Raw genomic sequence first — 54192 nt, 5'->3', positions numbered from 1 at the left:
CAGATCGCCAGCGTGGGCCTCACCGAGGCCAAGGCCCGGGAGCAGGGTTTCGAGGTGAAGGTCGGCCGTTTCCCCTTCGCGGGCAACGGGAAGGCCATCGCGCTCGGCGAGCCGGACGGGCTGATCAAGACAGTGTTCGACGCCAAGACCGGCCAGTTGCTCGGCGCGCACATGGTCGGCGCCGAGGTAACGGAGCTGATCCAGGGCTACGTCGTCGCCATGAACCTGGAGACGACCGAAGAAGAGCTGATGCACACGGTCTTCCCGCACCCCACGCTCTCGGAGATGATGCACGAGAGCGTGCTCGATGCGTATGGGAAGGTGATCCACAGCTGAGACCGAAGCCAGGTCTCAGGCCGCACGGGCTTTCGGAAAGAGCGCCGGCCTCGCCGCTCAGGCGAAGGCAGCCGGACGCACGGAACGGATCAGCCGGAAGAACGCGCCCTTGGCGCCACCCGTGACGCGGCCAGCATCGTCAGCTGTTTCGTCGGCGGCCGACGTCCCGTTTCCGCGCAGATCGTCGTGACGGTACTGCGCGAGAGCATTCGCGACGATGTCCGGAACCGGGTGGTCGCATTCTTCGAGGAGCAGGGTGGCCTTCTCCAGCGCTTCACCTTTCTCCGGGCAGAACGCACCACTCGCGAGGCCTTCGGTGAGCAACTGATCGGCCAATGTCGATGCCAGCGAACTGACCGTGTCGAGACGGCTCTGCCGAATATCAATCTCCACCAATCCAACGCTCCCTGCATACACTCTACGCCCTGCAGCCGACCGGATCGGCGAGAACGTCGTCCAGCGGCGGCAAGAGCCGAGACTCACTGGTCAATCGCGACGATTGTTGGGCAGCGCCTCAGAATCTCCGCAGGCCGCGTGGAACGCATTCACCGGCCCGCGGAGATTCATGCAGATATTTACGTCCTATCGATGAGCACTATTGGCCCGGGGGCTGACCCTGCTGGCCGCCCTGCTGCTTGTCCTTCTTGTTGGCCTGGTGATGTCCGACGGCGCAGCCGACCGCCGCGCCCGCCTTGCCATGCCCGGCCATGTGACCGGCAATCCCGCCCGCAGCCGCACCCTTGAGACAGCCCTTGGCCTCAGCCGGCGTGCCGGCGATGCCGAAACCAGCGAGGGCAAGCAAGAGGGCCGGGCCGGTGAGAGAGCGCTTCATCACGACAAAACTCCGTAGGATGGATGTGCTCCCCAACCGCCGGGCGGCAGGGGTGTTCCGCGCTGCCCGGCAGCAAGCTCTCTAGGCAGCCTGACGGTTCACATGGCTGCCGGCGAGATCCGAGAGCTTCTGATCGGTTGCCTTTTCCTCTTCGAGGTTCTGCGACAGCACCTGGGCACAGTCGTCGCGGCCGAGACGCTTCGCCCAGGCGATCAGCGTGCCGTAGCGCGTGATCTCATAGTGCTCGACGGCCTGGGCCGAGGCGAGGAGGGCGGCATCGAGCACCTCCTTGTCCGCGACGTCGCCGGCCAGCTCGTTGGCCTCCTCGATGATCCCGTTGATCGCCGGGCAGGTGACCGCCTTCGGCGAGTGCCCATGCATCTCGAAGACCTGCTCAAGCCGCTTGATCTGGCCTTCGGTCTCGCGAAGATGCGTCTCGAAACCCTGCTTGAGCTGCGGATCAGTCGCCTTGTCGATCATCTTCGGCAAAGCTTTGGTGATCTGGTTCTCGGCGTAATAGATGTCCTGAAGCGTATGGACGAAGAGATCGTCCAGCGTTTTGATGTCTTTCGTGAACAAACCCATGGCTGCCTCCCGCATGTGATGTCGAGCAGGAGACGCGACACCTTGGCAGGAGAAGCTTCGCCGAAGACATCACGCCTGTTGTGGCCAAAAAACCCAGTCTTCCACGGCTTGTTCCGAAATACGCTCCAGGTCTGATCTGGCCTCTCGCCAAGCGGCTCAGTGGCGCGTCTCACCGCCGTCCGGCGGCAGCGGTTCGGTCACCAGCGCCTCGGATAGCGGGAATTCCAGCACCACGGTCTCGCTCTCATCCGTCACGAAGAGAACGGCCTGGAACAGGGCTGGGTCGCTGTCTGTGCCCTGGAGGAGCTGAAGGGCTAGCACGCGTGCCGCCGCCCAGGCCGCATCGGGATCCGCCAGCTCGCGGCCATCGGGGTCGACGATCACGTCGTCGTCGATATGGGTGTGAAAGAAGTAGCGAGGCATGCGGGTCAGCGCTTCTTGCCGAGTTCGGCCGCGATGTCCTTGGTCATGCGGCCGACCTTACGATGTGCGGCGGTGATCTGATCCTGGGTCACGCCCCAGCGCTTCATCCAGTACTCGACAGCCTTCCGTTCGGAGAGGTCCAGACGGTCCTTATCGATGAAGCCGCGCTTGTCCTTGAGGCCCGCCATGATCGCTCCTGTGAAGTCTCCGATGTCGGTGCCGGAGAAGGCCAGGTCAAGCGCGGGTACGCGGCTTGTGACATGGCGGAGCGAACATTGAGGCTTGTCAAAGACGAATTCGACGAGAGGGCGGAACACACGGCGGCTTTACAGCTTAACCATTCATACAGGCGGCGACGGAGCAGGTGATGGGTGGGGAGCTGGTCGTGTTCGTTCTCGCAGCCGCGACCTTCGCGGGATTTGCTTTCGGCAGCGACATGCTGAAGTCCGACGTACGCCACTGAGACCGGTTGTCAGACCGGCCTGTGTCGGCAAAGACGGGCGTGCAGGAGGCCAGCATGTCCCGTCACACCGAGTTCGCGGTGCGCCAGTCGATCGTCGACGCTGCCCGTTCCATGAACGGGCTCGGCATCAATCACGGAACGTCCGGCAACGTCTCGGTGCGTTGGGGCGATGGCCTGCTGATCACGCCGTCCGGTTTGCCCTACGAGCAGATGAGCGCCGACGACGTCGTCTTCGTTGAGATGGACGGCTCCTTCGACCACCCACTGGTCCCATCGAGCGAGTGGCGCATCCACCGCGACATCCTGGAGCGGCGACCGGACGTGAACGCTGTCGTCCACGCGCATCCGATCCACTGCACCGCCTTCGCCATGTGCCGTCAGGATATCCCTGCGGTCCACTATATGATCGCGGCCGCCGGCGGTCCGACGATCCGCTGCAGCGGCTACGCCACCTTCGGCACGCCGGAACTCTCGGAGCTGGCGCTCGAAGCGCTGGAGGGGAGGGCCTGCTGCCTGCTCGCCAATCATGGCATGATCGCCACGGGGCCCGGTCTCTCGAAGGCGCTATGGCTCGCCGTCGAGCTGGAGACGCTTTGCCGACAATACGCAGTGGCTCTGCAGATCGGTACGCCGCACGTGCTGTCGGACGACGAGATCGCCCGCAACGTCGAGAAGTTCAGGAGCTATGGACCGCGGCCGAAGGTGTGAGCCTCGCCACACCACCGCGTGCGGCTCAATCCCGACAACGTCGCCCTCGCCACCACCAGGGTATCATCGAGAAGCTCGGCGAGACCGCGCATAAGAAAGGCCCGACTGTGCGAGGGTCGGGCCTTTGGCAGGGTCCACGCTTTCGAGTTCAAGGGTTCCCCGTCAGGATCGGGCCGCCGCTACGAACCCAAAGGGTCCGTTGAAGGCAGCGCTCAACCCCCCCCCGAAAGCCTCATCCCTGTCGGTTATCATTCGGTGGATCGTCCGCGTCACCTTCATCGGTGCGCGGCGTGGAGAGAACAACGGCGTAACGCATGCGCGAGCCTCCTTTCTCCGATCCATTTCATCGCCCTCCAAGCCGAGGTCCAGAGCAGCGACAGGGGAATGCTAGGCCCGAATTCGGGGCGTTGGCAAGCGAAGCCGGCTGAAAAACTGATCTCAACCCGTAGCGCATTCGTTCGGCTGACGAGGATGGCACCATCCGGCGAAGGATGCCTTCCTCAGTCCACTACACCCGTAGGTCGACTATGAGATGAGGTCGAGCTTCGATGCCTCGATGCCGCGGGCACGCAGCTGATCGGGGAGCGAGGCGAAATCAGGATAACCCGCATCCCGCGCCATTGCGTCCAGCGCCGTCTTCTCGTCATGCGCGCTGCCAGTCCAGAGAACGGCGCCGCTGGTCTTCTGCTTGATCTGGAAAATGCTCATCATGCACCATCCGGATGTTCAACGATCTGGACTGGCTAACGCCCGACGCTTGTCCAAGTTGCGCAGCAACATCGTCATGATGCGAGATACGTTAGCGTTGTCGTGATAGGGTCATTCTTACGGCCAGCTCCGACACCGTCGCGCCTTGAAATCGCCGGTCTGGAGCAGGACGAGGCACATGGGCACTCACGTGCCCATGATCGAAGCGTGTACATGACCCACATCAGACTCCTTCCCCTGCTGACAGCCGTCCTTCTGGCTGGCGCCAACATCGCCGCGCACGCCGCCGAGCCGGCCTCCGTGCCGGACCCGGCCTCGCTGCTGCCCGCCGTGAGTGTCGTGCCGGCCGAAACCCGCGAAATCGTCGAGCAGGCGGTCGTCACAGGCACCCTTGTGCCGCGCGACGAAATTCTGGTGGCGCCGGAGGTCGAGGGACTGCGCATCACCGAACTTCTGGTGGAAGAGGGCGACCGGGTCTCCAAGGGCCAGGTGCTCGCCCGGCTGTCCACCGAGATGATCGAGACGCAGGAGGCCTCGAACAAGGCGGCGATCGCACGCGCCGAGGCAGCCATCGTCCAGGCGCGCAGCCAGATCACGCAGGCCGACGCCGCGAACGTCGAGGCCAAGCAGGCGCTGGAACGCGCACAGGCCCTGGTCAAGACCGGCAACGCCACCGCTGTAACCCTCGAGCAGCGGGTTTCCGCCGCGCAGGCCGCCGAGGGCAGGCTCGCCGCCGCCAAGGGCGGCCTCGATTCGGCGAATGCCGACCTGGCCACCGCCAAGGCTCAGGCCAACGAGATTGCCCTGCGCCGCGCGCGCACCGAGATCCGCGCGCCCGAGGGCGGCATCGTCAACCGCCGCACGGCCCGCCTCGGTGCCACCGCGACCGCCGTCGGCGAGCCGCTGTTTCGTCTCATCGCCCGCGGCGAGATCGAACTGGAAGGCGACGTGCCGGAGACGGCCCTGCCGCGCCTCAAGGAGGGCAACCCCGCCCGTCTCGACATCGACGAGACCCACAGCCTCGATGGCCGCATCCGCCGGATCTACCCGGAAGTCGACCGGATGACCCGGCTCGGGAAGGTCCGCATCTCCCTCAAGGCCGATCAGGCCCTCCATATCGGCGCTTTCGCCCGTGGCAAGGTCGAAGTTGCGCGCCGCACGGGCGTCGCCGTGCCGCTCGCCGCCGTGCTCTACGCGGCAGACGGTACCGCGAGCGTGCTCGTCGCCAAGGACGGGCAGGTCCGCTCCCGCAAGGTCGCGACCGGTCTCTCCGCCGAGGGCTTCACCGAGCTGAGCTCGGGCGTCTCGAACGGCGAGTTCGTGGTCGCGCGCTCCGGTTCGTTCCTGCGCGATGGCGACCGTGTCCGTGCCGTCCCGCCGAAGGCCGACCAGGCCTCGGCCGAGACCCGCTGAGGAACCCGCGATGCGCCTCAACGTCTCGGCCTGGGCGATCCGCAAGCCGATCCCATCGCTCGTCCTGTTCATGGTGCTGATGGTGCTCGGCCTGGTGAGCTTCCGCTCGCTGCCGATCACCCGCTTCCCGAACATCGACATCCCGATCGTCTCCGTGACGATCACGCAGTCGGGCGCCGCGCCGTCCGAGCTTCAGACCCAGGTCACGAAATGGGTCGAGGACGCGGTCTCGGGGGTCAAGGGCGTCAAGCACGTCATCTCGAACATCTCCGAGGGCATCTCGGCGACGACGATCGAGTTCCGCCTGGAGGTGAGCCAGGACCGCGCCGTCAACGACGTGAAGGAGGCGATCAATAAGATCCGCATCAACCTCCCGCGCACCATCGACGAGCCGCTGATCCAGCGCGTCGAGATCGCCGGCCTGCCGATCATGATCTACGGCGCTTCGGCACCGGCCATGACCCCCGAGGACCTGTCCTGGTATGTCGACGACGTCGTGGCGCGGCAGGTCCAGGGTGTGAAGGGCGTTGGCGGCGTCGAGCGTCTCGGTGGCGTCGCCCGCGAAATTCGCATCACCCTGAAGCCGGACCGGCTGCTCGCGCTGGGCATCACGGCGGCCGACGTGAACAAGCAGGTCCGCATGACCTCCGCGGATATGGCGGGCGGACGCGGTGAGCTCGCCGGCGGCGAGCAGTCGATCCGGCTGCTCGGCGCCTCGGCGAGCCTGGAGAACCTCGGCGCAACCTCGATCGTGGTGCCCGGCGGCCGCAAGGTCCGGCTCGACGAACTGGCGACGCTGGTCGACAGCTTCGAGGAGCCGCGCACTTTCGCCCGATTCAACGGCGAGCCGGTGGTCGCCTTCGCGATCTCGCGCTCGAACGGAGCCAGCGACGCCGAGGTCTCGGTGGCAGTGGCAAAGAAGATCGCCGAGCTGTACGAGGCCAATCCCGGCGTGCATTTCGACCTGATCGATACCAGCGTCACCGGCACGATCGGCAACTACCACTCGGCGATGATGGGCCTGATCGAGGGCGCCTTGCTCGCCGTCGTGGTGGTGTTCCTGTTCCTGCGCGACTGGCGCGCGACGCTGATCGCGGCGATCGCGTTGCCCTTGTCGGTTCTGCCGACCTTCTGGGTGATGAGCGCGCTCGGCTTCTCGCTGAACGCTGTCAGCCTGCTCGCCATCACGCTGGTCACCGGCATCCTGGTGGACGATGCCATCGTCGAGATCGAGAACATCGTGCGCCACATGCGCATGGGCAAATCGCCGTTCCGCGCGGCGCTGGAGGCGGCCGACGAGATCGGCCTCGCGGTCATCGCGATCACCGCGACGATCATCGCGATCTTCGCGCCGGTCTCGTTCATGCCGGGCATTGCCGGCCAGTACTTCAAGCAGTTTGGCATGACGATCGCGGCCGCGGTGTTCATGTCGCTGCTGGTGGCGCGCCTGATCACGCCGCTCCTCGCCGCCTACTTCTTGCGCGACCACGGGCATGAGGAGCGAGAGGGCATCATCCTGCGCGCCTATTCCCGCGTCGTCGCCTGGTCCGTGCGCCACAAGTTCATCACGCTGGTGCTCGGCCTCGCCTGCTTCGCCGGCTCCATCATGTCCGCGGGTCTGCTGCCGGCCGGCTTCATCCCGGCCGAGGATGCAGCACGCACGATGTTTGTGGTCGAACTGCCGCCCGGCGCCCGGCTCGACGATACCAAGACGGTCACGGATGGCATCGTCGAGACGATCCGGGCGATGCCCGAGGTTCGCTCCGTCTTCGTCGATGGCGGCCGCCAGCTTCCCGGCAAGAAAGAGGTCCGGCTCGCCAGCCTGACCATCAACCTGACGCCGAAGAATGAGCGGCACCTCACCCAGAAGCAGATCGACCTCAAGGTCTCGGACATCCTGCGCCAGGTGCCGGACATCCGGTTCTGGTCGCTCAAGGAAGGCGGCCAGCGTGAATTCGCTCTGATCGTCTCAGGCAACGACTACCCGGTCGTGGCCGACGTCGCCGCGCGCCTCCAGCGCGAGGCAGCGGGCGTGCCCCATCTCGTCAACGTCATGTCGACCGCGCCTCTCGACCGCACCGAGATCCGCATCACGCCGAAACCCGGCGTCGCCGCCGATCTCGGCGTATCGACTGAGCTCATTGCCGAGACGGTTCGCGTCGGCACGATCGGCGACATCGCAGCCAACCTCGCCAAGTTCAACGCCAAGGACCGCCAGGTGCCGATCCGCGTGCAGCTTCCGGAGACGGTGCGCGGAAAACTCTCGGAACTCGAGACGCTGAAGGTGCCGGTCAAGCAGGGTGCGGCCGTGCCGCTCTCCACCGTCGCCGACATCACCCTCGGGCGCGGCCCAACCGCGGTCGACCGTTACGACCGCGCCATCCGCGTGGCCATCGAGGCCGATCTGCAGGGGTCGGACGCGCTCAGCGCGCTGATCAACCAGGTGATGGAGCTGCCCACCGCCAAGAACCTGCCGCCAGGGGTCGTCATCAAGCAGACGGGCGATGCCGAAATCATGGGTGAGGTCTTTGAGGGCTTCGCCATGGCCATGGGCGCCGGCCTGATGATGGTGTTCGGCGTGCTGGTGCTGCTGTTCGGCAACTTCCTGCAACCGGTGACCATCCTGTTTTCGCTGCCGCTCTCCATCGGCGGCGCCATCCTCGGTCTCCTGATCTGCCACATGCCGATCTCGATGCCCGTGGTGATCGGCATCTTGATGCTGATGGGCGTCGTCACCAAGAACGCGATTATGCTCATCGATTTCGCCGTTGAGGAGATGGCGCGGGGCGTCGACCGCATCACCGCAATTACGGATGCCGGCCGCAAGCGCGCGCGGCCGATCGTGATGACCACCATCGCCATGGCAGCCGGCATGGTCCCCTCGGCGATGGCGCTGGGCATCGGCGGCGAGTTCCGTGCGCCCATGGCGGTGGCGGTGATCGGCGGCCTGATCGTCTCGACCGGCCTGTCGCTGATCTTCGTGCCGGCGATCTTTATCCTGGTCGACGACCTGTCGCGGCTCTTCGTGCGGCTGTTCGGGCGCTTCGTCGGCGAGCGGGATGATCCGGAAGACGAGGCGGCGTTCTATGCGCCCGGCCATGCGGCGAACGAAGCTGGGGTCTACGGTCCGAGGGTGGCTGCGGAATAGGTGAGGGGGCTTGACGTGGCGTTTTACTGGGCGCTCGTTGAGTCTTCCTAAACCATCGCAGGGCAATCCTGCGGGCCTCCCCTTGCGGATCCGACGTTCCGTCCAGGCTCCGGGGCCACTGGGCGAATGACGGCCCCATGCACGAAGCAAGTGTCCTTCTGGTTTCGGACCGTCGGGAGCGGGCGGAGAGGCTTGCCAGCGCGATCGGCCTCATCCGCCCCTGTCAGGTCATCGAGCCAGGCCGAGCGCTGCCGTCCCAGCCGCCACTCGCCTTTCTGATCGATCTCGCGGAAGGGCTGCCCGATACGACATGGGGCGAGACGCTCGCCAAGCGAACGCGCCTTGATGCCGTGCCATGCCTCTACGTCGCCCGTCACGGCGAGGATGCCGATGATCCCGAACCCCGTCGGTTTGGCGTGCCGACGGTCGTCTCGGCAGGATCTCGCTCGGCTGGGATCGTCCCGACGCTGCTGAAGCTCATCGACGAGGCACAAACCTCAAACGCGACCACCGTCCGGCTCGCCAAGCGCGTCGGAACCGCCATCAGCCTCGTCAGCGGGATGTTCGGTGCAGCCGCGTCCGGTCGTGCTCCGAGCGCGTCCGCTGCGGAGGAGGGCACCGAGATCGTGCTCGCCGCCGTGTCCGAGGCCGGGATCGGCGCCTGGCTCGACCGCCTGCGCCGTCATCACATCGGCGTCTACGAGCATTCGCTGAGCGTGGCCGGCTTCGCCGCCGCCTTCGCGGGTGAAATCGGCCTCGGCCGCCGCGACACCCATCGCCTGGCGCAGGCTGCCCTGCTGCACGACATCGGCAAGGCGCACACGCCGGCGGCGATCCTGGACAAGCCCGGCCCTCTGACGCCGGACGAGATGCGCGTGATGCGCGAGCACCCGGCGATTGGTGCCGATCTCCTCGCACAGGACGAGGCCTACGACGCCGCCATCCTCGACGTGGTGCGCCACCATCACGAGCGCCTCGACGGCAGCGGCTATCCGGACGGCCTGAAGGGTGCCGACATCCGCGACCTCGTGCGCATCGTGGCGATCTGCGATGTCCACGCGGCGCTGACCGAGCGCCGCGCCTACCGCGCCGCCCTCTCCGCCCAAGAGGCCCGGCGCATCATGGAAGGCATGGCCGGCCAGCTCGACGCCGACCTGCTGCGCGCCTACCTTCCAGTGATCCTCCAAGCCGACGGCGACCGACCCGCAGCACCTGCACTGGTCGCGCATACCTTTTCGTAACGAACGCAGACTTAGGGTTGAGCCAACGCGCGGCGCGTGGATGCCGCCCCGTTCGGGAACCTAGATCCACGGCCGTCCCGGGCGAGCATGCGCGACAATCCTCTTACCTTCAGCCTGCCGCGCTGGCGCTTCACGCGCTGGCTCGCCTATGCCGGCCCCGACATTCCACGCGACATCCGCATCGCGCTGATCGGCAGCCTCTACGGCACGCTGCCGATCTTCGCCGGCGGCGTGGCCAACACCATCACCGTCGCAGCCCTCATCGCCTACCGCATCCCGCATCCGGCCATGCTCGGCTGGCTCGCGATCGAGGTCGCGATCTGCCTGGCCCGGCTGGTCGTCCTGATCGTGGCGCGTAAGGCTGCGGAGCAGAAGCGCCGTACACCCACCGACATCAATCTCGTCCTGGCGCTCGCTTGGTCCGCGAGCCTCGGCCTTGGAACCTTCCTCAGCGTCACCAGCGGCGATTGGGTCGCGGCGACGCTGGCCTGCCTGTCTGCTGCAGCGATGGTCGGCGGCACCTGCTTTCGCAATTTCGCGGCGCCGCGTCTGACCGCCCTGATGATCGCGCTGACGCTGGGGCCGTGCTGCCTCGGCGCCGCTTTCGCGAGCGAGCCCATCATGATGGTGACGTTCCTGCAGATCCCGTTCTACGTGCTGACCATGACCATCGCCGCGTTCAAGTTGAATCGGATGATGGTCGCGACCATGCGGGCCGAGCGCGAGAATGGATTCCGCGCCCATCACGACGCGCTCACCGGCCTCTCCAACCGGTCGGGCCTCGACGCCGCCATGAAGGCTATGCAGGCGATCCGGCCCGGATCGATCGGCCTGCTCTATCTCGACCTCGACGGGTTCAAAGCGGTCAACGATACCCACGGCCACGCCGTCGGCGACGATCTGCTGAGGATGGTCGGCGAGCGTCTGCGCGCCGAGGCCGGGCGTGGCATACTGGCCGCGCGGATCGGCGGCGACGAGTTCGTGGTGCTCTGCGAAGATCGCGGCCGGTCGGAGTTGATCGCGCTCGCCGAGCGGCTGATCGCCCGGATCTCCGAACCCTACGCCGTCGGGGATTCAAGCCCCGCCCAGATCGGCGTCAGCATCGGCATCGCGCAGTCACCGGACCACGGCGACAGCCTGACGAGCCTGTTGCAGGCCGCAGACCGGGCGCTCTACCGCGCCAAATCGATGGGCAAAGGTCATTGCTCCCTCGCGCGGCGTAGGGTCCTTGAGGACGAGAACAGCGAACCCGCCGCGAACCGGCGCTCGGCCTGACTGCGCCGTCGCATATCAGCCGAGGCTCGACGCCACGCGACAACACCCTGGCGTGATGAATGCAGCTCGGGCTGCGGCAGCAGCGGTTAGGGAGGGGAAAGCGGCCAGGCCGGATGTGGAGGCGGCAGGAGTCAGCCCCCCGGCATCGCGCTCAGGATCTCCGCGAACCGTGCCACCAGCCGCTTGCCGACCTCGTCCTTGCCGAGCCGTGGCCAGGTATCGAGGGCACCGTCGCGGGCCAGGAGGTGGACGGTGTTCTCAACCCCGCCCATGACGCCGCCCTCATGCGAGACGTCATTGGCGACGAGGAGATCGCAGCCCTTCTTCGCCAGTTTCTTCCGCGCGTTGTCGAGGACATCGTCGGTCTCGGCAGCGAAGCCGACGACGAGCGGCGGACGGGCCTTGATGCGGCCGGCGATGGTGGCGAGGATGTCGGGGTTCTCGACCAGCGTCAGCGGCGGCACGGCCGCGCCGTCCTTTTTGATCTTGCCGCCGCGGGTTTCGGCCGGACGCCAGTCACCGACGGCGGCTGCGAAGACCGCGATGTCGGCCGGCAGGGCGGCCTCGACCGCGGCAAGCATCTCGCGGGCAGTCTCGACACGCACGACCGTGACACCGGCCGGATCGGGGATCGAGACCGGTCCCGAGACCAGCGTTACCCGTGCGCCGGCCGATGCGGCCGCAGCCGCGATGGCGTGCCCCTGGCGGCCGGAGGAGCGGTTGGCGAGATAGCGCACCGGGTCGATCGGTTCATGCGTCGGCCCCGAGGTGACGAGCACCGTCTTGCCCGCGAGCACGCCCTTGCCGGCACTTTGCGCCGTCCGTCCGGCCAGGAAGCCGAGCGCGCCGCGCTCGCTGCGCTCATTCAGCATGGCTTCCAGGGCGTCGGCGATCTCGTGCGGCTCGGCCATTCGGCCAGGTCCGTACTCGGCCTCGGCCATCGCGCCGTCATTGGGGCCTACAATGGAGACACCGTCGCCCGTGAGCGCCACAACATTCCGCTGCGTCGCAGGGTGCTGCCACATCCACACGTTCATCGCGGGCGCAATCAGGATCGGCAGGGTGGTGGCGAGCAGCACGGTGGAGGCAAGGTCGGGCGCGTGCCCCCCGGCCATCCGCGCCATCAGGTCGGCGGTGGCTGGCGCCACCACGATGGCGTCGGCGTCGCGCGCGAGCCGGATATGGCCGATATCGGCCTCGTCGGCCCGGTCGAACAGGTCGGTATGGGCCCGCTGGCCGGCCAGCGCCGCGGCGGCGAGCGGCGTCACGAATTCCTGCGCCGCCTTCGTCAGGATCGGCCGCACCGCGGCGCCGCGCTCGCGCAGGCGCCGGATCAGGTCGAGCGCCTTGTAGGCCGCGATGCCGCCGCCGATGATCAGGAGAACGCGCCGGCCGGAGAGGGACTGGGACATGCGGCTAGTCAACGGACTGCGTGATACCCGTCAAGGGTGAGCCTCCAGGAGACGACGATGCGCCTTTACCTGTCCTCCCTCGATCTCGGGGACACTCCCGCGGAACTGGTGGCGCTCGCGCCGCGGGGAAGGGTTGCCCTCATCATGAACGCGCTCGACGGCGACGAGGCCTCGCGCGGGATGTGGCGGGCAACGGAGACCGACGCGCTGCAGGCCCTCGGTTTCACAGTCGACGAACTCGACCTGCGCCGCTTCTTCGGCGACGCGGCCGGCCTGCGCACGGCGCTGGCCGGGTTCGACATGGTCTGGATCAACGGCGGCAACACCTTCGTGCTGATGCGCGCGATGCGCCTCAGCGGCTTCGACCGGATCATCACCGACCGGCTCGCCGAGGACTCGATCGTCTACGGCGGCTTCAGCGCTGCGACGGTGGCAGCCACGCCGAGCCTGCGCGGCATCGAGGCGGTGGACGATCCGAACGAGGTGCCGGAGGGCTATCCGAGCGAGATCGTCTGGGACGGGCTCGGACTGGTGCCGTTCCGGGTGGCCGTGCACTACCGCTCGGATCACCCGGAATCAGCAGATGTCGAGAGGGAGATCGCCTTCTACGAGCGGGAAGGGCTGGCGTACCGCACCCTGCGCGACGGGCAGGTTCTCATCGTGAGCGATGCGGTCGAGAAGGTCAGGCTCGTGGGCTGAGTGGGCTGCTACTGGCCCACAACATCCTGCCGTCCCCAACGGCACTCACCGAAAAGCGAGGACCAGGACTCCGATCGCGATCGCCCAGAAGGCCAGCGTCGACCAGATCGCGCGCTGCTTCTCGGTCTTTACCAGCCGCCCGAGATGCCGCGCCTCCTCGCTGCTCTCCTCGTCCACCCGCACCATGATCCGGCGGATGCGCTGAGCGATGTCGGGAATGTCGGCGATCACGTCCGAGAGCGCCAGGGCCGCCCGGCCAGCTCCCTCGATCCGGCCGATCGGACCGAGGTTGCGGGCGATCCAGCTCTTCACCACCGGCTCGGCGCCCGTCCACATGTCGAGCTGCGGGTCGAGCGAGCGGGCGACGCCCTCGACCACCACCATGGTCTTCTGCAGCATCACCAGCTCGGTGCGCGTGCTCATGTCGAACAGCGCGGTCACATCGAAGAGCAGGGTGAGCACCTTCGCCATCGAGATCTCGTCGGCGGGGCGCTGGTGGATCGGCTCGCCAATGGCGCGGATGGCCTGCGCGAAATCGTCCACGGAGTGGTGGCGCGGCACGTAGCCCGCCTCGAAATGCACCTGCGCCACCTGGCGGTAATCGCGGGTGATGAAGCCGAGCAGGATCTCGGCGAGGAACCGCCGCTCCGCCATGCCGAGCCGGCCCATGATGCCGAAATCCACCGCCGTCAGCCGGCCGTCCCGGTCCACGAACAGGTTTCCGGGATGCATATCGGCGTGGAAGAAGCCGTCGCGGATCGCCTGGCGCAGGAAGGACTGGATCACCGAGCGCCCGAGCGCCTTGATGTCGTGCCCCTCGGCGACGATGCGGGCGCGGTCGCTCAGGCGGATGCCGTCGATCCATTCCGAGGTGAGCACGTTGCGCGAGGTCATCTCCCATTCCGGGCGCGGCACCCGGAAATCCTCGTCGTTCTTCGTATTCTCGGCGAGTTCGGACATGGCGGCGGCCTCGAGCCGCAGGTCCATCTCCATCATCACCGAGCGGGCCAGCGTCTCGACGACTTCGCGCGGGCGCAGGCGCTCGGCATCGGGCAGCATCGCGTGGACCATGCGGGCCATGAACCGCATGGCCTGCAGCTCGCGGGCGAATTGCGCGCGCACGTCCGGGCGCATCACCTTGACGGCGACGTCGCGCAGCGTGCCGTCCTTGTCGCGCAGCTGCGCCTTGTGCACCTGCGCGATCGAGGCCGCCGCCACCGGCTCGCTGAACGAGGCGAAGAGCGCCGTGATCGGCTTGCCAAGCTCTTGCTCGACCATGCGAATTGCGACGCCCTGGGGGAACGGCGGCACCCGGTCCTGCAGCCGCTCCAGGTCGCGCGCCGCCGCCATGCCGACGATGTCCGGCCGCGTCGCCAGGAACTGCCCGAACTTCACGTAGGACGGCCCGAGCCGGGTCATGGCCCGCTCCAGCGGGCTCGCACCGGGTTGCTGGGAGACGCCGCGCCGCTCCAGCGAGCGCCCGACCTTCAGCGCGAGGCGCAGGTGAGGCGGAAGCTCGACCGGGTCGATCAGCGCCAATCCGCCCTCGCGCGCCAGCACGAAGCCGACATGCACGCCGCGGACGAGATGGAAGACGCCGCCTAGCACGGGGCGAACTCCCCGCGGTCGTTCCGGGCCTCGCCGAGGGCGAAAACCCTGGAAGGGCAGTGGGTTGCGGGGTGGTTCGGGACAGCCGGCGCGAGCGGAGCCACCACTCAGGCTACCTTCCAGCCGGAATGGATCGCCACGATCCCGCCCGACAGAACCCGGTGCGTCACCCGCGAGAATCTCGCCTCCTCGATCATCGCCGAGAACCGGCCGGGCGAGGGGAATTTCCGTATGGATTCAACGAGATACTGGTAGGACTCGCGGTCCCCCGCCACCCGCGCGCCGATGCGCGGGATCACGTGGAAGGAATAGGCGTCGTAGATCTTTTCGAGGATCGGCAGGTCGACCCGCGAGAATTCCAGGCACAGGAAACGCCCGCCCGGCTTGAGCACGCGAAGGGCCTCCTTCAGCGCCAACTCGATGCGCGGAACGTTCCGGATTCCGAAGGCGATTGTGTACGCGTCGAACATGTTCGCGGTGATCGGCAGCGCCTCCGCATTGCCCGTCACGAACTCGATCCGCCGGCCGAACCGCGACCCGGCCCGCTCCTGCCCGACCCGCAGCATCGCCTCGTTGATGTCGAGGACGGTGACCTCCGTGTCCGGCCCGCCGGCCTCCAGCACGCGGAAGGCGATGTCGCCGGTGCCGCCGGCCACGTCGAGATGGCGGAAGGGCCGGTTGCGGCCCGGCCGCAGCATGCCGATGAGATGCGACTTCCAGGCCCGGTGCAGGCCGCCCGACATCAGGTCGTTCATCAGGTCGTAGCGCTTGGCCACGGAGCGGAAGACGTCGTCCACCCGGCCCTGCTTCTCGGCGAGCGAGACACGCTCGAAGCCGAAATCCGCCGTGCCGTCGTCAGCCACGCTCATGCCGCCCCATCCGTCCCAAGCAGGCCCTGGAGAGGCGCCTCGCGGTCCCCCGGCAAAACCTGCGGCATACCCAGATGCCCGGCAGCGGCGCGTCGGCTTCCCCACGCGCCGCTGCCGGGCACCGCCGCTCATAGCGAATGCGCCGCGGGACCGCCATGTGGAGAAGCCGCGGCATAGGGCTTATGAACCGAACCCGCGAAACAGGCGTCCCTTCATCACCCCTCGGCCCACCCAATCCCCTCATCCTGAGGTGCGAAGCGAAGCGAAGCCTCGAAGGAGGGCCCCAGATAACGCGCGAACCCTGGAGCCCTCCTTCGAGGCTTCGCACCTCAGGATGAGGGGGATGACTGGGTGATGGACAGCCCCCCGCGTTTCACGTGAAACATTTCCTACAACCGCGCCATAAGTCCTAAAAGAATGCCCGAGCTCCCCGAAGTCGAAACCGTGCGCCGCGGCCTGGAGCCGGCGATGGTCGGCGCGCGCTTCTCGCGGGTGACCCTGCGGCGGCCGAACCTGCGCTTTCCCTTCCCGGAGCGTTTCGCGGAGCGGCTGGAGGGCCGCACGGTCACGGCGCTGGCGCGGCGGGCCAAATACCTCACGGCGCATCTCGATTCCGGCGAGAGCCTGATCATGCATCTCGGCATGAGCGGCCGTTTCGACGTCGCGCTGCCGGACGGCTCCAACGTCTCGCCCGGCGATTTCTACCTCGAAGGCGCGCTCGGCAACGCCCGGCACGACCACGTGGTGATGGCGCTGAATTCCGGCGCGACGATCACCTACAACGACGCGCGCCGCTTCGGCTTCATGGATCTGGTGCCGACCGACGCGCTCGCCGCCTGCCGGCACTTCGCCGCCATGGGCATCGAACCGCTCGGCGACGAGCTCACCGGCGCGACCATCGCCCGCCTGTTCCGCCACCGCATCACGCCGCTGAAGGCCGCCCTGCTCGACCAGCGCCTGATCGCGGGGCTGGGCAACATCTACGTCTGCGAAGCCCTCCACCGCGCCCGCCTGCACCCGCAGGCCCCGGCCGGGACGCTCGCAGGGCCAGACGGCTCACCGACGCGCGGGGCCAATGCGCTGGCCAAGGCGATCAAGACCGTCCTCACCGAGGCCGTCGCGGCGGGCGGCTCCACGCTCCGCGACTACGCCCATCCCGACGGCGGGGCAGGGGCCTTCCAGCACAGTTTTCGGGTCTACGACCGAGCGGGTTTGGTCTGCACGGCAAAGGGATGCCGGGGGCATGTTTCGCGGATCGTGCAGTCGGGGCGGTCGACGTTCTTTTGTGAGGTTTGTCAGAGGCCATAATATAGATCAGCCGCACTCCTCAATGAGATTTTTGCAGATATAACTGGCTCTACGGAATGTATATATACTTAGACTCATATAATTTCTCAAATATTTCGTCCGGGCTATGCGATCTCCCACGGTCGATCAGGGAGGGTCGAGCCAAGTTTGTTTATACACTTTCGCGCATTATTGAGGCGCTGCCAAAAAATGAACACCATGTCGAAGACTCCATAAAAAGAATTCGACTTATTATGGGCGATCGATATGGCGTCCCTGGTCGCTCGTTTTCTGAATTAAGGGACATCGTAAGATATTCTGGCAAGAAAGTTACTATTGAAGATCTTATTTGCAACAAAGAAGATTTGCTCACAACCGAATTTGGGATAGAGCAATTTGATAATTTTGAAACAAATTTCAAATCACGCATACAAGAAATGTTGCAAACGATTCCAGACATAAACGAAAGGCGCAAAAAGCGCGCATTTCTTATCAAACATGGGAAGCTTAGAAGGGGAGATATCTTCCCACTTATGAAAAACCACAGCGAACAATTACTAGCGAGCGCAGAAAAAGAACTTCCAGAACTTGCTCCGCTTTTTTCAGACGGAGGAATGATAGAGTATATGGCCAAGAAAAATTAGCCGCGAACAACTTTCGATAAATATGAGAAGAACCCTAATTCATCCAGTAGTATTGGCGAAATTATCGTTCAATAAAGAATTTGATATAGAACCAATATCACAGTTTTTCTGGAATCAAAACGATAATCTTGCTAAAAAGATTCAGCCTATGTTGGATAAATCATTAGAAGTTGACAAATTACTTTCATCGCATTCGGATAGTTTTGATAAATTTGCTCAAAGGGAAATACTCAATGATGAATATCTAAACGCGATTGCGCAGAAAATTTTTGACGACGGCAAGAAAATATCGCTGGATCAGATGCCTGGCACCAGGAATTTTCTCGGATGTCTCGTTAAACTAGCACTAGTCAGGATAAAAGGTGCCGAATTACGGCATCGATCAGATAAGTCTCTGGCTAGAATTAAGATCAAAAGTGGCGACTTCGGCGATCTGTCCCACAGCTTTTTGCCAACCTTACGTCGATGTATTTTGCTGCGATCGCGGCATGGAACAAATAATTCGCTCAACCACGAAAAGACCAGAAAATTTGTGCTCATCTGAGAATAAATTAGTTAATCTGTAATTGTATTTGACAAACAAATGTCTGATTATAATATTTCCTGCATTATAAAATGATATCGCATATTGCCCTCACCAGCCCAACGCACTCCCATCCTTCCGCGGGTCCGACCCAGCCACCAGCGTCCCGGCCGCGCGGTCGATCCAGATGATCTGGCCGCCGCCCAGCGGCAGGGGGGCGCGGATTGCCGGGTGGCCGCGCTCGCGCAGGCGGGCGAAGACCGCCTCGGGCACGGCGTCTTCCACTTCGAGGCCGCCGCCATAGGCGAAGCTGCGGGGGGCATCGAGGGCCTCCTGCACGTCAAGGCCGCGGTCGAGGAGGCCGGTCAGCAGCTCGACATGGCCCATCGCCTGATAGTGGCCGCCCATCACGCCGAAGGGCGCGACCGCCTGGCCGTCCTTCATCAGCATGCCGGGGATGATCGTGTGCATCGGGCGTTTGCGTGGGCCGATGCTGTTGGGGTGCCCGGCCTCGGTGCGGAAGGACAGGCCGCGATTGTGCAGCAGCACGCCGCTCTCGGGTGCCAGGATGCCGGAGCCGAAGCCCTGGAACAGCGAGTTGATCAGCGAGAGCGCGTTGCCGTCGCGGTCGACCACGCAGAGATAGACCGTGTCGCGATGCGCCACCGCCTGCGCCGCCTCGGGGTAGAGCACCGGCTCGCGGGCGCGGGCCATGTCGATGTCACCGCGCGCCCGCGCATGCCAGGCGTCCGAGAGCAGGTGGTCCACCGGGACCTTCGCGAGGTCGAAATCGCCGAAGAGCGCGTCGCGGTGGTGGTAGCCCTGCTTGCACACCTCCGCGAAGAGATGGACGCGATCGAGCTCCGACAGCGCGCCGACATCGTAGCCGGAGAGCACGTTGAGCATCATCAGGGCCGCGAGCCCCTGGCCGGCGGGCGGGCATTCATAGACGTCGTAGCCGCGGTAGCGCGTGGAGATCGGCGTCACGAGGTCGGGCCGCGCGCCCGCAAAGTCCTCCTCCGTCTGTAACCCGCCGAGGCGCTGGAGCTTGCCGACGATGTCGGCGGCGATGGCGCCCTCGTAGAAGGCTCGCGGGCCGCCTTCCGCGATCCGCCGGAGCGTCGCGGCGAGGCGCGGCAGCCGAAAAACGCTGCCGATGGCGGGTGCCCGGCCGCCGGGCAGGAAGAGCGCGGCGGCGTCTGAGTCGTGCGAGACGCGCGGCACGCAGCGCAGCCAGTCCCAGCCGACGCGGGGCTGCACCACGAACCCGTTCTCGGCAAAGCCGATGGCCGGCTGCAGCAGCTCGCTGAGCGAGCGGGTGCCGTGATCCTGCACCAGCCGCGCCCAGGCCGCGATCGCCCCGGGCACGGTGACGGCATGGGGCGATTCCGCGTCGATTGTGATGCCGCGCTCGGTGTACCAGTCCAGCGTCGCCGCGGCGGCCGCCCGGCCCGATCCGTCGAGCGCCACCGGCACCGAGGCGCCGGCCGGCGCGTAGAGCGCGAAGCAATCGCCGCCGATGCCGGTCATCAGCGGATCGACCACACATTGCACGGCCACCGCCGCGATCCCCGCATCCACCGCATTGCCGCCGGAGCGCAGCACCTCGATCGCGGCGAGCGTCGAGAGTGGGTGCGAGGTCGCGACCGCGGCCTGCGTCGCATAGACGGGGGAGCGGCCGGGGCGGGAAAAGTCTCTCACGGGGGCAACGCTCCTGACGGGGTGGAAGAGGGTTTTAGGCGCGCGCCGTGCCAGCCGCCAGGGAAACAACCGAGGGTTCGGCCATCACGCCAATCCTCATATTGAGGTGCCCGCCGTGCTTCGAGGCTGCTTCGCAGCATCTGGGGTGGGGGATGGCAGGGCTGGCCTCAGCCGTCCAGTTCGGGATACCGCCGGAAAATCCCCTGCTCGTTAAAGGCGATCCGCCGGTCGCTGGCGAGATAGGCGGCGATGCGCGGCAGGCGCCCGACCTTCTGCGCGAGCGCCGCCACCCGCGGCGTCTCGGCGAGCACCCGCTCGCTCGCCTTTGGGAAGGCGTAGCGCAGACCGTCGACGAGCTGGAACAGGGAGAGGTCGGCATAGCTCACGGCGTCGCCGACGAGGTAGCCGGGGCCGGCCGGGTTGCGCGCGAGGACGCGCTCGAACCAGCCGAGAAATTTCGGCATCCGGTTCTCGCGGAAATCCGCCGCGCGCCGGGCGGCCTCGGGCCTCTGCTGCTCGTAATAATCCATCACCGCGATGGGGTGGTGGGTGTCGTGCGCCTCCAGCACCATGTCGGCGATGGTGAGCTGCATCTGGTGGGTCCAGATCCGGCCGGCCTCGCTCTCGCCCACCAGGCCGAGCCGGGGGCCGAGATAGAGCAGGATGTTGGCCGTCTGGCCGACCACCAGGCTGCCGTCGACGAGGAAGGGCGGGGCGAAGGGCGGGCGCAGGGGCTCGTCCTCCATCCGCGCCATCATCGCGTCGATGCCGCCGCCCGCGTCAGGGGGTTCGCGGGCGACGTCGACGTAGTCCGCGCCGCCCTGTTCGAGGGCGAGGCGCACGAACTCGCCGCGTCCCTGGATCATCGGCCAGTAGTGAAGCTCGTATCCCATCGGCACCTCCCGGCGGGTCAAGCCGGCAGGAGGCCCGAGGTTTCATGGCCGCCGGCCCGCGTCGCCTACGGCCGTCAGGGGCAGCGCGGATGGCGGCGCTGCCCGCCCGCCACCATATAAAACGGACCTCGGCCTCGCGACCGGCTGGACGGCCCGGAGGCAAGCTCGGCTGTTGCGGGCTCGACACACCCCGAAAGCATCCCGAGTTTGCCTCAGCCCGCCCGCTGCCACGCCGCTATTGCGCCATAAACCGAGACCACCTCAGGCCTCGCGGTAAATGGCTGTCGTGTCAGTATTTTACCGCTGCGATGCGAGCCGTTCCAAAGGTGGGCGCACCACCGGGAAAAGCTTGGCCGTAAAGGGCTTTCGACCGGCGTCGGGGCGCCGGAAATGGGTGAAGAAGCGGTTCGGACGAAAACCATGGCGAGCGTGAAAGACAAGTCGAAGCTGCCGAGCCGCTACGTGACGGAGGGGCCGGCGCGGGCCCCGCACCGCTCGTACCTCTACGCCATGGGCCTCACCACCGAGCAGATTCACCAGCCGCTCGTCGGCGTCGCCTCGTGTTGGAACGAGGCCGCGCCCTGCAACATCTCGCTGATGCGCCAGGCCCAGGCCGTGAAGAAGGGCGTCGCCGCCGCCCACGGCACGCCGCGCGAGTTCTGCACCATCACCGTCACCGACGGCATCGCCATGGGCCATGGCGGCATGCGCGCCTCGCTGCCGTCGCGCGAGGTCATCGCCGATTCCGTCGAGCTGACCATGCGCGGCCACGCCTACGACGCGCTCGTCGGCCTCGCCGGCTGCGACAAGTCCCTGCCCGGCATGATGATGGCCATGGTGCGCCTCAACGTGCCGTCGGTCTTCATCTATGGCGGCTCGATCCTGCCCGGCTCGTTCCGCGGCCGGCCGGTCACCGTGCAGGACCTGTTCGAGGCGGTCGGCAAGGTGGCCGTCGGCGACATGAGCCTCGACGATCTCGACGAGCTCGAGCGCGTGGCCTGCCCCTCGGCGGGCGCCTGCGGCGCGCAGTTCACCGCCAACACCATGGCCATGGTCTCCGAGGCGATCGGCCTCGCGCTGCCCTACTCGGCCGGCGCGCCCGCGCCCTACGAGATCCGCGACCAATTCTGCGCCGCCGCCGGCGAGAAGGTCATGGAGCTCATCGCCAAGAACATCCGCCCGCGCGACATCGTCACCCGCAAGTCGCTCGAGAACGCCGCCGCCACCGTCGCGGCCTCGGGCGGCTCGACCAACGCGGCCCTGCACCTGCCGGCCATCGCGCATGAATGCGGCATCGAGTTCAGCCTGTTCGACGTCGCCGAGATCTTCAAGCGCACGCCCTACATCGCCGACCTGAAGCCCGGCGGGCGCTACGTCGCCAAGGACCTGTTCGAGGTCGGCGGCATCCCGCTCGTCATGAAGACCCTGCTCGACCACGGCTATCTGCACGGCGACTGCATGACGGTGACCGGCCGGACCATCGCCGAGAACCTCGCCAAGGTTGCCTGGAACGCCGACCAGGACGTGGTGCGCCCGGCCGACAAGCCGATCACGGTCACCGGCGGCGTCGTCGGCCTCAAGGGCAACCTCGCTCCCGAGGGCGCCATCGTGAAGGTCGCCGGCATGCCGCGCGAGGCCCAGGTCTTCACCGGCCCGGCCCGCGTCTTCGACGGCGAGGAGGCCTGCTTCGCCGCCGTGCAGAACCGCGACTACAAGGAAGGCGACGTGCTCGTCATCCGCTACGAGGGCCCGAAGGGCGGCCCCGGCATGCGCGAGATGCTCTCCACCACGGCCGCGCTATACGGCCAGGGCATGGGCGCGAAGGTCGCGCTGATCACCGACGGGCGCTTCTCCGGCGCCACCCGCGGTTTCTGCGTCGGCCATGTCGGCCCCGAGGCGGCGGTCGGCGGCCCGATCGGCCTGGTCAAGGACGGCGATATCATCACCCTCGATGCGATCCAGGGCACGCTCGACGTCGCCCTGTCGGACGAGGAACTCGCCGAGCGCCGCAAGGCCTGGGCCCCACGCACCAACGACGCGACCTCCGGCGTGCTCTGGAAATACATGCAGACGGTCGGCCCCGCCGTGAACGGCGCGGTCACCCACCCGGGCGGCGCCCAGGAGATCCACACCTATGCGGACATCTAGGACTGACCTCAGCCGGCTTCGGCCGGCGGGGGCCGATCCCGGTCGGCTCCGCACGAAGCTCGCCTGCGCCGTCGGGGCGGCCGGGCTGATGCTGCTCGCCGCCAATCCGGCCGAATCCCTCGACGCGACCGCGCGCACGCCCGTCCCGGACAAGAGCTACCGCTCGGCCAAGGACGCACTGCGCTCGGGCGTGCGCGACTACAATGCCGGCGACAAGCAGGGCGCCGTGCGTGCCCTCGAATACGCCGCCAACCAGGGCCAGACCCTGGCCCTGTGGAAGCTCGGCCGCATGTATGCGGACGGGGACGGCGTGCCGCACGACGACCTCAAGGCCTTCGAGTATTTCTCGCGGATCGCCGACGACAACGACAGCGACGACCGGCCCGAGGGCGGCAATTCGGGGGTGGTCACCAGCGCCTTCACGGCGCTCGGCACTTATTTCCTCGACGGGATCAAAGGCACCTATGTGCGCTCGAACCCCGAGCGCGCCTACGAGATGTTCAACTACGCCGCCTCGTTCGGCGACCCCAACGCGCAGTACAACCTCGCCCGGCTCTATCTCGACGGCACCGGCGTCGAGCAGGATCCGCGCAAGGCCGCGCGCTGGTTCAACCTCGCCGCCGAGAAGGGCCACAAGCCGGCCCAGGCGCTGCTCGGTGACCTGCTCTTCAACGGCGTCGGCGTGCCGCGCCAACCCGTGCGCGGCCTGACCTGGCTGGCGCTGGCCCGCGACGGCGCCCATCCGGGCAGCGACGACTGGATCGTCGAGCTGTACGACAAGGCCTGGAGCCAGGCGAGCGAGGCCGACCGCGCCGACGCGACGTCGAAGGTGCAGTCGACGGGGTCGACGCGCCGCCGGCGCTAACCGCGCTCGCTGCTTCTCGAGCTGCTCGGTTACTCCTCTCCCCGCACGCGGGGAGAGGAGGGTGGATTCAGGGCTCTCACCACCCCTGGCGTTCGTGTTCCTCGGGCCGGCGCCCCTGCGGCGTCAGTGCGTCGACCACCGAAGGGAGGGCCTGGGCGAGCTGGTTCAGCAGATCTTCGCGGCCAAGCCCGGTCTGCTGGCTGAGCGTGTCGATGGTATCCGAGCCGAGGGCGTCGGCGAGGCGGTTCGGCTCGATGGGCCGGTTCTGACCGTGGCCGATCCACGAGCCGATGACGTCGCCGAGGCCACCGCGCTCGAAGCTGTTGATCAGGCCATCCAAGCCGCCCCCGAGCCCGCCTTGGCCGCCACCCTGGTCCTGGTCGAGATGGGCATAGGGACCGGCGCCGGGCGACCGGCTGCCGCTATCGCCGGGACCGTCGAGCATTCCGGAGAGATCGCTGAAATCGCCCTCGCGCGAGGGAGCCTGGCGATAGCCGCCCTGCGGATGCTGGCCGAACCCGCCGAGATCGCCGTCGTCACCGCCTGGACCGTCATACTCGTCGGGGGAGGGGTCGCGGCCCCGGCCGAAGGGATCGTGGCCACCGCCCTGCGGCTGGGGAGCGTCGCGACCGCCCCCGAAAATGTTGCCGAAACCGCCGCTCGCGCCCTTGGCGAGGAGCAGCATCAACAAGGCCTTGACGATCGGCGACATCGCGCTGCCGCCGCGTCCTCCGCCGAGCACCTGCCCGACGACACCACCGATGACCTGATCGAGCAGACCCATGACCCGTCCTCCGTCCCGCGCCGCACGACGCATCAACGGCCGAGCCTGAGACCGGTTGCGACCCGATCAGTCGGTGGGTCTCGTGCGGACGCTGCCCGGCACCGAGGCGACGGGAGAAGCGAGAGAGGTCTGGTAGACCGCGACCTGCGGTGCCGGGCCCTGGTCACGCGCCACCGCCGTCCGCGGCGTGATCGGTGCCGTCACCAGGGCGACGGCCGCCGCGATGGCGAGGCTTCCGAGAAACAAGCCGGTCACGGCCGCGCCAGCTCCAGGATCAAGCATCGGCTTCATCATCGATGATTCCGGCAGTCGGAGGAATGAACGGCGAACGAGACGAGAACCGCCCGCGATTGCTTGACCAGGGCTATTCTGATCTCGACCAATCAATCCATGAGTGGTCATTCGGTTCCGGCCGATAAAACAGATGAAATTCGCAATTATACAGATCAGCGCCCCTTATAGCGCGGCCGCTGCCCGCCGATGCCTTGGGTCGAACGCGCCTTGGGCCGCTCCTTCCAGGGGACCGCCCCTGCGGGAAGCTCGCGGTCGGTGCCCGGCCCCATATTGTCCAGTGTCGGCTTGCTGATGCGGCTGCGCTTGTCGCCCTGACGTCCGGCGCTGCGCTCGACATCGGCCTGGCGCGCCATTGGATCGTCGGAGATCAGCAACTCGGTCGATTGCAGCCGCTTGAGCTCGTCGCGCAGGCGCGCGGCCTCCTCGAAATCGAGATCCGCTGCCGCCGCGCGCATCCGCTTCTCGAGGTCGGCCATGACCGCCTTGAGGTTGTGACCGACCGTGGCGACGTCCTTGGCGAGCCCGGTATCGACCCGAACGTGATCGCGCTCGTAGACGCTCTCCAGGATGTCCTGGATGCCGCGCTTCACGCTCTGCGGCGTGATGCCGTGCTCCTCGTTGTAGGCGAGCTGCTTCTGGCGGCGCCGCTCGGTCTCGGCCATCGCCCGCTCAATCGAGCCGGTGATGGTGTCGGCGTAGAGAATGCAGCGGGCATCGGCGTTACGCGCCGCGCGGCCGATGGTCTGGATCAGCGAGGTCTCGGACCGCAGAAAACCCTCCTTGTCCGCGTCGAGGATCCCGACGAGGGCGCATTCGGGAATGTCGAGGCCCTCGCGCAGCAGGTTGATGCCGATCAGCACGTCGAAGGCGCCGAGCCGCAGGTCGCGGATGATCTCGATGCGCTCCAGCGTGTCGATGTCCGAATGCATGTAGCGGACGCGCACGCCATTCTCGTGCAGGTACTCCGTGAGGTCCTCGGCCATGCGCTTGGTCAGCGTCGTGACCAGCGTGCGGTAGCCGGCCGCGGCGACCTCGCGGACTTCGCCCAGAAGGTCGTCGACCTGCGAGCGGGCAGGGCGGATCTCGATGACCGGGTCGACGAGGCCGGTCGGTCGGATGACCTGCTCGGCGAAGATGCCGGCCGTGCGCTCCATCTCCCACTTGCCCGGCGTCGCCGAGACGTGGATCGATTGCGGCCGCATCGCGTCCCATTCCTCGAAGCGCAGCGGGCGGTTGTCGAGGCAGGAGGGAAGCCGGAAGCCATACTCGGCCAGCGTCGCCTTGCGGCGGAAGTCGCCGCGATACATGCCGCCGATCTGCGGGACGGTGACGTGGCTCTCGTCGGTGAAGACCAGGGCGTTGTCGGGCAGGTACTCGAACAGGGTCGGCGGCGGCTCGCCGGGTTTTCTTCCGGTGAGATAGCGGGAGTAGTTCTCGATGCCGTTGCAGGCGCCGGTGGCCTCGATCATCTCGATGTCGAAGGTACAGCGCTGTTCGAGCCTCTGCGCCTCGATCAGCCGGCCCATCCGGGTCAGCTCGTCGACGCGCAGCTTCAGCTCGGTCTTGATGCCCTTGATCGCCTGCTGAAGGGTCGGGCGCGGCGTGACGTAGTGCGAGTTTGCATAGACCTTCACGAACTTGAGTTCGTTGATCTTCTTGCCGGTGAGCGGATCGAACTCGACGATGGATTCGACCTCGTCGCCGAACATGCCGATGCGCCAGCCGCGGTCTTCCAAGTGGGCCGGCCAGAGTTCGATCGAGTCACCGCGCACCCGGAAGGTGCCGCGGGCGAAGTCGGACTGGATGCGCTTGTACTGCAGCGCCACGAGGTCTGCGATGAGCTGGCGCTGCTCGATCCGCTCGCCGAGCGAGACCGTGAACGACATCGCCGTGTAGGTCTCGACCGAGCCGATACCGTAGATGCACGAGACCGAGGCGATGATAATCACGTCGTCGCGCTCCAGCAGCGCGCGGGTTGCGGAGTGACGCATCCGATCGATCTGCTCGTTGATCGAGGATTCCTTCTCGATGAACGTATCGGACCGCGGCACGTAGGCCTCGGGCTGGTAGTAGTCGTAATACGAGACGAAGTACTCGACCGCGTTGTCCGGAAAGAAGCTCTTGAACTCGCCATAGAGCTGCGCCGCCAGCGTCTTGTTCGGCGCCAGGATCAGGGCAGGGCGCTGCGTCTCCTCGATGATCTTGGCCATCGTGAAGGTCTTACCCGAGCCGGTGACGCCGAGCAGGACCTGATCGCGCTCATGCTCGCGCACGCCGCTGACGAGGCTCGCGATGGCGGTCGGCTGGTCGCCAGCCGGCTGGAACTCTGACTTCAGCGTGAACCGGACCCCGCCCTCCGACTTCTGCGGCCGCTCCGGCCGGTGCGGCACCCAGGCCTCGCCGTTCTTGAAGAGCGGATTGCCCTCGGTGAGCAGCTTCTCCAGAGCCTCGACAGTCGCGGAGACGCCCTCGGTGGCGAGTGACACGGCCTCGTCCGCCTCGGTCTCGGCAAGATCGGGACCGCCTTCGGGCGCGGCGAGGCCGAGCGCCTGGGCGAGCCGTGGATCGACCTCCGCCACGTCGCCGATGGCAAAGCCGGCCTGCGGCGCTTCGCCGAGGCCCGCATTCGCCTTCGCCCCACGTCCACGCTTCGGCGCCGGCTCGGCCGGCCGGGTCTCGACCGGCTTCGGCCGGTTGCGGTTGAGCGCCGGGTTGAGCAACGCGGCGAGATGCTCGTCGAGCGGCTTCAGTTCGGGCTTGTCCGCCTTGGCAGAGGCGGAGCGGGGCTTCTTCGGTGCGGGCATGGCGGGAATATGGACCTTATACGGCTTGCGAAAAACCCCGCGGGCCGTCCCGCGAGGAAGATGCCCCATCCCGTCAAGAAGATGTGATGCGCCGCCTCCCCGACGCCGGCACCGGCCGCGGGCTGAGGACAGGCAAACAGCGCCCCGATCCCCATGAACGCGCAACGTTGAATTCCAAAAAGCACCCCCATCGAATGACTTGCCCGACTCTGCTTTGGCATCTACTTTACGATGCAAAGTTTGAGTCGCGGGAGGGCGAGGCTCATGCGGGATCTCGACAAGGCATTGGCGGACATCGTCGCGATCCGCACGCAGATCGCCCGCGAGACGGCGTTCCGCGGGCTGGGTTCCGCGACGCTCGCGGCGACGGGGATCATCGCCGTCGCTACTGCCTGCCTTCAGGCCGTCCTGATCGACGAACCGACGACGAAACCTCTCCTCTATTTCGGAGCCTGGATCGCGGCGGCGGCCTTGGCCTTCACCTTGATCGGCGTGGAGACCGTGCGGCGCTCGCGGCGCCTGCATTCGGGCCTTGCCGACGAGATGGTGACCAGCGCCATCGAGAGTTTTCTCCCGGCTGCCGGCGCCGGCCTCTGCCTCGCCCTGGTCTTCGGGCGGTTCGCTCCGGGAGAGGTTTGGATGCTGCCCGGGCTGTGGCAGGTGCTGACCGGCCTCGGCCTCTTCGCTGCCGCCCGCATCCTGCCGAAGGCCGTGCAGCTCGCCGGGGCCTGGTATCTCCTTGCCGGATTGTCGGTTTTCGCTCTGGCCAGCGGCGACCACCGGCTCTCGCCCTGGCTGATGGGCCTGCCCTTCGCCATCGGACAGGCCATGCTCGCCGTGATCATGTACCGCGCCATGATGCGCGACCAAGGAGGCTCCGATGCCGCTCTCTGAGGCCATCGACGGCCGCTTCTCCTACGAGGGGCTCGACCGGCTGATCCACGAGAAGGCGCGGCTGTCCGTGCTGACCTCGCTGGTGGCCCATCCCAAGGGCCTCGCCTTTCCGGACCTGCGCCGCCTGTGCGGCCTGACCGATGGCAATCTCAGCCGGCACCTGGCCGTGCTGCAGGAGGCGGATCTCGTCGCCCTGGAGAAGGGCTACGACCAGAACCGCCCGCAGACGATCTGCCGGCTCACGCCGAAGGGCCGCACGCGCTTCCTGCAATATCTCGGCGTGCTGGAGCAGGTGGTGCGCGACGCGGCCAAGGGCGCAGGGCCGGCGGCCGAGACCGCCCATCGCGTGGCCGACCCCTTCGCAGAACCGACCTGATGTCGTCGGTTCTCGACCGTGAAAATGCCACCTTAACTGGCTCATCGGATGATCGTGGCCGGTTTCTTCCAGACCTTAGGGATCATCCCGAGCGCGGAGACTTGATGATGCGACCCGATGCCGATGGCAGACGAGGCCTGCACGCCGCGATCATCATGGACGGCAATGGCCGCTGGGCCACGCAGCGCGGGCTTCCGCGCGGCGCCGGGCACCGCATGGGTGTCGAGGCGATCCGGCGCACCGCCGAGGCGGCGCCGGATCTCGGCATCGGCACCCTGACGCTGTTCGCCTTCGCCAGCGACAACTGGAAGCGCCCCGAGACCGAGGTGGTCGGGCTGATGCGGCTGCTGAAGGCCTATCTGCGCTCCGAGACCGGGCGTCTCGCCCGCACCGGCACCCGGCTCACGGTGTTCGGCCGCCGCGACCGGCTGCCCGCCGGCATTCCCGAGGCAATCGAGCGGGCCGAGGCGGCCACCGCCGCCGGCACCAAGCTCTCCCTGCGCATCGCCGTCGACTACTCGTCCCGCGACGCGATCCTGGCCGCGGCCGCAGGGCTCGGCCCGGAGGCCTCCCGCGAAGATCTCGACCGGGCCCTGCGCGACGATGTCGGTGGCCCGGGCGACGTCGACCTCCTCATCCGCACCGGCGGCGAGAAGCGGCTCTCCGACTTCCTGCTCTGGGAGGCAGCCTATGCCGAGTTGCACTTCACCGACCGGATGTGGCCGGATTTCGGGGAGGCCGACCTCGCCGCCGCCGTCGCCGACTTCGCGCGGCGCGACAGACGCTTCGGTGGGCTGAAGCCAGTTCCGGTTGCCGCCTGAGGCAGGCTCGGCAGGAGCTGCGTGGGAGACGGCCGCAAGACCGAGCAAGGACTAGACAGAGGTGCCAGTCGGCAGGGAGCTGGAACGCCGCGGATGACGTTTCTGCGAATTTCGCAGCGCACACAGCCAACGAATCGGCGACAAATCCGGGGCGTCGCGATACAAGCCGGCTCACGAGGTTCGGCGCCTGAGTCGCGGCGTCGCTCTCATCACTGCCCCAACTTTTTGGATCGGCAAGGCTGGTCGGCGCATGCGCCGACCCCAGATGGCTGCTTCCTTGCGCGAAGAGATGTTCGGAATGCAGTCCCATCCTGAGAGCGCCACGATCCCGCTTCTCGACGACGAAGCCCTCGCCTTCGCCGGCCGCATCTTCCAGTTCGCCGAAGCAGGGCACGCGGCGGAGCTGTCCGAACTCTTCGAGCACGGCCTGCCGGCCAATCTCCGCAATGCCCGCGGCGACAGCCTGCTGATGCTCGCCGCCGTGCACGGCCAGGAGGCGGCGACGCGCGTCATCCTCGAAGCTGGCGGCGACCCGGAACTCGCCAACGATCACGGCGAGACCCCGCTCGCCGCCGCGGCGTCGAAAGGGGAGACGAGCATTGTCCGGCTGCTGCGGGAGCACTGCGCGCGGGACGAGAGCAGCAAGGCTCACGCGCGCCGGTGAGGCCGGCCGGTCAGTGAAGGGTTCGGCGGCCGCACGGTTGCAGCCTCACGGTGAAGCCACCGAAGAGGTCGGGCCCGTAGACATGAACGCGCAGATCGTGCGACGTCCGGGTGTCGCACCAGACTTCGACCCGCTGCGGCGCCGAGATCACGCGCGAAAGGCTGGTCTGTGCGGCATCTTTGACCTGCCTCGCAGTCCGGGCGGCCGAGTTGCGCGTCTCCGCCTCGACGAGGGCCAAGGCCGCTCTCTTTTTTCTGACGCTCTGCATGGGTCCAGACGATCCGCGGGTGGCGTTGCGCGCGACGGATTGGTCGTCACGCCTGCAGGGACGAGGGCATCACGCCTTCGACGTCGATGACTTGCAGTCTTCGTCGCACTGTCTGAAGATCGCGTTCCCGCCTCTGCGATGCCGATTGTCGCACGCGTCCTGCAGACGCTCATCGACCCACCGACCGAAGCGCCGTGGCGCGAGCGAGCTAAGTCGGCGGCCTGCCGCCATCGAGAGGGGACGCACGATCGCCAGGCCGGCGGGTGGGCTCGGCCCGCCATTCACGCGCCCTCCGCTCCCACGATACTCGGCTCCATGACCACACCCGGATCGGACTCTGACGGCGACGCGCTCTTCTCCCCATCGGCTGCCCGCAACCGCGAGGTGATCCTCGACGTGCTGCGGTGGGTGCTGCCGGCCTCCGGGCTCGTGCTCGAGATTGCGAGCGGCTCGGGCGAGCACGCCGTGCATTTCGCCCGCGCACTTCCGGGGCTCACCTGGCAGCCGAGTGATCCCGATCCGGCCGCACTCAGGAGCATCAGTGCCCATGCCCGCTCCGCCAGCCTCGGCAACCTGCGCCCGGCACTGGCGCTCGATGCCGAGGCGCCGCTCTGGCCGCTGGAGCACGCCGACGCGGTGGTGTCGATCAACATGGTCCACATCGCACCCTGGCCGGCCGCCGAGGGCCTGATGGCCGGGGCAGGGCGCGTGCTGGAGAAGGGCGGCCCGCTTCTGCTCTACGGACCCTTCACTGTGGACGGGACCCACACCGCGCCAAGTAACAGCGCCTTCGATGCCAGCCTGCGGATGCGCGATCCGCGCTGGGGCATCCGGGATGTCGCCGCTCTCGAACAGGCAGCGGCGGCGCACGGAATGCAGCCCGCGGAGCGTGTTCCGATGCCGGCCAACAACTTCTGCCTCGTCTTCCGCAAATCCGCCTGAGCCGCGCTCCCGCTTCCAGTCGTGGAACTTGGTCGACCAGCGATTGACCGGCGCCCGTCGACGCGTCAGATCGGCTTGGCAGTGGACGAGCCTTGCAGCCTTCGTCCTCGATCAGGGAGTGCTGAGGCCATGACCCTTTCGTATCTTCGCAGCGGATTGGCGGGGGCGGCCCTGATGCTGGGGTCGGTCGCGGCCTGGGCGGCGCCGGCCGGTTTTGCGAACCAGCAGGAGGGCGACTACGTCGCCAAGAACTTCAAGTTCTCCGGCGGCGAGACCCTGCCCGAGGTCAAGCTGCACTACACCACCCTCGGCACGCCGCATAAGAACGCCGCCGGCGAGATCGACAATGCGGTGCTCGCGCTGCACGGCACCACCGGCACCGGCAAGCAGTTCCTGATCCCGAGCCTCGGCCCGGACCTCTTCGCCGAGGGTGCGCCCCTCGACGTCTCCAAATATTACGTGATCCTGCCGGACGGGATCGGCCGTGGCGGCTCGTCGAAACCCTCCGATGGCCTCAAGGCGAAGTTTCCGCGCTACGGCTATGCCGACGTCGTCGAGGGCCAATACCGTCTCGTTACCGAGGGGCTCGGCATCAAGCATCTGCGGCTCGTGATGGGCACCTCGATGGGCGGGATGCAGGCCTGGATGTGGGGCGAGCGCTACCCCGACTCCATGGACCTGATCATGGCGGTGGCGAGCCAGCCGATCCAGGTCAGCGGCCGCAACGCGCTGTGGCGGCGCCTTCTCATCGAGAACATCCGCAATGATCCCGGCTACAAGGGCGGCGACTATACCGAGCAGCCGACCCACTTCCTGAAGGTGCTGCCGATCTTCAACATCATGACCGAGAGCGTGCTCGGCCTGCAGAAGGACGCCCCGACGAACGAGGGGGCCAAGCAGATGTTCGACAAGCTCGCCGGCAACTTCGTCGGCAAGGTCGACGCCAACGACTGGCTGTACTGGTTCGACTCGTCCTACGACTACGACCCCCTTCCAGCGCTCGACCGGATCAAGGCGCCGCTGCTCGCCGTAAACTTCGCCGATGACGAGTTGAACCCGCCTCAGCTCGACGTGATGAACTCCGCCATGGAAAAGGTGAAGCAGGGCCGCTTCGTGCTGGTCCCGACCTCGCCCGACACGCACGGCCACCAGTCGCTGCGCTACGCCAAGCTCTGGAAGAGCCATCTCGCCGAGTTCATGGCGAGCCCGAAGGCGGCGACTGACGGTGCGAACTCGCCAGAAGGACCGGGAGGCGCGCCGGCGCCATAGAGCAGCATCCAGGCTGAGATCGAGACGGAGCCCGGCTACAGCTGGGCTCCCGGCCCATGGGTACGGATGCCGTCCTCGGCCCAGCACACGCGCATTGTTTCTCGGCAGATGCGGGAGGGGCAGGGCGCGAACAATGCAATCTTTTGCATAACGGCCTGACCGAGCCGAAGAGCTGAAGCCCGCCCGCCCTACTGTCTGGCGGCCTACTTGCAAAATACTGCAATTGCGCCGATAAAGAAAGCGCTTTGTCCAGTTAATACAAATTTAGCAAGTAGAAAGCAAGATAAACCTTAGATGCGCCATGGCGTTGGGCCCAGCTCACCTTGCGGGCAGCCCCATGAGTTCCTCGTCGCTCGCCGAACTCGTCGGCGCCTCCACGCGAAACCTGAAGAACACCGCCACGTCGAATCTCGACGCGATCCAGTCGATCGCGGGCCGCATGAAGCTTCTGGCGCTCAACGCGCTGATCGAGGCGGCGCATGCGGGCGACAAGGGTGCCGGGTTCTCCGTCGTCGCCCAGGAGGTTCGCACCATCTCGGCGGAAGTCGAACGGATCGCCGCCGGGCTCGGGGTCAGCCTGGGCTCGCGCATCGACGAACTCGCCCATGCCGTCGCGGGATTGGCCGAAGAGGCGCGCGCCAACCGCTGCGTCGATCTCGCGCTCAACGCCGTCGAGATCATCGACCGCAACCTCTATGAGCGGACATGCGACGTGCGCTGGTGGGCCACCGATGCCGCCGTGGTGGACGGCGCGGCGGACCCGACCGAGGCCAACTGCGCCCATACCAGCCGCCGGCTCGGGGTCATCCTGTCCTCCTACACCGTTTATCTCGACCTCTGGCTTTGCGAACTCGACGGGCGCGTCATCGCCAATGGTCGTCCCGAGCGCTTTGATGTGCGCGGTCACAACGCGGCGCGTGAGCCCTGGTTCGCCCTCGCCCAGCGACTGCGCTCCGGCGAGGATTTCGAGGCGGCCGAGGTCATGCGCCATCCCGTCCTCGCGAATGCTCAGGTCGCAACCTATCTCGCCTCCGTGCGCGAGGGCAGCGAAGTCCATGGCCGGCCGCTCGCCTTTCTCGCGATCCATTTCGACTGGGAGCCGCAGGCCCGTGCCATCGTCGAGGGCGTGCGCCTGATGCCGGATGAGCGTGAGCGCAGCCGCGTCATGCTGCTCGATGCCAGCAACAGGGTGCTGGCCTGTTCGGGGGGCCAGGGCATCCTGAGCGAGCGCTATCCGCTGACGACGAATGGACAGAGCCAGGGACACTATCTCGATCGGCAGGGCCGACTCGTCGCCTTCCACGACACGCCCGGTTACGAGACCTATCGTGGCCTCGGCTGGCGTGGCGTGATCGAGCAGGCCCTCGCGTAGGGCCGGTCGCGCTACAGGTCCGCCGAACGCCGCGACAGCTCGCTCCGCAGTTGCCGCGCGGCCTCGACCAGTCCGGCGTCGCGCCGCTGACGCGGGCGGGGCAGGTCGATGGTGACGTCGGCCGCGATCCGGCCCGGGGCGCCGGCGAGCACCACCACGCGGTCCGCGAGGTAGACCGCCTCGTCGATGTCGTGGGTCACGAACAGCACGGTCTTGCCGGTCTTCTGCTGGATGCGCTGGACCTCGTCCTGCAGGCCCTCGCGGGTGAAGCTGTCGAGCGCCGAGAACGGCTCGTCCATCAGGAGCACCTCGGGCTCCACGGCAAGCGCGCGCGCCAGCGCCACGCGCTGCCTCTGGCCACCGGAGAGCTGGTGCGGCCAGCGCCCTCCGAGATTGCCGAGGCCGACCAGAGAGAGCATCGCCTGCGCGCGCTCGCAGCGCTCGCGCTTGGCCACGCCCATGCGCTCCAGCCCGAAGGCAACGTTGGAGAGCACGCGGCGCCAGGGCAGCAGGCGGGCATCCTGGAAGACCAGCGCCATCGGCGTGCGGGTCTGCGGATTGGTGTTCAGCGTGACCCTGCCGCCGCTCGGCTTGGCGAGGTCGATCAGCACGCGCAGCAGCGTCGACTTGCCGACGCCGGACTCGCCGACGATCACCAGGAACTGCCCGCGCGGGATCGCAAGGTCGAGCTCCTGCAGGATGACGTTGCGCCGGCCGTCGCGCTCGTAGGCAAGGCTCAGGCCCGCGATGTCGATGATCGGAGCCGTGGTCTTCGTCTCGTTCATGGCCGCCACCGCAGCAGCCAGCCCTGCAGGGCGACGAAGGCCGTGTCGAACAGGCCGTAGAGCGCGGCCATGGTCAGCATGTAGACCACCACGATGTCGGTGGAGAGGAGCGAGGAGGCCTGCATCATCCGCTGGCCGATGCCGGGCACACCGAAGATTTCCGCGGCCACCACCGCCATCCAGGCTTGGCCCAAAGCGGTGCGCAGGCCGACGAGGATGCCGGGCGTGGCAGCCGGCAGCATGATCTTGGTGAGGCGCGACCAGGCCGAGCGGAAGCCGAAGGCCTGCGCCACCTCGACGAGGTCGCGGTCGACACCTCTGACGGCTCCTTGGGTTGCGAAGAACACGATCCAGAAGACCGCGATGGCGATGATGAAGATCGCCGCCCTCGGCTCGACGCCGAACCAGATGATCGCGAAAGGCACCCAGGCGAGACCGGGGATCGGGCGCAGCAGTCGCACGATCCAGGCCGTGAGGTTGTCGAACCAGCGAAACATGCCGGAGACCAGCCCGAGCCCGATGCCCGCCCCCGCGCCGACGACGAGGCCGACGATGTAGTGGCTCAGGCTCTCCCCTATGGCGACGAGCCAACCACCGTTCCTGACCTCCTTCAGGAAGGCCTCGGGGATGGTCGAGGGCGGCGGCAGGAAGGCCGGGTTGACGAGATCGAGCCGCGGGACCGCTTCCCAGATGCCAAGGAAGACGAGGAGCCCCACGACCGCCAATCCGGTCGAGCGGAAGAGTGTCATCGGCTTGCTTTGTTCTCAGCCGTCATTCCGGGTTCCGCTGCGCGTCCCCGGAATGACACGCTCGGGGGTGTGGCCGGTCGAGCGGCACCGGCATTCAGGGCTTCACCGCCTTCTCGTACGGCTTGGTATCGAACAGCCCGTCGGTCGGCGCCTCCTTGTCGAGGGTGCCGATCGAGACCTGGTAGGTCTGGAGCGCCTTGGTCGCCTCGATGATCGCGCGCGGGTCGGCGACGAAGCGGGCGGCGGGCGACGAGATCGCCTTCTGGATGGTGGCAACGTCGGTGATGCCCTTGCCCAAGGCCGCCTCGACATGGGGCGCGGCCTTGGCCGGATCGCTCTTCAGGAGCTCGGTCGACTTCACCAGCGCCTTGACCAGGGCGTCGACAGCGGCCGGGTTCATGTCGGCGAACTTGCCATAGACCGCGACCACGGTGCCCGGCTGGTTCGGGAACATCTCGCCGCCGGTGGCAATCAGCTTGATCGCCGGGTTGCGCAGCTGGACGATGGTGAGCGCCGGCTCACGGATCGAAGCGCCGTCCATGGCCCCGGCGAGCACCGCCTGCTGGGTGGCGTCGATGCCCATCGGCACGATCTCGGCATCGGCCTTGTCGGCCTTCGCCACCTGCCACAGCCAGTGCTGCAGCGTGGTGTTCGGCACCGAGCCGGCCGGTTGGGTGGCCAGCCGCGCGACGCGGCCCTCCTTGACCTTGAACGCCTTGAAGGCCTCGGCCTTGCTGGGCGCGTCGGCGAAATACGGGGCGAGCTTCGGCCCGGCCACGAACACCATCTCCTCGATGGCAGTGGCGGCAACCACGCGCACATCGATGCCCTTGGTACGGGCGACCGCCAGCGGCGCGATGCCGGCGACGTAGACGTCGATCGTCCCCGAGGCGAGCGCCTGGATCATGTTCGGGCCGGATTCGAAGGTGGTGAAGGTCGGCTCGAGGCCAGCCTCCTTCAGCCAACCCTCGCCGCGGGCGACGAAGATCGGCGCAGCGCCGATCACCGGGATCACCCCGACGCGCACCGGGATCGGTGCCTGCTGCGCGGAGGCGGGAAGGGGGGCGACCAAGGGGCTGACGAAGGTGGCGAGAGCGGCCAGGGCGCTGATCAGGAGGCGCATCGATCGTTCCGAAGATTGTTGCATGGCCCCCATGGCACAGCATCCGGAAACATCAAACCCGAATATGCCCTGCTCAAATCTACACGGAGCCTGCGCAGCACCCCTCACCGGCCTCCAAAGGCCGGCGCCCTCCCGGCCTGCGTGGCGGCCATCCTCCGGGAACAGGGAGCGTGGCCGTTTCGTTGATCGGGTGCCGCGGCGCATCCCCGGCGCGGCACGTCCATATCAGGGAGTCGGCCATGAGCTTTCTCGGCAGCATCGTCAGCAAGATCCTGCACCCGTTCGGGGGCAGTTCCGAAGCCCAGGCACATCCGTCCGAGACACAGGCCCAGCCTACGTCGAGCGGTCCTGCCGCCACCCCGACCGCGGGTGACGCGCCTGCCTCGACCGGCGGCGCGGCGGCTCCCGGCTCGATCGACATCGAGGCGAACCTCGCCAAGCTCGCGGCCAACAACCCGCAGAAGCTGAACTGGAAGACCTCGATCGTTGACCTGTTGAAGCTGATCGACCTCGATTCCAGCCTCAGCGCCCGCCAGAAGCTCGCCGACGAGCTGCACTACACCGGCGACAAGAACGACTCCGCCACGATGAACGTCTGGCTGCACAAGCAGGTCATCAAGAAGCTCGAAGAGAATGGCGGCAAGGTGCCGGCCGATCTCAAGGACTGATTTTTCGTATTGTTGTCAGCGAGGTGGCCCGGTGCGCGAGTGCCGGGCCTTTTCGTTGCACGCCGCAGCGAAACAATCCTTGGCCACCGCGCCAATGTCGCGGGTCACCGTCCCGTCCGTATCCGCGTCCAGAGCCGCGTCACGAAGCGCTGCGTGTTGTCCGGCCAGGCCGTGTTGACGACCAGCCGCTGCAACGTGGCATCGTCTGGGTAGATGCCCGGATTGGCCAGGATCTCCGGTTTCACCAGCTTCTTCGCCGGCAGGTTGCCGCTGGCATAGGAGACGAAATTCGTGTTCGCCGCCGCCACCTCGGGCCGGAGCATGTAGTTCAGGAAGACGTGCGCGTCGGCGGCATGCGGGGCGTCCTTCGGGATGGCGAAGGTGTCGAACCACATCTCCGCGCCTTCCTTCGGGATCACGTACTCGATCTTGACGTCGTTCTTGGCCTCTTCGGCGCGCTTCCTTGCCTGCAGCACGTCGCCCGAATAGCCCACCGCCACGCAGATATCGCCGTTGGCGAGCGCGTTGATGTACTCGGAGGAGTGGAACTTCCGCACCGAGCCGCGCACCTTGTAGAGCGCGTCCGTGACCTTGGAGATGTCGTCCCAGCGCTTCGGGTCCATCTTCGGCCCGAAGAACGGCAGGATCGACGGGATCAGATCCTCGGGGCTGTCGATCATCATCACCCCGCACTCCTTGAGCTTGTTCATCGTGCTCGGGTTGAGCACGAGGCTCCAGGAGTTGAGGGCCGCCTCGTTGCCGAGACGCTCACGGACCATGCCGGCGTTGAATCCGATGCCGGTTGTGCCCCACATGTAGTCGACGGCGAAGACGTTGCCGGGATCGTAGGCCTGCAGCCGTGCGGCGATGTCGGGCCAGACATTGCCGAGATTGGTCAGCTTGGACTTGTCGAGGGGCTGGAAGACGCCCGCCTTGATCAGCCGCTGCAGGAAGGGGCCGGAGGGCGCTACGACATCGTAGCCGGACTTGCCGGCGAGCAGCTTGGTCTCGAGCACCTCGTTGCTGTCATAGGTGTCGTAGACGACCTTGATGCCGGTCTCCTTGGTGAAGTCGTCCAGCACCTTCGGGTCGATGTAGTCCGACCAGTTGTAGATGTTGATCACCCGCTCCGCGGCACGAACCGGCCCGCCGAGCGCTAGCGCGGCGAGCGCGAAGGCGGCGACGAGGGTCCGGCCGAGAGCGGGGCTTTTCATCGCGCGGACCGCGTAGCGACCACAACCACCTCGACGAGATAGGCCGGGGTGGCGAGCTTGGCCTCGACGGTGGCGCGGGCAGGGGGCTCGTTCCGGTCGACCCAGGCGTCCCAGGCCGCGTTCATCTCGCCGAAAGTGGCGATGTCGGCGAGGTAGATCGTCGCCGTGAGGATGCGGCTCTTGTCGCTGCCGGCAGCAGCGAGCAGCTTGTCGATCTGAGCCAGCACCTGCTCCGTCTGCGCGGTGACGCCGGCGCCTTCAGGCTGAGCCGCGACCTGCCCTGCGAGATAGACCATGTCGCCATGGGCGGCGGACTGGCACATGCGCGGGCCTTTTTCGAAACGCTCAATCGTCATCGCGGGGGAGGGACCTCTTGCTGAAACACCGCGCGTTCTGTGAAGCCTTCGGGCGCCTGCCGTAAAGAGGCTTTTCAGCGCTGCCCAGAGCCTTGCCGCATCGCGACACAAATTCGCGAGAGACCGCAACTCCGGGGGCGGGAGCCGCGTTTTTGAGGCACGCTACGGCCAAGTCGCATCCTGCGAGGCCGCGTTTTGGCTTACTTCGAGGACACGTCAGCCATGGGCATCATCTGGACCATCATCATCGGCTTCCTGGCCGGCGTCGTCGCGAAGTTCCTCATGCCGGGCGACAACGAGCCGTCAGGCTTCATTATGACGACCATCCTCGGCATCGTCGGCGCCTTTGTCGCAACCTTCCTCGGCCAGGCGCTCGGCTGGTACGGGCCGAACCAGGGCGCGGGCTTCATCGGCGCCGTGGTCGGCGCGATCGTCGTGCTGCTGATCTACGGCTTCATCGCCAACCGCAGCCGGTCGACCTCGCTCTGACGGCTCGGAGATGTGTGACGAAGAAGGGCGCCGGATCGGATCCGACGCCCTTCTTCTTTAGTCGTCGTCATTGCGAACAGGGCGAAGCAATCCAGGATCATACGGTGAACGGTCGGCCCATGGGCCCTGGATCGCTACCCGGCGTTGGCGATGCCGTACCTCACACCTGCGGAGTACCTTCGCCAGAGATCGCCTTAACCGGGCAATGACCCGTGGCGCCGCGCACGGCGAGGCCGACACCGATGACGAGGGCGGCGAGACTGAGCCACTTGTTCGGGCGAGGCTGCGCTGCAGCCGCGGCAATGCCGAGGCCGAGCGCCACCGAGACGGCCCGCTCCGTGAACCCGATATTCGGCTCACCGCTGAAAATGTCCTCGATCATCTCATTCGCCATCGGGCGTGCGCTCCTGATCCTGTGACGATGGTCACGCGACGCGGACCATCAGGTTCGAGCCGGTCGAACGCGGACCGGACTGGAGCGTTCCAGGCACCGCCGGACTGGCAGCCCTGCAACGACCCGACTGCCTCATCCTGAAATGGCTAGGTGGGATAACGAGACGCTGCGCCGCCCGCCGAATTCTGCTCGGCGAGCAGCGCATCGTCGATCTCCCGCGCCCGCACTGCGGCGGGCCGCCCGGAGAGCCGGCCGGCATAGGACTCGAAGGCCCGTCGCTTCGGGATCGTGCCGAACTGCATTCCCCAGCCGAGATGCGCGCCGACATAGAGGTCGGCCGCGCTGAAGCGGTCGCCCGCGAGGTATTCGGTCTTCGAGACCGTACCCTCGATTGTGTCGAGCACTGCCTCCAGGCTCCCGTAGCCCACCATCCCGCGCATCCGCGGATCGTCCGGCACCTGGACCTTGAGCATCTTGTTGACGACCGCTGCCTCGAGCGGGCCGGCGGCGAAGAACAGCCAGCGGTAATAGTCGCCTCGCGCCCGGTCGCCAGATGCCGGCGCGAGCCCGGCCTGCGGAAAAGCGTCGGCGAGATAGGCGCAGATCGCCGCGCATTCCGTCACAACGGTGCCGCCATGGACGATCGCCGGCACCTTCCCCATCGGGTTGATGGCCAGATACGCGGGCGATTTATGCGCGCCGCGGAAGTCCAGGATCTCCGTCTAGTAGGGCTGTCCGACCTCCTCCAGTGCCCAGCGCACGATCCGGCGGCGGGACATCGGGTTGGTGTAGAAGACGAGGTCGGTCATCATGTCTCCCCAGGTCGGATCAGGCAGCGACTGCGGCCAGGTCCAGGCCACGCCGGCCTTGTCTCGACGATACGGCAGCCCGGCCGGCTGATCGAGCGACGAGAACGGCTCGGTCCATGAACTCACACGACATGAGGCTTGGCCAATCGGGGTCTCAGCCTCGGCGATCGACGGTCACGTTCCCGGCAGCCCGCAGCGTTGCAGTGCTTCCACGAACCTCCGAGAGAGTTCGGTATCGCTCCCGTAGATCGTCGCCAAGCGCAGGCTATGCAGGCCAAAACCGGGGCTGACGCGCCGCAGGGCCGCGATCCGGGCCGCGGCCAGCTCCGTGCGGCCGCGCGCAGCATCGGCAGCAGCGCCGAGGGCATAGGCGATGGTGTAGCCAGGACTCCGCTCGGCTGCTGCGGTGGCATAACGGGCAGCCTCCTCGTAGCGGTCGAAGGCGTAATGGGCGCTGGCCGCCGCGACATGGAACGTCGCCGCCGCGACCGGGCTGAGATCGAGTGCCTTCTCCGCATTTGCTTGCGCCACGTCGTAGAGACCCACCGCCGTCTGAGCGATCGACAGAAAGGCGAAGCTGCCGGCGTCGTGCGGCGCCAAGGCGAGGCTGCGCAGCGACGCTTCCAGCCCATCCTGATAGTGCCCCTGCAGGGTCAGGGTATAGCCGAGCGCGCGATGTCCTATCGGGCTCGCCGGGTTCAATTCGAGGCCCCGCCTGATCGCGGCTTCCGCCGCCGGCACGATCTCGGGGCCGAGCGTGCCCGATATCGCCAGCGCTGCATCCGTCGCCGCAGCTATTCCCTTGACGCTGTGCGCCGTGGAGAAGCTGGGATCGAGCGCGAGCGCACGCTCCACCGTCGCGTGGGCCAGAAGCATGTCGTGCCGGCTGAACTGGTTGAGATGGGCAATGGCCCGCATGGTCAGGTCATGGGCACCGAGCGACGCGGTGGGACCGGAGAGGCTCGCAAGCTGCTCCGCCTCGCGCAACTCCGAGAACAGGGCGCTGACGATGCGTGCGATCAACGCATCCTGCATGACGAAGAAGCGATGGGCCGGCAACATGTGGCGCTCGGCCCAAACATGGCGGCTGTCGCGGCCATCGATGAGCTGCGCGTTGACGATGATGTCGTCGCCCGCATGCCGAAGGCTGCCCTCCAGGACGTAGCGCGCGCCCAGCATCTGCGCGATCTCGGCGGCAGTCCCAGCGCGGGTACAGGCTGAGAAGGCACTCTGGCGCGCGATCACCGTCAGGTGCCGGTTGCGCGCGAGTTCGGTCGTCAGGTCTTCCGCGAACCCGGCCCCGAGACCGGCAAAACCCGGCCGCTCACTGTCGAAAGAGTCGAAGGGAAGCACCGCGATCGGCTGCCAGAACCGGCCCGGCGGCGGTCCTGAATCGGCGCGCGGCACGGCCGGCGCATCGGGGGGCGTCAGCACGTAGCCACGACGCGGGACCGTGCGCACGAGGTCGCGCCCACGGTCGCCCAGCACCCTGCGGATCTCGGAGATGCATTGCGTCAGCGAATCTTCGGTGACGACGACGTCGGGCCAACACTCGGAGAGAAGCTCGTCCTTGCTCACGAGTTCGCAGGGCCGGATAGCGAGACGACGCAGAACGGCAAAGGCGCGCGGCCGCAGGTCGAGGCGATCGCCGTTGCGAGCGAACACTTGCCCTCGATGGAGATCCACCACCACGTCGTCGAGGACAATTCTGTCCATCATGGCCTGGGCTGCGAGCGAGACAGTCTCCGATTCAGAACGGTATCAGATCTTTTCAGGAATTGCTCAGCGTCTCTCAGAAGAGCTTCAGGACACCTCGCCGCTCCCACCCCTAACCTGTATCCATCGATGGGCAGACCCCGTCGTTCGATCACGTATTCACGGAGACTTCCGATGTCCTGCACCGCACTCGCTCCCGCCACGGCGCTCGTCGCGCTCTTCGCTCTGGCTCCTACGGCGTCCGCGATGCCGATGGGTGGCACGTTCAGTGCCCAAGTCGACGGCCAGGCCGCGCAACCCATGGGCGCGGCCGGTCAAGTCCGGATCTCGAGGACCGCCTCGGGCACCAATGCGGGACCCGGCACGCCCCTCGACGGCGCAACCGTCCGCATCAAGGACATGGCCGTGCTCAAGAACGGGCAGGGCGCCATGAAGGGCACCATCGTCTTCGTCACGGCAAACGGCTCGACCAGCAGCCCCTACACCGGGACCCTGTCGACCGACGCTACAGGACGCGTGACCGCGGAGGGGGCGTTCCACGCGGTGAGGGGGAAGGGAGAGTTCAACGGACTGAAGGGTCGTGGCCAGTTCTCGGTCGCATACAGCTCGCCGACGGAGTTCTCTGGCACGTGGCAGGGCGATTTCCAGCTACCGCCTCAAAGGACCTCGCGTCGGTAGGGTCCCCTGCGCCACGCCGCCTCGACGGGCACCAAAGAAAAAGCGCGGCCCTTTCGGACCGCGCTTCATCAGATCGATTGAGCGAAAGCCTCAGTCGCGGTCGCGACGCGGGCCACGTTCGCGGCGCGGGCCGCGATCGCCTCGGGGCTCGCGCTCCTCCGGCTCCGGCTCGCCGCGGGCGGCGCGCTCGGCCTTCTGCTTCTCGGTGAGATCCTCGCCGGTCTCCTGGTCGACGACCTTCATCGAGAGGCGGATCTTGCCGCGATCGTCGGCACCGAGGAACTTCACCTTCACCTTCTGGCCTTCCGACACGACGTCGGAGACCTTGGCGACGCGCTGCGGAGCGAGCTCCGAGATGTGCACGAGGCCGTCCTTGGCGCCGAAGAAGTTCACGAAGGCGCCGAACTCCATGATCTTGACGATGGTGCCGTCATAGATCGTGCCGGCCTCGGGCTCGGCGACGATGGAGCGGATCCAGTTATAGGCCGCCTTGATCGCCTTGCCGTCCGAGGAGGCGATCTTCACGATGCCGGTATCCTCGATGTTGATCTTGGCGCCGGTCTTCTCGACGATCTCGCGGATGATCTTGCCGCCAGTGCCGATCACGTCGCGGATCTTGTCGGTCGGGATCTGCATCGTCTCGATGCGCGGCGCGTACTCGCCGAGCTCCGGACGGGCCGCCGTCAGCGCCTTGGACATCTCAGCCAGGATATGGGTGCGGCCGTCCTTCGCCTGGGCGAGGGCAACCTTCATGATCTCCTCGGTGATGCCGGCGATCTTGATGTCCATCTGGAGCGAGGTGATGCCCTCGTCCGTGCCGGCCACCTTGAAGTCCATGTCGCCGAGGTGATCCTCGTCGCCGAGGATGTCCGACAGAACCGCGAAGCGCTCACCCTCGAGGATGAGGCCCATGGCGATGCCGGCCACCGGACGGCGCAGGGGCACGCCGGCATCCATCAGCGACAGCGAGCCGCCGCAGACCGAAGCCATCGAGGACGAGCCGTTCGACTCGGTGATCTCGGAGACCACGCGGATCGTGTAGGGGAACTCGTGCGCGGGCGGCAGAACCGGCCGGATCGCGCGCCAGGCGAGCTTGCCGTGGCCGATCTCGCGACGTCCCGGCGAACCCATTCGACCCGTCTCGCCGACGGAGTAGGGAGGGAAGTTGTAGTGCAGCAGGAAGCGCTCCTTGTAGGTACCTTCCAGCGCGTCGATGAACTGCTCGTCCTCGCCGGTGCCGAGCGTCGCCACCACAGCGGCCTGGGTCTCGCCGCGGGTGAACAGCGCCGAGCCGTGGGCGCGCGGCAGGATGCCGACCTCGGACACGATCGGGCGGACCGTCGAGAGGTCGCGGCCGTCGATGCGCGACTTGGTGTCGAGGATGTTCCAGCGGACCACCTTCGACTGGGCCTCCTTGAAGGCCGCCTTGACCTGCTCAGGCGAGAACTTCTGCTCGCCCTCGGCCGGGCAGAGGGCAACAACCACCTTCGCCTTCACGGCGTCGACGGCGGCGTAGCGCTCCTGCTTGACGGTCTTCTTGTAGGCGTCGCGCAGCTCGGCCTCACAGATGTCGAGCACGGCCTTCTCGGCGTCGGCGTTCTCCGGCGGGGAGAAGTCGCGCGGCTCCTTGGCGGCCTTCTCGGCCAGGCGGATGATCGCCTCGATGACCGGCTGGAAATGCTTGTGGCCGAACATCACGGCGCCGAGCATCACGTCCTCGGAGAGCTCACGCGCCTCCGACTCGACCATCAGCACGGCGTCGGTGGTGCCGGCGACGACGAGGTCGAGGCTCGACTCCTCCTTGGTCTCGGCAACCAGCGGGTTCAGCTTGTAGCTGCCATTGATGTAGCCGACGCGGGCAGCGCCGATCGGGCCCATGAACGGGATGCCCGAGAGGGTCAGGGCGGCGGAGGTCGCCACCATCGCCAGGATGTCCGGATCGTTCTCGAGATCGTGGCTGAGCACGGTCACGGTGACCTGGGTGTCGTTGCGCCAGCCCTCGACGAAGAGCGGCCGGATCGGACGGTCGATCAGGCGGGAGACGAGCGTCTCCTTCTCGGAGGGACGGCCCTCGCGCTTGAAGTAGCCGCCCGGGATGCGGCCGGCGGCATAGGCGCGCTCCTGGTAGTTCACGGTGAGCGGCATGAAGTCGATGCCGGCCTTCGGCTCCTTCATGGCGACCACGGTGGCGAGCACGGAGGTCTCGCCGTAGGTGGCGATGACGGCGCCGTCGGCCTGGCGGGCGACCTTACCCGTCTCGAGGACGAGCTTGCGGTCGCCCCACATCAGCTCTTCACGTTGTACGTCGAACATTCTTTTCTGCCTTCATGCATGCGGTCGGGCTCGGCCCAGCGCCGCCAGAGGCAAGACGATCAGCGACTTCCGTCATCGGAAGTGGCTGATGATCCTGCCCTGACCGTCGCGCCTCGAAGCGGCCCGTCAGGATGGCCGGCCGAGCCCATGCCCGGACGGCCCTTGGCAAAACGCGGCCCCGTTTTGGCGGAGCCGCGCGTCGGTCGTCTTAGCGGCGGATGCCGAGGCGCTCGATCAGCGAGCGGTAGCGCGGCTCGTCCTTGCGCTTGACGTAGTCGAGCAGCGAGCGGCGCTGCGAGACCATCTTCAGGAGGCCGCGGCGGGAATGGTTGTCCTTGCCGTGGGTCTTGAAGTGAGCGGTCAGGTTGGTGATCCGCTCGGTGAGGATGGCGATCTGGACCTCCGGCGAACCGGTATCCTTGCCACCCGTGGCGTATTCCTTGATGAGCGCGGTCTTGCGCTCTGCCGAGATCGACATCGCTGGCCTTTCGGGTTGTAGTGTGTCGGAAGAAGCGTCCGCCTCGTGAGGCAGGCTTCAAGCCTGCGGCTCGGCCGATGCCGGGATGTCGTCCAGCAGGGTCGTACGCAAGCGGTTCAAGCCCCGCCCGATGCCGGGTCGAGGCGGGCGGATACATACACGAAACCGGCGGAAGTGCCAGAGGCCGTCGCGTGGGGCTCGTGCAACACCCGCACTCCCTCTGCAAACACCCGATTGACGCCACCTCCGCTCACCCCTAAACGGTGCCCACGTTCGAGCCCCGGCCCAGTGCCCGGCCCGCACGCCCAGGTGGCGGAATTGGTAGACGCGCTGGTTTCAGGTACCAGTCTTGCAAGAGGTGGAGGTTCGAGTCCTCTCCTGGGCACCACTTAAGTCTCTCTACATACTTAACTAGCTGATAATCCGAAGCTTTTTTGAGGTGCGGGATTTCCTGGCCGAGAGTGCGGGATCGCTTGTTCGCTTTTCGGCCTCAGCGATAGCGCTTTTTCGAGCCTCCCGAGCGAGCTTCGCGCGGTTCGCTGTCTTCGTGTAGGTCGCGCTTTCCCGGCTGCCATCGGCCCACCCGAACAGCGCGTTGAGCTGCGCCTCGGTCGCACCTTCCTCGGCCGCGCGCCTGGCTCCAGCCTTCCTCAATCCGTGGGCCGAGCCTGGGCATCGTGCCGCTCGACAAATTTTCCCGAACCACGTCCCGAACGATTCCTTTGTGAAGGGCTTGCCGCGCTCGGTGCAGATGAACGTGAGTTCACCTGTCTGTGTCGCGGCAATCGAGGCCGCGAGTTGCGGCAGGATCGGGGCGATGACGACGGCCCCTGTCTTCTCGGTGCGGATGGTGAACTCGCCGTTGCGAACGTGTGGCTGTCCGAGCCTCACGGCATCGCCGCGGCACAGTCCGGTATAGAGCAGGACATCGAAGGCGAGCCGGGGCCGCGTGCCGACAGGATATTTCGCCTCGAACCGCGCGCATTCGTCTTCGGTCCATGCGTGGAAGCCGGCGTCGTCGTTTTTACCCGCGAGCAGCTTCACGCCTTTGGTCGGGTCGGCCGGGACGTAGTTGCGGTCCATTGCCCAGCCGAACAGCCCGCGCATGGCCTTCACGTAGTTGTTGGCCGCGTGCGGCTTGTCCCGGCGATGATCGCGGCTCGCGAGGATGTCGTTCTTCTGGATGCCGCGCGCAGGCCGTGTCCCGGCCGTGCCTTCGATGATCCGATAAACCGTGTGCCGCTGCTTCCGGGTCGCAGCACTCAGCTCCGACCACTCGGCGCTCTCGACATACTTGCCGATCAGCCAGGCGAGCGAGCCCGTCTCAGGGCCTTGCTGCTTCGGCGGCTGCTTGCCCGTCAGCGCGGCGCGGTACGCATCCCAGAAGGCGTCTGTGTCGTAGTCCTCGGCGATGCGCGTGCGCGGGCCGTGTCCGACGCGGACATAGTAGACCGCCCGGCCATGCCGAGTCGTCTCGCGATAGAGGTGCAGCGGCAGCTTTGCGGGCATCGCGCTCACATGATCCACGGCTCGCGCTCTTCGGCGAGCGCGTCATCATGCTCTGGTTTTGCCGCAGGCGCCTTCCTTGTCGCCGGTTCGAAGATCACGCCGTCGCGCCGCATCACGACACGCGGCGGCGGCAAGCCCGCTTCCTCATAAGCCTTGAGCACCCGGACGATTTCCGAGCGCGTGAACTGTGCCGATCTCCGTGCCTTCACCGCACCCCTCCGTCGCGTTCGGACAGAGCAAGGGCAGCGAAACGCACAGCAAAATCGTCGGTGAGGGGATGACGGACTTCGGCTACGCGCAAGGAGTCGCGCGCCCGCTCCGCCCTCGTCTGCGCCGACAGCGGCAGCATCTCCCACGGACCAACAGTGCCGCGCGGACCCTGCTTCTCGCCGGCGAACCGGGCTTCGTAGGCCGTGCGGCCGGGCTCATAGGCGGGAGCGGTCACGAGGAGCGATCCTTGTCCGGTGCAATGCAAATGCTGGTGGCTTTGTCGTCGGCAACGGCGTAGCGTCGGCCGCTTCTGATCGGTGAGGCCCGACATGTTTCGCAACGTCGGGCTGATCGCGCTTTTTGTGCTGGTCGCAATCGGGCCCAGGCCCTCGCTCGCGCAAGACGCCGCCTGGACCGTCAGCATCTCGAGCCACATCCGGCCTTTCGTGAGAGCGCGAAAGCCGCAGGACATGCCGCCGGGCGTGCACACGACACTGATCAAGTTGCAGATCGATCGGGACGGCCGCATCCATGGAGCGGCTGTGGCGAGAAGCTCGGGCAAGCCGATCGTCGACGCTGCTGCGCTGGCGGCCGTGCGGGATGCGAGCCCGGGTCCGACACTGCCGAATATAGCGCCAGGCACTTCGATCAGCGCCACTCTGCCCGTGTCCTTTGACAACAGCCGGGCCGCTAAGCCCGCGAGATCCGTGAAGTCGATCTGCGACGGCTGCTGAAGCGACGCGGCCGGGCTCATGCGCCGTCGTCACGCTGCGGCTCCTGCGATGGCGAGCGGGTCGGCGGCGACGAGCGGCTGCCAGCGGATCAGCATGCCGTCGAACTCGTCGATGCCGGGGTGCTCCGCCGCCCAGAAGGCGACGAGTTCATCCCAGCAGCCGAAGCCATCGCGCACGGCGAATGCGTCCAGATCCTCCTGCGATCGGATCCAGCCGTCGTTGCAGAACACCACACCTTGGCGCAGATCCATGCGGATGGGCGTGGCCTCGATGCAGACGGATACGCCGAGCCGCCGGCAGTACTTCGTGCGCATGCCGGTGAAGAGATGCGTCAGCTCGCCGGGCCGAGCATGCCGCTTCCGGTTGGCCCGGATCGTTTGCGCCTTCGTGCCGGCGAGGATCGGCTCGGCGAAGCGCTTCTTGAAGTTGCAGGAGACCATCACGCCGCTTCCTTCCTTCTGGTGCCGCGGTACCGCTTCGAGTGGCTGACGACGTCGCGGTAGGAGACGCCGTGCAGAGCGTGCCCTCTTTTTCGCCATGGACCGAAGATAGAATCTACATTTATACGTGCGTTCGGAACTATTGATTCATGCGATATATTGATCAAATAGATTGAGGAGAAAATCGATGAAAGTTTTTCGTGTGATAACAGTTGCTTTTTTGTGCCTGACGGCTGGATCGTCATTTGCGCAGAACTTTGACTCGCCTCAGCGAAGCCGCGAACTTTCGCCGAACATGCCGCCTGCGCATGAGACAGTGCCGGAACGAATTCGACCTGCCGATACGGATCAGAGCGCCGCGAAGCCAAAAAGCCCTGCAACTGCTGTCCCGGGGAGCCGGACCGACAAGCCGTTGGCGCGGTGACAGTGGCGTTCTGCGCATGCGCCAGATCCGGCTCGCGCAGGCCGATCTCGTGGCCGAGGACGCGCCGGGCTTCGGTGCCGCAGTCGGCGCAGAAGGGCGCGGTCACTGCCGGCCTCCGCGAACCGCGTGCTCCAGCTTCGCCACGGCCAGGACGGTCGGCTTCAGCTCGTCCGGCGCGGCGTCGTAGGCGAGGCGCTTCTTGTGCCGACCACCGTTCAGGCGCGGCAGCACCCCGCGCGGGATCGCCTCCCAGTTCGACGGATCGGTGTTGGTCTTGTCGCCGTCGAGGCACTTCAGGCAGTGGTCATCAGGCAGCGGGCCGTTAGCCTGTTCCCAGAGATATCGATGCTTGAGGACTGGCCGAGTGTCCGCGCCGGTCCATGGGTTCGTCTCGGCGACGATCATCACCACGTACCCATCCTTGTCATCGATGCGTTCGTGGCCGGCGCCGCGATAGTTGTGCGGGAGCGCGTTTTTCTTGAACTGAGTTTTGCGCGCGTTCGGATGTCGGCCGCCGACGCCGGGCGGACACACCTTGCCCTTGTTGTGCGACGCTTGGCCTGGGGAGAAACGTCCGGTTCGACCGGTACGCCAGCCCTGCCGTTTGCGCAGGGCGTTCAACTGCTCAGCCGTGGAATCGGTGCGGCCGAAGTGCGCGCAGAAGACCCGGTGGTATTCACCGACGACCATGGTGCAGTTGTTGCGCAGTCATGCGATTTCGGCCGGCGAGAACCGCCTATGCCGGCCTGCGGTGCGGCCCTTCGCTCTGCCGACCTTCCATCCCAGGCGCTTTCGAAGACCGAGCAGGTTTGCGGCACTGATGTCCGGGCGGCCGAACTGCGCCTGGAACTCGCGGTGATAGTCGCTAATGACCATCGTGCGGTTGGCCTCAACGAGCTCGCCGAGAAGGCGGCGTTGTTGGTGATGTCGAGAATGATATCGGGCATCGTTCAGGCTCCTTCCCGGACCTTGATGCCCACGGCGCGCAGTTGGGCGATGGCCGCCGCGCGCTTGGTCGCATCGTTGATGGTGGATCCCCAGGTCAGGCCGGCATGGCTGACGAGGGCGTGGTTCTCGACGACGATGCAGGGCGCATCGGCGGAGGTGGCGTCGACCGGCGCGACCAGGATGGTGGAGGCGGTCTGCGAGCCGTCGCTGCCGCTCGCAGCCGCGGGCACGTACTTGCCGGTGGCCGCTACCTTGGCGAGCACGGTACCGGACACGAGCGCGCCCGATCCGCTGGCAACGAGGCCAGAGCCGCGCGAGTAGTAGGATCCGGCCTCGTACTTGAGCCAGTCGCTCACATAGACCGGGCTGTTGAGTGTCGCGCCCATGATCAGGCTCCCTTCTTCACGAGGCCGGAGCGCTCGAGCTGAGCGCGCATGTTGGTCTTCGCCGCGTCGGGCCCGGCCTGAGCCGGAGCCTTCTGCGCGACGTGGTGGGATGAGACGGCGGTCGCTTCGTCGGTCGCGACCAGCTTGTCGAAGAGCGCGGCGCGGGCCTGCTCCACGGTCTTGCCGTCGGCGACGAGGTCGGTGGCCATGGCCTCCGGGATCGACGGATCGGCGCGTCGTGCGAGCGCGACGAGGTCCCTGATCTCGCCGGCCGCACCGATACGGGCCCTGGCCAGCTCGACGCTGGCGCCCTCGGCGAGAAGCGTCGCGGCCATGGCGGGGACGCCGCCTTCAAGGCAGTGCGTCGCAATCTGGGAGGCATCGGCGCGCGAGACAGTGGTCGCCGTTGCGCTCTCGGTCGCCGCTGCGGTGGCGGTCGGCTTATCGACGACGGCCGCGAGCGCAGCGCTCGGGTTCGGTGGGATGGCGGGTGAACTGCCCGCCGGAGGTGTCGCCATGGGAATCTCCTGTTGGCGGGGGGAACCCCTGGGCGTGGCGGCTTCGCCTCGATCGGGCTTGCTATCGCCTCGATCGCGCTGATCGCGCTGGCGCCCGTGGTCGCACCGCTGATCTCGGGCTCGCTGCTGTTCGGCGGCGGAGCGGCGACAGGCGCGCTCACGACCGCAATCCAGGCCGGCATGGTGGTCGGCGGCATCGGGCTCGCCTACGCTGCGCAGCAGGCCTCGGCTGCGAAGGACAAGACCCAGACCCTCTACAGCATCTCGGGCGGTGGCAACGTGCCGAAGCCCGGCGCTCGCAAGCCTCTCCAGTACGGTAAGTGCTGGTCGAGTCCGCCGCTCTCGCAGCGCGACTACTTCCGCTACGATGGCACGACGATGGTGCTGACCAAGCGGATGACGCTCGGCCTCGGCAAGTACCACGTCCACCAGATCAAGGTCGGCGAGGCCGTCTTCTGGGATGAGGCGCAGGGCGGGCTCGTCGCGCCGTTCAATCAGCCAGTCGCCGGCACCGATCCCGCGGCGCAGACCGCCATTGAGTTCCTGTACGAGCAAGCCTCGGCCATCGCGCCTGGTGATGCCATCGCGTCCGGCGACGTGGCTGGCCAAGAGCTGCCGAGGGTCGGCGGAAATCCGAACGTCTCGCTTTGGTTTCGGCTGACGCCGCAGGGCGTCGTCGCCGACGCGGTGCTGATCTCCTGGACGATCCCGGCCGTCTACCTGATCGGCACGAACAGCGGCGAGCGACGCAAGGCTTCGGCCGAGGCGGTCTGGATGGCCCGGCGCATCGATCCCGACACCGGCGACGTGATCGGCCAGCCTTTCGAACTCCTGCGTGACGCGCACAACAACGTGCTCGTCACGACGGCCAGCCGCTTCTCGAAGCTCATCCGTCTGCCGGCTGAGGGCGCCTACGAGATCAACGGCCAGAATATCTACGCCGATCCGAAGGAGTCCGGGCAGAACAGTTTTAGCTGGGATGAGATGACGGCGTTCAAGGACGACGTCCGCATCAAGCCGCAGACCTCCGAGATCGTCATGCGGGTCCGCGCCGGCCCGGGCCTCGCCGTGACCGCGTTCTCCGACGTCTCGGTGCTGGCCACGCGCATCGTGCCGGTCTGGAACGGCATCTCCTGGTCTGAGCAGGCCACCCGCAAGGCGGTCTGGGCCTACGCCGACCTGGTGCGCGCCAACTACGGGCTCGCCCTCGACGCCGGCGCCGATGCCGACAAGGCCAAGTACTATGCCGACCTGCTGACCGAGGCAGACACATTCGACGGCGTACTGCCCGATGTGTCCGGCTTCTGGGAGGCCTCGTCGCTCATTCTTCATCCGATGCGGGCCGATCCCATCAAGGTCGGCGCGGTGCATTCCTTCGTGCGCGACGAGCCGCAGGACGTACCTCGGCGTATTATCAGCCGGCGGCAAACCATCAGGGATTCCGGCACCGCGACCTACAAGACGAAGGTCGAGGGCGGCGATGTCATCGTCGAATATGATCGCGAGGGCGATCCGAAGTAGCCCGATGAGGTCCGCTACTCCTACGGGCCGGCGACCCGCACCCCGAAGCGCTACAAAGTGCCCGGCATCACCGAGGCCGTGCACGCACTGAAGCACGCGAAGTGGCTCGCAGGCTGCGCCATATTCCGCGGCGCCGAGCGTTCGGTGACGACAAGCTGGGACGGCCGCCTGATCTACCCGGGCGACCACATCCTCAGCGACATGTGGTTCCTGAAGCAGACGACGGCTTACGGCGTCGCCAGCTATAGCGGCAGCCGGCCGCGCCGGGGCGCTGAAGCATGGGAGTGCTCAAGGCCATGTGGCATCGGCTTATGGGGCGCAGCCCCACCATCGCAGCAGAGCAGCGGCGGTTCAGCGAGGCGCTTGCTGTCGAGCGCCAGACCACGCGCCGGCTGATCTCGGAAATCGAAGACGAGGCGCAGGGACTCTACGGCGCTGAAGCGCGGATGCGGCACGCCTTCGCCGGCCTTCAGGCCAACACCGGGCGAGCAAGACGAGGACAGCACTGATGCGGCGTGTGTTCGAGTTCAAGGCGCTGTGGTCCCTCGTCGGCCTCGTCGCCGCGGCTGTCGCCCTGGCGAAGCTCGTACCCTACCAGCCGCGTGGGACGGCGCTTCGCAGTACCTTTTTCGTGGTCTCGGGCTGGGGGCTGTTCGCCTACTGGCGTCCGTTCCGGGCTGTCATCCTCACCCGCGGCTGGCCCGATGGCTTCGGTCTCTACGCGATCATGGTCTGGATGGTCTGCGCGTCCTACAACCTGAACATCGCCATCGCGACGTTCTGGCGGCTCGCCGGACAGCCGGCCTTCCTCATCAACAATGCCTTGTTCGACTTCTGGATCGTGCTCGGCATCGCGGCTATGACGATTGCCGTGACGGTGCCGGATCTCTTCGGCAAAGACGTGCCACCACGTGACAAGATCCAGCTCGGATCAGCCTGGACCGTGATGTTCGCCTTGGTGCTGTACCTGACCATCGTGCACCCCGACCTTGGGCCCCTGGCGGATTGGCTACGGCCCTACATCGACTCGGGGCACGCCTATCGCGATCCGGATTGAGCCATCACACGCTCGTCGCAGGACGATCTGCATAGAGCGCTCACGAGTTCGCTCCCAAGACTCGATTCACTCAGCCCGCCCGGTTCGCCGCAGCGGGCTTTTTGTTGTCGCGACCCAGCGAGACCCTCTTAAGACGCCGGCTTCCAAGAGTCGGCGTTGTGCACCTCAATGGCTGGTCGAAAGTGAGCGGTACCAAGTGTCGGATTTCGGCCACTCGGTGGGAGAGCGGCAAACGGGGATAGGCATCCCGGTATTATTCGCCATACCGACGTCAACGATGAGCTCTGACGTGCGCGCGCTTGCTACCCAATTTCGGTTGCATGAATGTGCCGCAAAGCTGCTTAAAATAAAGGCATCATCTTAAGGTCTCTTCGCGCGCAATCCATTTATTAACCAATGCAACC

57 protein-coding genes, 1 tRNA gene and 2 pseudogenes (1 of these 60 only partly in view) are annotated in these 54192 nt (G+C 66.6%); 27 read left to right on the top strand and 33 right to left on the bottom strand.

Features of this window, described 5'->3' with window-relative positions; genetic code table 11:
- On the top strand, positions 1–336 hold the 3' portion of the coding sequence (gene lpdA, locus MGN01_RS15595; RefSeq protein ID WP_147047750.1) for a dihydrolipoyl dehydrogenase. It extends 1086 nt beyond the left edge of the window; 336 of the gene's 1422 nt are visible here — the last part of the coding sequence; its start codon lies off the left edge, out of view; the stop codon is at positions 334–336.
- A 57-nt stretch (positions 337–393) separates the two neighbouring features.
- On the opposite strand, the gene MGN01_RS15590 is transcribed toward lpdA, so the two are convergent.
- The 5 genes from MGN01_RS15590 to MGN01_RS15570 form a co-directional block, all read right to left on the bottom strand.
- Complete coding sequence (locus MGN01_RS15590) at positions 394–729, bottom strand: hypothetical protein (protein ID WP_147047749.1); 336 nt, start codon at positions 727–729, stop codon at positions 394–396.
- A 202-nt stretch (positions 730–931) separates the two neighbouring features.
- The gene (locus MGN01_RS15585; RefSeq protein WP_147047748.1) at positions 932–1168 is read right to left on the bottom strand and encodes a hypothetical protein; all 237 of its coding nucleotides are present in this window, start codon (positions 1166–1168) and stop codon (positions 932–934) included.
- Between the two features lie 81 nt (positions 1169–1249).
- Positions 1250–1753, bottom strand: coding sequence for a YciE/YciF ferroxidase family protein (locus MGN01_RS15580; RefSeq protein ID WP_147047747.1), 504 nt, complete (start codon positions 1751–1753; stop codon positions 1250–1252).
- Between the two features lie 156 nt (positions 1754–1909).
- Positions 1910–2176, bottom strand: coding sequence for a DUF6894 family protein (locus MGN01_RS15575; protein ID WP_147047746.1), 267 nt, complete (start codon positions 2174–2176; stop codon positions 1910–1912).
- 5 nt (positions 2177–2181) lie between these two features.
- Positions 2182–2364: a DUF3606 domain-containing protein gene (locus tag MGN01_RS15570; protein WP_147047745.1), complete on the bottom strand. Its 183-nt coding sequence runs from the start codon at positions 2362–2364 to the stop codon at positions 2182–2184.
- A 329-nt stretch (positions 2365–2693) separates the two neighbouring features.
- On the opposite strand from MGN01_RS15570, the gene MGN01_RS15565 reads away from it, so the two are divergent.
- Entirely contained in the window at positions 2694–3347 is a 654-nt protein-coding gene (locus MGN01_RS15565) for a class II aldolase/adducin family protein (RefSeq protein ID WP_147047744.1), read from the top strand.
- A 525-nt stretch (positions 3348–3872) separates the two neighbouring features.
- Here MGN01_RS15565 and MGN01_RS15560 read toward each other — a convergent pair.
- Positions 3873–4055 carry a hypothetical protein gene (locus MGN01_RS15560; protein ID WP_147047793.1) on the bottom strand — a complete coding sequence of 61 codons (183 nt, stop codon included), beginning with the start codon at positions 4053–4055 and terminating at the stop codon, positions 3873–3875.
- 213 nt (positions 4056–4268) lie between these two features.
- Here MGN01_RS15560 and MGN01_RS15555 point away from each other — a divergent pair, with 213 nt between their 5' ends.
- The 4 genes from MGN01_RS15555 (at position 4269) to MGN01_RS15540 (ending at position 11132) form a co-directional block, all read left to right on the top strand.
- The gene (locus tag MGN01_RS15555) at positions 4269–5468 is read left to right on the top strand and encodes an efflux RND transporter periplasmic adaptor subunit (protein ID WP_147047743.1); all 1200 of its coding nucleotides are present in this window, start codon (positions 4269–4271) and stop codon (positions 5466–5468) included.
- A gap of 10 nt (positions 5469–5478) precedes the next feature.
- On the top strand, positions 5479–8616 hold the full coding sequence (locus tag MGN01_RS15550; RefSeq protein WP_147047742.1) for an efflux RND transporter permease subunit: 3138 nt from the start codon (positions 5479–5481) through the stop codon (positions 8614–8616).
- 137 nt (positions 8617–8753) lie between these two features.
- The gene (locus tag MGN01_RS15545; RefSeq protein WP_147047741.1) at positions 8754–9857 is read left to right on the top strand and encodes an HD-GYP domain-containing protein; all 1104 of its coding nucleotides are present in this window, start codon (positions 8754–8756) and stop codon (positions 9855–9857) included.
- A gap of 87 nt (positions 9858–9944) precedes the next feature.
- Complete coding sequence (locus tag MGN01_RS15540) at positions 9945–11132, top strand: GGDEF domain-containing protein (RefSeq protein WP_147047740.1); 1188 nt, start codon at positions 9945–9947, stop codon at positions 11130–11132.
- Positions 11133–11263: 131 nt separating this feature from the next.
- Here MGN01_RS15540 and coaBC read toward each other — a convergent pair whose 3' ends face one another.
- Positions 11264–12544: a bifunctional phosphopantothenoylcysteine decarboxylase/phosphopantothenate--cysteine ligase CoaBC gene (gene coaBC, locus MGN01_RS15535; protein WP_147047739.1), complete on the bottom strand. Its 1281-nt coding sequence runs from the start codon at positions 12542–12544 to the stop codon at positions 11264–11266.
- A 57-nt stretch (positions 12545–12601) separates the two neighbouring features.
- On the opposite strand from coaBC, the gene MGN01_RS15530 reads away from it, so the two are divergent.
- Entirely contained in the window at positions 12602–13243 is a 642-nt protein-coding gene (locus MGN01_RS15530) for a Type 1 glutamine amidotransferase-like domain-containing protein (RefSeq protein WP_147047738.1), read from the top strand.
- Positions 13244–13288: 45 nt separating this feature from the next.
- On the opposite strand, the gene ubiB is transcribed toward MGN01_RS15530, so the two are convergent.
- A complete protein-coding gene (ubiB, locus tag MGN01_RS15525) occupies positions 13289–14851 on the bottom strand; it encodes a 2-polyprenylphenol 6-hydroxylase (RefSeq protein WP_147047737.1) in 1563 nt (520 codons plus the stop codon).
- 107 nt (positions 14852–14958) lie between these two features.
- On the bottom strand, positions 14959–15720 hold the full coding sequence (gene ubiE / locus MGN01_RS15520; protein WP_147047736.1) for a bifunctional demethylmenaquinone methyltransferase/2-methoxy-6-polyprenyl-1,4-benzoquinol methylase UbiE: 762 nt from the start codon (positions 15718–15720) through the stop codon (positions 14959–14961).
- Positions 15721–16137: 417 nt separating this feature from the next.
- Between ubiE and mutM the strand changes: the two genes are divergently transcribed.
- From mutM to MGN01_RS15505, 3 genes are all read left to right on the top strand, one after another.
- Complete coding sequence (gene mutM, locus MGN01_RS15515; protein ID WP_147047735.1) at positions 16138–17028, top strand: bifunctional DNA-formamidopyrimidine glycosylase/DNA-(apurinic or apyrimidinic site) lyase; 891 nt, start codon at positions 16138–16140, stop codon at positions 17026–17028.
- A gap of 233 nt (positions 17029–17261) precedes the next feature.
- Positions 17262–17651 (top strand): hypothetical protein, encoded by a 390-nt coding sequence (locus MGN01_RS15510; RefSeq protein WP_147047734.1) that lies wholly within the window; start codon positions 17262–17264, stop codon positions 17649–17651.
- A 22-nt stretch (positions 17652–17673) separates the two neighbouring features.
- A complete protein-coding gene (locus MGN01_RS15505; protein ID WP_147047733.1) occupies positions 17674–18195 on the top strand; it encodes a hypothetical protein in 522 nt (173 codons plus the stop codon).
- Between the two features lie 90 nt (positions 18196–18285).
- Here MGN01_RS15505 and MGN01_RS15500 read toward each other — a convergent pair whose 3' ends face one another.
- Positions 18286–19875: a gamma-glutamyltransferase family protein gene (locus tag MGN01_RS15500; protein WP_147047732.1), complete on the bottom strand. Its 1590-nt coding sequence runs from the start codon at positions 19873–19875 to the stop codon at positions 18286–18288.
- A gap of 167 nt (positions 19876–20042) precedes the next feature.
- Entirely contained in the window at positions 20043–20768 is a 726-nt protein-coding gene (locus MGN01_RS15495; protein WP_147047731.1) for a glutathione S-transferase, read from the bottom strand.
- Positions 20769–21188: 420 nt separating this feature from the next.
- Here MGN01_RS15495 and ilvD point away from each other — a divergent pair, with 420 nt between their 5' ends.
- Together ilvD and MGN01_RS15485 are read left to right on the top strand one after the other, a co-directional pair.
- The gene (ilvD, locus tag MGN01_RS15490; RefSeq protein WP_147047730.1) at positions 21189–22916 is read left to right on the top strand and encodes a dihydroxy-acid dehydratase; all 1728 of its coding nucleotides are present in this window, start codon (positions 21189–21191) and stop codon (positions 22914–22916) included.
- On the top strand, positions 22903–23781 hold the full coding sequence (locus tag MGN01_RS15485; protein WP_147047729.1) for a tetratricopeptide repeat protein: 879 nt from the start codon (positions 22903–22905) through the stop codon (positions 23779–23781). The genes ilvD and MGN01_RS15485 overlap by 14 nt, the downstream gene beginning before the upstream one ends.
- 76 nt (positions 23782–23857) lie before the next feature.
- Here MGN01_RS15485 and MGN01_RS15480 read toward each other — a convergent pair whose 3' ends face one another.
- The 3 genes from MGN01_RS15480 to uvrB all read right to left on the bottom strand — a co-directional run bounded on the left by MGN01_RS15480 (position 23858) and on the right by uvrB (position 27663).
- Positions 23858–24565, bottom strand: coding sequence for a YidB family protein (locus MGN01_RS15480; protein WP_147047728.1), 708 nt, complete (start codon positions 24563–24565; stop codon positions 23858–23860).
- A gap of 66 nt (positions 24566–24631) precedes the next feature.
- Positions 24632–24859, bottom strand: a complete 228-nt coding sequence (locus MGN01_RS15475; protein ID WP_147047727.1) for a hypothetical protein — start codon at positions 24857–24859, stop codon at positions 24632–24634.
- A gap of 152 nt (positions 24860–25011) precedes the next feature.
- Positions 25012–27663, bottom strand: coding sequence for an excinuclease ABC subunit UvrB (gene uvrB / locus MGN01_RS15470; RefSeq protein ID WP_147047726.1), 2652 nt, complete (start codon positions 27661–27663; stop codon positions 25012–25014).
- A 264-nt stretch (positions 27664–27927) separates the two neighbouring features.
- Here uvrB and MGN01_RS15465 point away from each other — a divergent pair, with 264 nt between their 5' ends.
- The 4 genes and pseudogenes from MGN01_RS15465 to MGN01_RS15450 all read left to right on the top strand — a co-directional run.
- Positions 27928–28557, top strand: coding sequence for a hypothetical protein (locus MGN01_RS15465; RefSeq protein ID WP_147047725.1), 630 nt, complete (start codon positions 27928–27930; stop codon positions 28555–28557).
- Positions 28544–28933 (top strand): transcriptional regulator, encoded by a 390-nt coding sequence (locus MGN01_RS15460; protein ID WP_147047724.1) that lies wholly within the window; start codon positions 28544–28546, stop codon positions 28931–28933. Before MGN01_RS15465 ends, MGN01_RS15460 begins: the two co-directional genes overlap by 14 nt.
- 107 nt (positions 28934–29040) lie before the next feature.
- On the top strand, positions 29041–29754 hold the full coding sequence (locus MGN01_RS15455) for a di-trans,poly-cis-decaprenylcistransferase (RefSeq protein WP_147047792.1): 714 nt from the start codon (positions 29041–29043) through the stop codon (positions 29752–29754).
- A gap of 298 nt (positions 29755–30052) precedes the next feature.
- Positions 30053–30385 (top strand): annotated as a pseudogene (locus tag MGN01_RS15450) (ankyrin repeat domain-containing protein); the annotation flags it as partial.
- A gap of 43 nt (positions 30386–30428) precedes the next feature.
- Here the strand turns inward: MGN01_RS15450 and MGN01_RS15445 are convergent.
- On the bottom strand, positions 30429–30656 hold the full coding sequence (locus tag MGN01_RS15445; protein WP_147047722.1) for a hypothetical protein: 228 nt from the start codon (positions 30654–30656) through the stop codon (positions 30429–30431).
- Positions 30657–31001: 345 nt separating this feature from the next.
- On the opposite strand from MGN01_RS15445, the gene MGN01_RS15440 reads away from it, so the two are divergent.
- The 3 genes from MGN01_RS15440 to MGN01_RS15430 all read left to right on the top strand — a co-directional run bounded on the left by MGN01_RS15440 (position 31002) and on the right by MGN01_RS15430 (position 34269).
- Positions 31002–31628, top strand: coding sequence for a DUF938 domain-containing protein (locus tag MGN01_RS15440; RefSeq protein WP_147047721.1), 627 nt, complete (start codon positions 31002–31004; stop codon positions 31626–31628).
- A 129-nt stretch (positions 31629–31757) separates the two neighbouring features.
- Positions 31758–32897, top strand: coding sequence for an alpha/beta fold hydrolase (locus tag MGN01_RS15435; RefSeq protein ID WP_147047720.1), 1140 nt, complete (start codon positions 31758–31760; stop codon positions 32895–32897).
- A 337-nt stretch (positions 32898–33234) separates the two neighbouring features.
- Entirely contained in the window at positions 33235–34269 is a 1035-nt protein-coding gene (locus MGN01_RS15430; protein WP_147047719.1) for a methyl-accepting chemotaxis protein, read from the top strand.
- 11 nt (positions 34270–34280) lie between these two features.
- Here MGN01_RS15430 and MGN01_RS15425 read toward each other — a convergent pair whose 3' ends face one another.
- The 3 genes from MGN01_RS15425 to MGN01_RS15415 form a co-directional block, all read right to left on the bottom strand.
- Entirely contained in the window at positions 34281–35054 is a 774-nt protein-coding gene (locus MGN01_RS15425; protein ID WP_147047718.1) for an ABC transporter ATP-binding protein, read from the bottom strand.
- Positions 35051–35803: an ABC transporter permease gene (locus tag MGN01_RS15420; RefSeq protein WP_147047717.1), complete on the bottom strand. Its 753-nt coding sequence runs from the start codon at positions 35801–35803 to the stop codon at positions 35051–35053. The genes MGN01_RS15425 and MGN01_RS15420 overlap by 4 nt, the downstream gene beginning before the upstream one ends.
- Positions 35804–35897: 94 nt before the next feature.
- Positions 35898–36926: an ABC transporter substrate-binding protein gene (locus MGN01_RS15415; RefSeq protein WP_147047716.1), complete on the bottom strand. Its 1029-nt coding sequence runs from the start codon at positions 36924–36926 to the stop codon at positions 35898–35900.
- 239 nt (positions 36927–37165) lie between these two features.
- Here MGN01_RS15415 and MGN01_RS15410 point away from each other — a divergent pair, with 239 nt between their 5' ends.
- Positions 37166–37594, top strand: a complete 429-nt coding sequence (locus tag MGN01_RS15410; protein WP_147047715.1) for a DUF3597 domain-containing protein — start codon at positions 37166–37168, stop codon at positions 37592–37594.
- A 104-nt stretch (positions 37595–37698) separates the two neighbouring features.
- On the opposite strand, the gene MGN01_RS15405 is transcribed toward MGN01_RS15410, so the two are convergent.
- On the bottom strand, positions 37699–38808 hold the full coding sequence (locus MGN01_RS15405) for a polyamine ABC transporter substrate-binding protein (protein ID WP_147047714.1): 1110 nt from the start codon (positions 38806–38808) through the stop codon (positions 37699–37701).
- The gene (locus MGN01_RS15400; protein ID WP_147047713.1) at positions 38805–39164 is read right to left on the bottom strand and encodes a RidA family protein; all 360 of its coding nucleotides are present in this window, start codon (positions 39162–39164) and stop codon (positions 38805–38807) included. The genes MGN01_RS15405 and MGN01_RS15400 overlap by 4 nt, the downstream gene beginning before the upstream one ends.
- Before the next feature lie 222 nt (positions 39165–39386).
- Between MGN01_RS15400 and MGN01_RS15395 the strand changes: the two genes are divergently transcribed.
- Positions 39387–39653: a GlsB/YeaQ/YmgE family stress response membrane protein gene (locus MGN01_RS15395; protein ID WP_147047712.1), complete on the top strand. Its 267-nt coding sequence runs from the start codon at positions 39387–39389 to the stop codon at positions 39651–39653.
- A 160-nt stretch (positions 39654–39813) separates the two neighbouring features.
- On the opposite strand, the gene MGN01_RS15390 is transcribed toward MGN01_RS15395, so the two are convergent.
- The 3 genes and pseudogenes from MGN01_RS15390 to MGN01_RS15380 all read right to left on the bottom strand — a co-directional run bounded on the left by MGN01_RS15390 (position 39814) and on the right by MGN01_RS15380 (position 42575).
- Positions 39814–40047, bottom strand: coding sequence for a YgaP family membrane protein (locus tag MGN01_RS15390; protein ID WP_147047711.1), 234 nt, complete (start codon positions 40045–40047; stop codon positions 39814–39816).
- A 146-nt stretch (positions 40048–40193) separates the two neighbouring features.
- Positions 40194–40859, bottom strand: a pseudogene (locus MGN01_RS15385) (glutathione S-transferase family protein).
- A 171-nt stretch (positions 40860–41030) separates the two neighbouring features.
- Entirely contained in the window at positions 41031–42575 is a 1545-nt protein-coding gene (locus tag MGN01_RS15380) for a winged helix-turn-helix domain-containing tetratricopeptide repeat protein (RefSeq protein WP_147047710.1), read from the bottom strand.
- A gap of 171 nt (positions 42576–42746) precedes the next feature.
- Here MGN01_RS15380 and MGN01_RS15375 point away from each other — a divergent pair, with 171 nt between their 5' ends.
- Positions 42747–43250, top strand: a complete 504-nt coding sequence (locus MGN01_RS15375) for a hypothetical protein (protein ID WP_147047709.1) — start codon at positions 42747–42749, stop codon at positions 43248–43250.
- A gap of 90 nt (positions 43251–43340) precedes the next feature.
- Here MGN01_RS15375 and pnp read toward each other — a convergent pair whose 3' ends face one another.
- Together pnp and rpsO are read right to left on the bottom strand one after the other, a co-directional pair.
- Positions 43341–45563 (bottom strand): polyribonucleotide nucleotidyltransferase, encoded by a 2223-nt coding sequence (pnp, locus tag MGN01_RS15370; protein ID WP_147047708.1) that lies wholly within the window; start codon positions 45561–45563, stop codon positions 43341–43343.
- 208 nt (positions 45564–45771) lie between these two features.
- Complete coding sequence (gene rpsO / locus MGN01_RS15365; protein WP_147047707.1) at positions 45772–46041, bottom strand: 30S ribosomal protein S15; 270 nt, start codon at positions 46039–46041, stop codon at positions 45772–45774.
- A gap of 303 nt (positions 46042–46344) precedes the next feature.
- Here rpsO and MGN01_RS15360 point away from each other — a divergent pair.
- Positions 46345–46429: transfer RNA gene (locus MGN01_RS15360), tRNA-Leu, on the top strand.
- Positions 46430–46452: 23 nt separating this feature from the next.
- Here the strand turns inward: MGN01_RS15360 and MGN01_RS15355 are convergent.
- Genes MGN01_RS15355 through MGN01_RS24155 form a run of 3 tightly spaced genes read right to left on the bottom strand, consistent with a single transcriptional unit; the run spans position 46453 to position 48322 of the window.
- Positions 46453–47568: a tyrosine-type recombinase/integrase gene (locus MGN01_RS15355; RefSeq protein WP_238258579.1), complete on the bottom strand. Its 1116-nt coding sequence runs from the start codon at positions 47566–47568 to the stop codon at positions 46453–46455.
- Positions 47556–47759 carry a hypothetical protein gene (locus tag MGN01_RS15350; RefSeq protein WP_147047706.1) on the bottom strand — a complete coding sequence of 68 codons (204 nt, stop codon included), beginning with the start codon at positions 47757–47759 and terminating at the stop codon, positions 47556–47558. Before MGN01_RS15350 ends, MGN01_RS15355 begins: the two co-directional genes overlap by 13 nt.
- A complete protein-coding gene (locus MGN01_RS24155; protein WP_244612306.1) occupies positions 47756–48322 on the bottom strand; it encodes a hypothetical protein in 567 nt (188 codons plus the stop codon). Before MGN01_RS24155 ends, MGN01_RS15350 begins: the two co-directional genes overlap by 4 nt.
- On the opposite strand from MGN01_RS24155, the gene MGN01_RS24595 reads away from it, so the two are divergent.
- On the top strand, positions 48207–48494 hold the full coding sequence (locus MGN01_RS24595) for a TonB family protein (RefSeq protein ID WP_373866604.1): 288 nt from the start codon (positions 48207–48209) through the stop codon (positions 48492–48494). The two genes, MGN01_RS24155 and MGN01_RS24595, sit on opposite strands and share 116 nt — an antisense overlap.
- Before the next feature lie 29 nt (positions 48495–48523).
- Here the strand turns inward: MGN01_RS24595 and MGN01_RS15335 are convergent, their stop codons facing one another.
- The 5 genes from MGN01_RS15335 to MGN01_RS15315 form a co-directional block, all read right to left on the bottom strand.
- On the bottom strand, positions 48524–48934 hold the full coding sequence (locus MGN01_RS15335) for an ASCH domain-containing protein (protein WP_147047703.1): 411 nt from the start codon (positions 48932–48934) through the stop codon (positions 48524–48526).
- On the bottom strand, positions 48934–49464 hold the full coding sequence (locus MGN01_RS15330) for a hypothetical protein (protein ID WP_147047702.1): 531 nt from the start codon (positions 49462–49464) through the stop codon (positions 48934–48936). Before MGN01_RS15330 ends, MGN01_RS15335 begins: the two co-directional genes overlap by 1 nt.
- Positions 49461–50048, bottom strand: coding sequence for an HNH endonuclease (locus MGN01_RS15325; protein WP_147047701.1), 588 nt, complete (start codon positions 50046–50048; stop codon positions 49461–49463). The genes MGN01_RS15330 and MGN01_RS15325 overlap by 4 nt, the downstream gene beginning before the upstream one ends.
- A 260-nt stretch (positions 50049–50308) precedes the next feature.
- Positions 50309–50692, bottom strand: coding sequence for a head decoration protein (locus MGN01_RS15320; RefSeq protein ID WP_147047700.1), 384 nt, complete (start codon positions 50690–50692; stop codon positions 50309–50311).
- A gap of 2 nt (positions 50693–50694) precedes the next feature.
- Complete coding sequence (locus MGN01_RS15315; protein ID WP_147047699.1) at positions 50695–51210, bottom strand: hypothetical protein; 516 nt, start codon at positions 51208–51210, stop codon at positions 50695–50697.
- A 12-nt stretch (positions 51211–51222) separates the two neighbouring features.
- Between MGN01_RS15315 and MGN01_RS15310 the strand changes: the two genes are divergently transcribed.
- The 3 genes from MGN01_RS15310 to MGN01_RS15300 all read left to right on the top strand — a co-directional run bounded on the left by MGN01_RS15310 (position 51223) and on the right by MGN01_RS15300 (position 53788).
- Positions 51223–52731: a hypothetical protein gene (locus tag MGN01_RS15310; protein ID WP_147047698.1), complete on the top strand. Its 1509-nt coding sequence runs from the start codon at positions 51223–51225 to the stop codon at positions 52729–52731.
- Positions 52732–53015: 284 nt separating this feature from the next.
- Positions 53016–53240 (top strand): hypothetical protein, encoded by a 225-nt coding sequence (locus MGN01_RS15305; protein ID WP_147047697.1) that lies wholly within the window; start codon positions 53016–53018, stop codon positions 53238–53240.
- Positions 53240–53788 carry a hypothetical protein gene (locus tag MGN01_RS15300; RefSeq protein ID WP_147047696.1) on the top strand — a complete coding sequence of 183 codons (549 nt, stop codon included), beginning with the start codon at positions 53240–53242 and terminating at the stop codon, positions 53786–53788. Before MGN01_RS15305 ends, MGN01_RS15300 begins: the two co-directional genes overlap by 1 nt.
- The last annotated feature ends 404 nt before the right edge of the window (positions 53789–54192 follow it).

This window comes from Methylobacterium gnaphalii, assembly GCF_007992215.1.
In the GTDB taxonomy this organism is placed as follows: Bacteria; Pseudomonadota; Alphaproteobacteria; order Rhizobiales; family Beijerinckiaceae; genus Methylobacterium; species Methylobacterium gnaphalii.
The sequence above is the reverse complement of the archived record's forward strand: the minus strand, read 5'-3'. Positions and strand labels throughout refer to the sequence as shown.

What these genes read in the sequence shown, in the direction of transcription:
- MGN01_RS15585 (WP_147047748.1), bottom strand. Translation starts at nt 1,168, where the DNA reads ATGAAGCGCTCTCTCACCGGCCCGGCCCTCTTGCTTGCCCTCGCTGGT.
- MGN01_RS15580 (WP_147047747.1), bottom strand. Translation starts at nt 1,753, where the DNA reads ATGGGTTTGTTCACGAAAGACATCAAAACGCTGGACGATCTCTTCGTC.
- MGN01_RS15575 (WP_147047746.1), bottom strand. Translation starts at nt 2,176, where the DNA reads ATGCCTCGCTACTTCTTTCACACCCATATCGACGACGACGTGATCGTC.
- MGN01_RS15570 (WP_147047745.1), bottom strand. Translation starts at nt 2,364, where the DNA reads ATGGCGGGCCTCAAGGACAAGCGCGGCTTCATCGATAAGGACCGTCTG.
- MGN01_RS15565 (WP_147047744.1), top strand. Translation starts at nt 2,694, where the DNA reads ATGTCCCGTCACACCGAGTTCGCGGTGCGCCAGTCGATCGTCGACGCT.
- MGN01_RS15560 (WP_147047793.1), bottom strand. Translation starts at nt 4,055, where the DNA reads ATGAGCATTTTCCAGATCAAGCAGAAGACCAGCGGCGCCGTTCTCTGG.
- MGN01_RS15555 (WP_147047743.1), top strand. Translation starts at nt 4,269, where the DNA reads ATGACCCACATCAGACTCCTTCCCCTGCTGACAGCCGTCCTTCTGGCT.
- MGN01_RS15550 (WP_147047742.1), top strand. Translation starts at nt 5,479, where the DNA reads ATGCGCCTCAACGTCTCGGCCTGGGCGATCCGCAAGCCGATCCCATCG.
- MGN01_RS15545 (WP_147047741.1), top strand. Translation starts at nt 8,754, where the DNA reads ATGCACGAAGCAAGTGTCCTTCTGGTTTCGGACCGTCGGGAGCGGGCG.
- MGN01_RS15540 (WP_147047740.1), top strand. Translation starts at nt 9,945, where the DNA reads ATGCGCGACAATCCTCTTACCTTCAGCCTGCCGCGCTGGCGCTTCACG.
- coaBC (WP_147047739.1), bottom strand. Translation starts at nt 12,544, where the DNA reads ATGTCCCAGTCCCTCTCCGGCCGGCGCGTTCTCCTGATCATCGGCGGC.
- MGN01_RS15530 (WP_147047738.1), top strand. Translation starts at nt 12,602, where the DNA reads ATGCGCCTTTACCTGTCCTCCCTCGATCTCGGGGACACTCCCGCGGAA.
- ubiE (WP_147047736.1), bottom strand. Translation starts at nt 15,720, where the DNA reads ATGAGCGTGGCTGACGACGGCACGGCGGATTTCGGCTTCGAGCGTGTC.
- mutM (WP_147047735.1), top strand. Translation starts at nt 16,138, where the DNA reads ATGCCCGAGCTCCCCGAAGTCGAAACCGTGCGCCGCGGCCTGGAGCCG.
- MGN01_RS15510 (WP_147047734.1), top strand. Translation starts at nt 17,262, where the DNA reads ATGGGCGATCGATATGGCGTCCCTGGTCGCTCGTTTTCTGAATTAAGG.
- MGN01_RS15505 (WP_147047733.1), top strand. Translation starts at nt 17,674, where the DNA reads ATGAGAAGAACCCTAATTCATCCAGTAGTATTGGCGAAATTATCGTTC.
- MGN01_RS15495 (WP_147047731.1), bottom strand. Translation starts at nt 20,768, where the DNA reads ATGGGATACGAGCTTCACTACTGGCCGATGATCCAGGGACGCGGCGAG.
- ilvD (WP_147047730.1), top strand. Translation starts at nt 21,189, where the DNA reads ATGGCGAGCGTGAAAGACAAGTCGAAGCTGCCGAGCCGCTACGTGACG.
- MGN01_RS15485 (WP_147047729.1), top strand. Translation starts at nt 22,903, where the DNA reads ATGCGGACATCTAGGACTGACCTCAGCCGGCTTCGGCCGGCGGGGGCC.
- MGN01_RS15480 (WP_147047728.1), bottom strand. Translation starts at nt 24,565, where the DNA reads ATGGGTCTGCTCGATCAGGTCATCGGTGGTGTCGTCGGGCAGGTGCTC.
- MGN01_RS15475 (WP_147047727.1), bottom strand. Translation starts at nt 24,859, where the DNA reads ATGATGAAGCCGATGCTTGATCCTGGAGCTGGCGCGGCCGTGACCGGC.
- uvrB (WP_147047726.1), bottom strand. Translation starts at nt 27,663, where the DNA reads ATGCCCGCACCGAAGAAGCCCCGCTCCGCCTCTGCCAAGGCGGACAAG.
- MGN01_RS15465 (WP_147047725.1), top strand. Translation starts at nt 27,928, where the DNA reads ATGCGGGATCTCGACAAGGCATTGGCGGACATCGTCGCGATCCGCACG.
- MGN01_RS15460 (WP_147047724.1), top strand. Translation starts at nt 28,544, where the DNA reads ATGCCGCTCTCTGAGGCCATCGACGGCCGCTTCTCCTACGAGGGGCTC.
- MGN01_RS15455 (WP_147047792.1), top strand. Translation starts at nt 29,041, where the DNA reads ATGCGACCCGATGCCGATGGCAGACGAGGCCTGCACGCCGCGATCATC.
- MGN01_RS15440 (WP_147047721.1), top strand. Translation starts at nt 31,002, where the DNA reads ATGACCACACCCGGATCGGACTCTGACGGCGACGCGCTCTTCTCCCCA.
- MGN01_RS15435 (WP_147047720.1), top strand. Translation starts at nt 31,758, where the DNA reads ATGACCCTTTCGTATCTTCGCAGCGGATTGGCGGGGGCGGCCCTGATG.
- MGN01_RS15430 (WP_147047719.1), top strand. Translation starts at nt 33,235, where the DNA reads ATGAGTTCCTCGTCGCTCGCCGAACTCGTCGGCGCCTCCACGCGAAAC.
- MGN01_RS15425 (WP_147047718.1), bottom strand. Translation starts at nt 35,054, where the DNA reads ATGAACGAGACGAAGACCACGGCTCCGATCATCGACATCGCGGGCCTG.
- MGN01_RS15420 (WP_147047717.1), bottom strand. Translation starts at nt 35,803, where the DNA reads ATGACACTCTTCCGCTCGACCGGATTGGCGGTCGTGGGGCTCCTCGTC.
- MGN01_RS15415 (WP_147047716.1), bottom strand. Translation starts at nt 36,926, where the DNA reads ATGCGCCTCCTGATCAGCGCCCTGGCCGCTCTCGCCACCTTCGTCAGC.
- MGN01_RS15410 (WP_147047715.1), top strand. Translation starts at nt 37,166, where the DNA reads ATGAGCTTTCTCGGCAGCATCGTCAGCAAGATCCTGCACCCGTTCGGG.
- MGN01_RS15405 (WP_147047714.1), bottom strand. Translation starts at nt 38,808, where the DNA reads ATGAAAAGCCCCGCTCTCGGCCGGACCCTCGTCGCCGCCTTCGCGCTC.
- MGN01_RS15400 (WP_147047713.1), bottom strand. Translation starts at nt 39,164, where the DNA reads ATGACGATTGAGCGTTTCGAAAAAGGCCCGCGCATGTGCCAGTCCGCC.
- MGN01_RS15395 (WP_147047712.1), top strand. Translation starts at nt 39,387, where the DNA reads ATGGGCATCATCTGGACCATCATCATCGGCTTCCTGGCCGGCGTCGTC.
- MGN01_RS15390 (WP_147047711.1), bottom strand. Translation starts at nt 40,047, where the DNA reads ATGGCGAATGAGATGATCGAGGACATTTTCAGCGGTGAGCCGAATATC.
- MGN01_RS15380 (WP_147047710.1), bottom strand. Translation starts at nt 42,575, where the DNA reads ATGATGGACAGAATTGTCCTCGACGACGTGGTGGTGGATCTCCATCGA.
- MGN01_RS15375 (WP_147047709.1), top strand. Translation starts at nt 42,747, where the DNA reads ATGTCCTGCACCGCACTCGCTCCCGCCACGGCGCTCGTCGCGCTCTTC.
- pnp (WP_147047708.1), bottom strand. Translation starts at nt 45,563, where the DNA reads ATGTTCGACGTACAACGTGAAGAGCTGATGTGGGGCGACCGCAAGCTC.
- rpsO (WP_147047707.1), bottom strand. Translation starts at nt 46,041, where the DNA reads ATGTCGATCTCGGCAGAGCGCAAGACCGCGCTCATCAAGGAATACGCC.
- MGN01_RS15335 (WP_147047703.1), bottom strand. Translation starts at nt 48,934, where the DNA reads ATGGTCTCCTGCAACTTCAAGAAGCGCTTCGCCGAGCCGATCCTCGCC.
- MGN01_RS15325 (WP_147047701.1), bottom strand. Translation starts at nt 50,048, where the DNA reads ATGGTCGTCGGTGAATACCACCGGGTCTTCTGCGCGCACTTCGGCCGC.
- MGN01_RS15320 (WP_147047700.1), bottom strand. Translation starts at nt 50,692, where the DNA reads ATGGGCGCGACACTCAACAGCCCGGTCTATGTGAGCGACTGGCTCAAG.
- MGN01_RS15315 (WP_147047699.1), bottom strand. Translation starts at nt 51,210, where the DNA reads ATGGCGACACCTCCGGCGGGCAGTTCACCCGCCATCCCACCGAACCCG.
- MGN01_RS15300 (WP_147047696.1), top strand. Translation starts at nt 53,240, where the DNA reads ATGCGGCGTGTGTTCGAGTTCAAGGCGCTGTGGTCCCTCGTCGGCCTC.